The 54209-nt window shown below is 40.1% G+C and carries 50 protein-coding genes, 2 tRNA genes and 2 pseudogenes; 16 read left to right on the forward strand and 38 right to left on the reverse strand.

All coding sequences use genetic code 11. The features are described from left to right. Positions 1–109: 109 nt before the first annotated feature. The 3 genes from POD11_RS16525 to tpiA all read right to left on the reverse strand — a co-directional run bounded on the left by POD11_RS16525 (position 110) and on the right by tpiA (position 1386). Positions 110–194 (reverse strand) — tRNA-Leu (locus POD11_RS16525). A gap of 55 nt (positions 195–249) precedes the next feature. After that, a complete protein-coding gene (secG, locus tag POD11_RS16530) occupies positions 250–579 on the reverse strand; it encodes a preprotein translocase subunit SecG (RefSeq protein ID WP_016142373.1) in 330 nt (109 codons plus the stop codon). 12 nt (positions 580–591) lie between these two features. Then, on the reverse strand, positions 592–1386 hold the full coding sequence (tpiA, locus tag POD11_RS16535) for a triose-phosphate isomerase (RefSeq protein WP_262457992.1): 795 nt from the start codon (positions 1384–1386) through the stop codon (positions 592–594). A 291-nt stretch (positions 1387–1677) separates the two neighbouring features. Here tpiA and pilB point away from each other — a divergent pair, with 291 nt between their 5' ends. From pilB to coaE, 4 genes are read left to right on the forward strand one after another with little or no spacing between them, the layout of a single operon-like run. Further along, entirely contained in the window at positions 1678–3390 is a 1713-nt protein-coding gene (gene pilB, locus POD11_RS16540) for a type IV-A pilus assembly ATPase PilB (protein WP_224992381.1), read from the forward strand. Positions 3391–3417: 27 nt separating this feature from the next. After that, positions 3418–4644 carry a type II secretion system F family protein gene (locus tag POD11_RS16545; RefSeq protein ID WP_239967971.1) on the forward strand — a complete coding sequence of 409 codons (1227 nt, stop codon included), beginning with the start codon at positions 3418–3420 and terminating at the stop codon, positions 4642–4644. Beyond that, complete coding sequence (locus POD11_RS16550; RefSeq protein WP_262457995.1) at positions 4644–5504, forward strand: prepilin peptidase; 861 nt, start codon at positions 4644–4646, stop codon at positions 5502–5504. Before POD11_RS16545 ends, POD11_RS16550 begins: the two co-directional genes overlap by 1 nt. A 1-nt stretch (position 5505) precedes the next feature. Then, positions 5506–6102, forward strand: coding sequence for a dephospho-CoA kinase (gene coaE / locus POD11_RS16555; protein WP_016142378.1), 597 nt, complete (start codon positions 5506–5508; stop codon positions 6100–6102). Here the strand turns inward: coaE and POD11_RS16560 are convergent. The 4 genes from POD11_RS16560 to POD11_RS16575 all read right to left on the reverse strand — a co-directional run bounded on the left by POD11_RS16560 (position 6099) and on the right by POD11_RS16575 (position 9614). Next, complete coding sequence (locus POD11_RS16560; protein WP_262457997.1) at positions 6099–7013, reverse strand: DMT family transporter; 915 nt, start codon at positions 7011–7013, stop codon at positions 6099–6101. The genes coaE and POD11_RS16560 overlap by 4 nt on opposite strands. A 35-nt stretch (positions 7014–7048) precedes the next feature. Further along, on the reverse strand, positions 7049–7798 hold the full coding sequence (gene rlmB / locus POD11_RS16565; protein ID WP_005079348.1) for a 23S rRNA (guanosine(2251)-2'-O)-methyltransferase RlmB: 750 nt from the start codon (positions 7796–7798) through the stop codon (positions 7049–7051). Between the two features lie 102 nt (positions 7799–7900). Further along, positions 7901–8227: a pyrimidine/purine nucleoside phosphorylase gene (gene ppnP, locus POD11_RS16570; RefSeq protein WP_004795031.1), complete on the reverse strand. Its 327-nt coding sequence runs from the start codon at positions 8225–8227 to the stop codon at positions 7901–7903. Between the two features lie 76 nt (positions 8228–8303). Then, the gene (locus POD11_RS16575; RefSeq protein WP_262457999.1) at positions 8304–9614 is read right to left on the reverse strand and encodes a tetratricopeptide repeat protein; all 1311 of its coding nucleotides are present in this window, start codon (positions 9612–9614) and stop codon (positions 8304–8306) included. A 114-nt stretch (positions 9615–9728) separates the two neighbouring features. On the opposite strand from POD11_RS16575, the gene recN reads away from it, so the two are divergent. The 3 genes from recN (at position 9729) to ruvX (ending at position 12516) form a co-directional block, all read left to right on the forward strand. Further along, positions 9729–11396, forward strand: coding sequence for a DNA repair protein RecN (gene recN, locus POD11_RS16580; protein WP_016142382.1), 1668 nt, complete (start codon positions 9729–9731; stop codon positions 11394–11396). Positions 11397–11521: 125 nt separating this feature from the next. Then, positions 11522–12076 (forward strand): YqgE/AlgH family protein, encoded by a 555-nt coding sequence (locus POD11_RS16585; RefSeq protein ID WP_003654562.1) that lies wholly within the window; start codon positions 11522–11524, stop codon positions 12074–12076. Continuing rightward, positions 12076–12516, forward strand: coding sequence for a Holliday junction resolvase RuvX (gene ruvX / locus POD11_RS16590; RefSeq protein ID WP_262458001.1), 441 nt, complete (start codon positions 12076–12078; stop codon positions 12514–12516). Before POD11_RS16585 ends, ruvX begins: the two co-directional genes overlap by 1 nt. Positions 12517–12561: 45 nt before the next feature. Here ruvX and POD11_RS16595 read toward each other — a convergent pair whose 3' ends face one another. The 4 genes and pseudogenes from POD11_RS16595 to POD11_RS16610 form a co-directional block, all read right to left on the reverse strand. Beyond that, positions 12562–13563, reverse strand: coding sequence for an HlyD family secretion protein (locus POD11_RS16595; protein WP_224992386.1), 1002 nt, complete (start codon positions 13561–13563; stop codon positions 12562–12564). 39 nt (positions 13564–13602) lie between these two features. After that, the gene (locus tag POD11_RS16600; protein WP_262458004.1) at positions 13603–13809 is read right to left on the reverse strand and encodes a DUF1656 domain-containing protein; all 207 of its coding nucleotides are present in this window, start codon (positions 13807–13809) and stop codon (positions 13603–13605) included. Beyond that, a complete protein-coding gene (locus POD11_RS16605; protein WP_262458005.1) occupies positions 13802–15901 on the reverse strand; it encodes an FUSC family protein in 2100 nt (699 codons plus the stop codon). The genes POD11_RS16600 and POD11_RS16605 overlap by 8 nt, the downstream gene beginning before the upstream one ends. Beyond that, positions 15892–16023, reverse strand: a pseudogene (locus POD11_RS16610) (hypothetical protein). The gene POD11_RS16605 and the pseudogene POD11_RS16610 overlap by 10 nt, the downstream one beginning before the upstream one ends. A gap of 369 nt (positions 16024–16392) precedes the next feature. On the opposite strand from POD11_RS16610, the gene POD11_RS16615 reads away from it, so the two are divergent. After that, on the forward strand, positions 16393–17166 hold the full coding sequence (locus tag POD11_RS16615; protein ID WP_016142387.1) for an IclR family transcriptional regulator: 774 nt from the start codon (positions 16393–16395) through the stop codon (positions 17164–17166). Between the two features lie 194 nt (positions 17167–17360). Here POD11_RS16615 and POD11_RS16620 read toward each other — a convergent pair whose 3' ends face one another. From POD11_RS16620 to lpxO, 7 genes are all read right to left on the reverse strand, one after another. Then, a complete protein-coding gene (locus POD11_RS16620) occupies positions 17361–17972 on the reverse strand; it encodes an alpha-ketoglutarate-dependent dioxygenase AlkB family protein (RefSeq protein ID WP_016144153.1) in 612 nt (203 codons plus the stop codon). Continuing rightward, complete coding sequence (locus POD11_RS16625; protein ID WP_334311812.1) at positions 17969–18823, reverse strand: methylated-DNA--[protein]-cysteine S-methyltransferase; 855 nt, start codon at positions 18821–18823, stop codon at positions 17969–17971. The genes POD11_RS16620 and POD11_RS16625 overlap by 4 nt, the downstream gene beginning before the upstream one ends. A 126-nt stretch (positions 18824–18949) precedes the next feature. Next, entirely contained in the window at positions 18950–19537 is a 588-nt protein-coding gene (gene pgsA / locus POD11_RS16635) for a CDP-diacylglycerol--glycerol-3-phosphate 3-phosphatidyltransferase (protein ID WP_016142390.1), read from the reverse strand. Between the two features lie 118 nt (positions 19538–19655). Then, entirely contained in the window at positions 19656–20450 is a 795-nt protein-coding gene (locus tag POD11_RS16640) for a thioesterase family protein (protein WP_262458006.1), read from the reverse strand. Between the two features lie 121 nt (positions 20451–20571). Beyond that, positions 20572–22371: an excinuclease ABC subunit UvrC gene (gene uvrC, locus POD11_RS16645; protein WP_262458031.1), complete on the reverse strand. Its 1800-nt coding sequence runs from the start codon at positions 22369–22371 to the stop codon at positions 20572–20574. Positions 22372–22505: 134 nt separating this feature from the next. After that, complete coding sequence (locus POD11_RS16650; protein WP_262458008.1) at positions 22506–23036, reverse strand: CHAP domain-containing protein; 531 nt, start codon at positions 23034–23036, stop codon at positions 22506–22508. Between the two features lie 168 nt (positions 23037–23204). After that, positions 23205–24119, reverse strand: coding sequence for a lipid A hydroxylase LpxO (gene lpxO / locus POD11_RS16655; protein ID WP_016142396.1), 915 nt, complete (start codon positions 24117–24119; stop codon positions 23205–23207). A 305-nt stretch (positions 24120–24424) separates the two neighbouring features. Here lpxO and POD11_RS16660 point away from each other — a divergent pair, with 305 nt between their 5' ends. From POD11_RS16660 to fadA, 3 genes are all read left to right on the forward strand, one after another. Further along, positions 24425–24541: a hypothetical protein gene (locus POD11_RS16660; RefSeq protein WP_080649741.1), complete on the forward strand. Its 117-nt coding sequence runs from the start codon at positions 24425–24427 to the stop codon at positions 24539–24541. Between the two features lie 150 nt (positions 24542–24691). Continuing rightward, complete coding sequence (gene fadB / locus POD11_RS16665) at positions 24692–26845, forward strand: fatty acid oxidation complex subunit alpha FadB (protein WP_016142398.1); 2154 nt, start codon at positions 24692–24694, stop codon at positions 26843–26845. Positions 26846–26857: 12 nt separating this feature from the next. After that, positions 26858–28030 carry an acetyl-CoA C-acyltransferase FadA gene (fadA, locus tag POD11_RS16670; RefSeq protein WP_262458011.1) on the forward strand — a complete coding sequence of 391 codons (1173 nt, stop codon included), beginning with the start codon at positions 26858–26860 and terminating at the stop codon, positions 28028–28030. A gap of 44 nt (positions 28031–28074) precedes the next feature. Here fadA and POD11_RS16675 read toward each other — a convergent pair whose 3' ends face one another. Together POD11_RS16675 and POD11_RS16680 are read right to left on the reverse strand one after the other, a co-directional pair. After that, positions 28075–28566, reverse strand: coding sequence for a hypothetical protein (locus POD11_RS16675; RefSeq protein WP_262458013.1), 492 nt, complete (start codon positions 28564–28566; stop codon positions 28075–28077). Between the two features lie 243 nt (positions 28567–28809). Then, positions 28810–29457, reverse strand: coding sequence for an RBBP9/YdeN family alpha/beta hydrolase (locus POD11_RS16680; RefSeq protein ID WP_262458015.1), 648 nt, complete (start codon positions 29455–29457; stop codon positions 28810–28812). Positions 29458–29528: 71 nt separating this feature from the next. Between POD11_RS16680 and POD11_RS16685 the strand changes: the two genes are divergently transcribed. Continuing rightward, positions 29529–29894: a MerR family transcriptional regulator gene (locus POD11_RS16685; RefSeq protein WP_262458017.1), complete on the forward strand. Its 366-nt coding sequence runs from the start codon at positions 29529–29531 to the stop codon at positions 29892–29894. Between the two features lie 21 nt (positions 29895–29915). Here POD11_RS16685 and POD11_RS16690 read toward each other — a convergent pair whose 3' ends face one another. After that, positions 29916–30674, reverse strand: coding sequence for a hypothetical protein (locus tag POD11_RS16690; protein ID WP_262458019.1), 759 nt, complete (start codon positions 30672–30674; stop codon positions 29916–29918). A 177-nt stretch (positions 30675–30851) separates the two neighbouring features. Here POD11_RS16690 and POD11_RS16695 point away from each other — a divergent pair, with 177 nt between their 5' ends. The 3 genes from POD11_RS16695 (at position 30852) to POD11_RS16705 (ending at position 34080) form a co-directional block, all read left to right on the forward strand. After that, positions 30852–31553, forward strand: coding sequence for a DsbA family oxidoreductase (locus POD11_RS16695; RefSeq protein ID WP_224992394.1), 702 nt, complete (start codon positions 30852–30854; stop codon positions 31551–31553). A 360-nt stretch (positions 31554–31913) separates the two neighbouring features. Continuing rightward, on the forward strand, positions 31914–33056 hold the full coding sequence (locus POD11_RS16700; protein WP_239967999.1) for a hypothetical protein: 1143 nt from the start codon (positions 31914–31916) through the stop codon (positions 33054–33056). Positions 33057–33183: 127 nt separating this feature from the next. Further along, positions 33184–34080 (forward strand): selenocysteine synthase, encoded by an 897-nt coding sequence (locus POD11_RS16705; RefSeq protein ID WP_262458021.1) that lies wholly within the window; start codon positions 33184–33186, stop codon positions 34078–34080. Positions 34081–34163: 83 nt separating this feature from the next. Here POD11_RS16705 and htpG read toward each other — a convergent pair whose 3' ends face one another. From htpG to POD11_RS16730, 5 genes are all read right to left on the reverse strand, one after another. Then, positions 34164–36083 carry a molecular chaperone HtpG gene (gene htpG / locus POD11_RS16710; RefSeq protein ID WP_016142407.1) on the reverse strand — a complete coding sequence of 640 codons (1920 nt, stop codon included), beginning with the start codon at positions 36081–36083 and terminating at the stop codon, positions 34164–34166. Positions 36084–36184: 101 nt separating this feature from the next. Then, positions 36185–36538: a lysozyme inhibitor LprI family protein gene (locus tag POD11_RS16715; RefSeq protein ID WP_206239458.1), complete on the reverse strand. Its 354-nt coding sequence runs from the start codon at positions 36536–36538 to the stop codon at positions 36185–36187. 185 nt (positions 36539–36723) lie between these two features. Then, positions 36724–37314, reverse strand: coding sequence for an OmpW/AlkL family protein (locus POD11_RS16720; RefSeq protein WP_239968002.1), 591 nt, complete (start codon positions 37312–37314; stop codon positions 36724–36726). A gap of 327 nt (positions 37315–37641) precedes the next feature. Continuing rightward, on the reverse strand, positions 37642–39066 hold the full coding sequence (locus POD11_RS16725) for a Na+/H+ antiporter family protein (RefSeq protein WP_224992399.1): 1425 nt from the start codon (positions 39064–39066) through the stop codon (positions 37642–37644). Between the two features lie 101 nt (positions 39067–39167). Then, on the reverse strand, positions 39168–40046 hold the full coding sequence (locus tag POD11_RS16730) for an alpha/beta fold hydrolase (RefSeq protein WP_262458025.1): 879 nt from the start codon (positions 40044–40046) through the stop codon (positions 39168–39170). 117 nt (positions 40047–40163) lie between these two features. Between POD11_RS16730 and POD11_RS16735 the strand changes: the two genes are divergently transcribed. Beyond that, on the forward strand, positions 40164–40649 hold the full coding sequence (locus tag POD11_RS16735) for a DUF4442 domain-containing protein (RefSeq protein ID WP_262458027.1): 486 nt from the start codon (positions 40164–40166) through the stop codon (positions 40647–40649). Positions 40650–40693: 44 nt separating this feature from the next. Here POD11_RS16735 and POD11_RS16740 read toward each other — a convergent pair whose 3' ends face one another. The 12 genes and pseudogenes from POD11_RS16740 to POD11_RS16795 form a co-directional block, all read right to left on the reverse strand. Further along, positions 40694–41050, reverse strand: coding sequence for a hypothetical protein (locus tag POD11_RS16740; protein WP_032054250.1), 357 nt, complete (start codon positions 41048–41050; stop codon positions 40694–40696). A 205-nt stretch (positions 41051–41255) separates the two neighbouring features. Next, a complete protein-coding gene (locus POD11_RS16745; protein ID WP_016142414.1) occupies positions 41256–41621 on the reverse strand; it encodes a hypothetical protein in 366 nt (121 codons plus the stop codon). 180 nt (positions 41622–41801) lie between these two features. Continuing rightward, complete coding sequence (gene rpoC, locus POD11_RS16750) at positions 41802–45995, reverse strand: DNA-directed RNA polymerase subunit beta' (RefSeq protein ID WP_025470394.1); 4194 nt, start codon at positions 45993–45995, stop codon at positions 41802–41804. 86 nt (positions 45996–46081) lie between these two features. After that, entirely contained in the window at positions 46082–50170 is a 4089-nt protein-coding gene (gene rpoB, locus POD11_RS16755; RefSeq protein WP_016142416.1) for a DNA-directed RNA polymerase subunit beta, read from the reverse strand. Positions 50171–50474: 304 nt separating this feature from the next. Continuing rightward, complete coding sequence (gene rplL, locus POD11_RS16760) at positions 50475–50846, reverse strand: 50S ribosomal protein L7/L12 (RefSeq protein WP_001229360.1); 372 nt, start codon at positions 50844–50846, stop codon at positions 50475–50477. Positions 50847–50888: 42 nt separating this feature from the next. Then, positions 50889–51395, reverse strand: a complete 507-nt coding sequence (gene rplJ / locus POD11_RS16765; protein WP_016142417.1) for a 50S ribosomal protein L10 — start codon at positions 51393–51395, stop codon at positions 50889–50891. A 312-nt stretch (positions 51396–51707) separates the two neighbouring features. Then, positions 51708–52403, reverse strand: a complete 696-nt coding sequence (gene rplA / locus POD11_RS16770) for a 50S ribosomal protein L1 (RefSeq protein WP_005065788.1) — start codon at positions 52401–52403, stop codon at positions 51708–51710. Positions 52404–52406: 3 nt separating this feature from the next. Then, positions 52407–52835 carry a 50S ribosomal protein L11 gene (gene rplK, locus POD11_RS16775; RefSeq protein ID WP_001074682.1) on the reverse strand — a complete coding sequence of 143 codons (429 nt, stop codon included), beginning with the start codon at positions 52833–52835 and terminating at the stop codon, positions 52407–52409. 109 nt (positions 52836–52944) lie between these two features. After that, positions 52945–53478: a transcription termination/antitermination protein NusG gene (gene nusG, locus POD11_RS16780; protein ID WP_016142418.1), complete on the reverse strand. Its 534-nt coding sequence runs from the start codon at positions 53476–53478 to the stop codon at positions 52945–52947. Between the two features lie 7 nt (positions 53479–53485). Beyond that, entirely contained in the window at positions 53486–53926 is a 441-nt protein-coding gene (gene secE / locus POD11_RS16785) for a preprotein translocase subunit SecE (protein WP_002114837.1), read from the reverse strand. 75 nt (positions 53927–54001) lie between these two features. Next, positions 54002–54077 (reverse strand) — tRNA-Trp (locus POD11_RS16790). Positions 54078–54126: 49 nt separating this feature from the next. After that, positions 54127–54209: pseudogene (locus POD11_RS16795) on the reverse strand (hypothetical protein); the annotation flags it as partial.

Here is a 54209-nt window from a genome sequence, read left to right on the forward strand (position 1 = left end):
CGGGAGCTGGATTTGAACCAACGACCTTCGGGTTATGAGCCCGACGAGCTACCAGACTGCTCCATCCCGCATCAATAAACTGCTTGCACTCAACTTTCTGGTTCAAAGTTGGTGCGGAAGGGGGGACTTGAACCCCCACGCCCGAAGGCACTACCACCTCAAGGTAGCGTGTCTACCAATTCCACCACCACCGCAGCTTGTGGGACGCATTCTAGTCCTTCCAACTGCAAAAGGAAGCCTTATTTCGAATTATTGACTCGATTTTGGTGCATTTGGTGAAGTTTCAGGCGATGTCGTTTGAACAGGTGCTGTAGTTTGTACAGTTTTCAAGCTATATGCATCCGTGGTCTGTTTTTTTGCAAAAACAGCAAGAGTTAAACTCGTCACGAAGAACAAGGCTGTTAAAACTGCAGTAAGGCGGGTAAGGAAGTTACCTGAACCCGATGCACCGAATACAGTTGCAGCTCCGCCACCGCCGAAAGAAGCGCCAGCATCAGCACCTTTACCGTGTTGCACTAGAATCAAGGCAATCATCAGTACCGCTAAAATAATATGTACGATCAGTACAAAAGAGTGCATACCCTATCCTCGTTATTTACTTTGTGCAAAGGCTTGTACAATTTGATAAAAAGATGCTGCATTTAGTGAAGCACCACCTACCAACGCACCATTAATATCTGGACATGCTGCCAATTCGACTGCATTTTCAGCTTTTACACTACCGCCATATAAAATCGCAATGTCTGAACCCGCTGAGGTAATCTGACTTAAACCTTCACGAATCTTAGCATGCATTGCTTGTGCATCTTGTGGAGAAGCAGTTTTACCTGTTCCAATTGCCCAGATTGGTTCATAGGCAATCACAATTTGCTTTTGCCACTGCTCAGCAGTAACTACAGGAGCAATATCACAAATTTGTTGCAATACAACTTGCTCTGCCAAACCTTGTTCACGTTGTTCGAGGCTTTCACCAACACAATAAATGGCAGTCAAGCCTGCATTTAAAGCATTTTGGAGTTTCGCCTTCAAGATTTCAACGTTGTCACCAAAAATATCACGGCGTTCAGAATGACCCACCAATACAAAGTTAATTTGGCTATCTTTTAATAATTCTGCACTGACTTCGCCAGTATAAGCGCCAGTACCTGCTACACGTGATACGTCTTGTGCAACTGTATATACTGTTCTTGCAGCATCTTGCAATTGTGTTTGTACCATTGCAAGTGCAATAGAAACCGGAGCAATCCCTACATGGCAGTTTTCATCTGCAATTTGGTCTTGTTGCAATAGTTGTTTAAATTCTTCTATAAGTTGTTTGGCATTGGCACGCATTGGGTTCATTTTCCAGTTGCCAACTACCCAAGGCGTAATCGTCGAACCCGACATACGGCTCACCTTTCATCAAAAATGCAGCACATTCTACACGCATTTATACAAATTTCAGATACTTTTCTTTAACGGCTTTACCCATATCTTTTCTACTCATTGAAAACAGTTATAAAAGTTTATTGAATCTAAAGAATCAACTTTCAAAAATTAATGAATAAAAACTTCGACTAGTTCAAGCTTTGGCGAATGGACCAAGACCAGAGCATCATTTTCTCAGGTAGTAATTTTAGATAACAAAAGTATAATTTTTTATATACCAATTATAAACATATGAGCATAGGTAGGCAGATGTCAGTCATACATACATCTCCAAAATTTTCGGGGTTTTTTCGACGATTAGTCGAAGAAAAACATGTGTCGGCAGCGACCATGCAAACAGCGTTAGATGCAGCAAAAAGAGCCAAACGGGATACGGTTGCGTACCTGATTGAAGAGGTTCATCTCTCCCCCTCTTTATTAGCTGAAACTATTTCTATTGAATTTGCTGAACCATATTTTGATCTGGATGTTTACGATACCAGCCAAATTCCTAAAAATTTGGTTGACCAGAAACTGATTTTAAAACATCGGGTCTTGCCTCTTATACAAAGAGGACAGATTTTATATGTCGCGACCAGCAATCCGAGTAATATTGAGGCAATCGATGCGATTCGCTTCAATAGCAAGCTGATGGTTGAGCCAGTTATTGTCGAGCACCACAAGCTTGAGAAAATTCTGACGCAGCAATTTACCGAAGAAAGCAGTTTCGAGTTTAGTGATGAAGAGTTTGATCTTGATGTAGACCTTGAAGCTCCATCTTCACAAGAAGAGGAGGAAGAAACCCCTCAAGGCGATGAAGCACCTATTGTTAAATATATTAATAAATTACTCATAGATGCGATTCGTATGGGAGCTTCAGACTTACATTTTGAACCCTATGAGAAATCATATCGGGTTCGTTACCGAGTCGATGGTGTATTACGGCAGATTGCAAATCCGCCTTTACAGTTGGCTAACCGTTTAGCTTCACGTTTGAAAGTCATGTCCCAAATGGATATTTCCGAAAAACGGGTGCCTCAAGATGGTCGTATCAAACTTAAGCTCTCAAAAACTAAAGCAATCGATTTTCGTGTGAACTCACTTCCAACCTTGTTTGGTGAAAAACTGGTTCTGCGTATTCTCGATCCATCTAGCGCGATGCTCGGAATTGATGCTTTAGGATATGAAGAAGATCAGAAAGCTCTTTTTTTAGAAGCACTGGATAAACCACAAGGCATGCTTTTAATTACAGGTCCTACAGGTTCCGGTAAAACGGTATCTTTATATACGGGCTTAAATATTTTAAATACTGAAAGTTCGAATATTTCCACCGCCGAAGATCCAGTTGAAATTAACCTTGAAGGAATTAATCAGGTTAACGTCAACCCGAAAGTAGGTCTGACTTTTTCTGCTGCACTTAAATCATTTTTACGTCAAGATCCGGACATTATTATGGTCGGTGAGATTCGTGATTTAGAAACGGCTGAAATTGCGATTAAGGCTGCACAAACTGGTCACATGGTCATGTCGACACTGCATACCAATAGTGCTCCAGAAACCCTGACTCGCCTACGCAATATGGGTGTTCCATCCTTTAATATCGCAACATCAGTCAACTTGGTTATTGCACAGCGTTTAGCACGTCGGCTATGCCCACAGTGTAAAATACCTGCTGACATTCCTAAACAGAGCCTATTAGAAATGGGCTTTACCGAACAAGATCTGACTCATCCCGATTTTCAAGTTTTCCAGCCTGTCGGTTGTACTGAGTGTCGTGAAGGCTATAAAGGTCGAGTAGGTATTTACGAGGTAATGAAAGTTACACCTGAAATTTCCAAGATTATTATGGAAGATGGCAATGCTTTAGAAATCGCTGCTGCTTCTGAAAAACTGGGGTTTAATAATCTGCGTCGTTCAGGATTAAAGAAAGTCATGCAAGGTGTTACTTCTTTACAAGAAGTCAACCGCGTGACCAGTGAATAAAAGACAATTTAAAAATAAGGATAATTCATGACTGTCAAAAAGGCACAAATGATGCCGACTTTTGCTTATGAAGGGGTTGACCGTAAGGGCGTAAAAATTAAGGGAGAACTTCCGGCTAAGAATATGGCCTTAGCCAAAGTCACCCTACGCAAACAAGGGGTAACTGTCCGTAATATTCGAGAAAAGCGTAAAAATATTCTTGAAGGTTTATTCAAGAAGAAAGTATCGACACTCGATATCACGATTTTCACCCGTCAACTTGCAACGATGATGAAAGCAGGGGTTCCACTGGTACAAGGCTTTGAAATTGTAGCGGAAGGACTAGAAAACCCAGCTATGCGCGAGGTAGTACTCGGTATTAAAGGAGAAGTTGAAGGTGGTAGTACCTTTGCTTCAGCTTTAAGAAAGTATCCTCAACACTTCGATAACTTGTTTTGTTCTCTTGTAGAGTCTGGTGAACAATCTGGTGCACTTGAAACCATGTTGGACCGCGTAGCGATTTACAAAGAAAAAAGTGAATTGCTTAAGCAGAAAATCAAAAAAGCTATGAAATATCCAGCAACGGTTATTGTAGTTGCTGTGATTGTTACTATTATTTTGATGGTTAAAGTCGTGCCAGTGTTTCAAGACCTGTTTTCTTCTTTTGGCGCAGATTTACCTGCATTCACCCAAATGGTCGTGAATATGTCGAAATGGATGCAGGAATACTGGTTCATTATGATTATTGCGATTGGGGCAATTATTGCAGCATTTCTCGAGGCTAAAAAGCGTAGTAAAAAGTTTCGTGATGGCTTAGACAAACTCACCCTGAAACTGCCTATCTTTGGTGATCTGGTTTATAAAGCGATTATTGCCCGCTATAGCCGTACTTTAGCCACCACGTTTGCCGCAGGTGTTCCGCTCATTGATGCGCTTGAATCAACTGCCGGTGCTACCAACAATGTTATTTATGAACAAGCCGTCATGAAAATTCGTGAAGATGTCGCCACAGGCCAGCAACTTCAATTTGCAATGCGTGTTTCAAATCGTTTTCCATCGATGGCTATACAAATGGTCGCAATTGGTGAAGAATCTGGTGCACTAGATAGCATGCTCGATAAAGTAGCCACTTACTATGAAAATGAAGTGGATAATGCCGTTGATGGTTTAACTTCTATGATGGAACCTTTAATCATGGCAATTTTAGGGGTGCTCGTGGGCGGTCTAGTGATTGCTATGTATCTTCCAATTTTCCAAATGGGTTCAGTTGTATAATGCAAGACATCATTGCGTATTTTATTCAAAACTTATCTGCACTCTATATTGCAGTTGCACTCGTGAGCCTATGTATTGGTAGCTTCCTGAATGTGGTGATTTATCGCACCCCAAAAATGATGGAACAAGATTGGCAGCAAGAATGTCAAATGTTGCTTAATCCTGAGCAACCCATCATTGAGCATGAAAAACTAACATTAAGTAAACCTGCTTCATCATGTCCAGAGTGCCATCAACCTATCCGTTGGTATCAAAATATTCCTGTCATAAGCTGGCTGATGTTAAGAGGAAAATGTGGTCATTGCCAGCATCCTATTAGTATTCGTTATCCAGCGGTTGAACTACTCACCATGCTATGTTCATTGGTAGTCGTCATGGTGTTTGGCCCAACCCTACAAATGCTTTGGGGATTAGTCCTGACTTGGGTCCTGATTGCCCTCACCTTTATAGACTTTGATACTCAACTGCTCCCCGACCGTTTTACCTTGCCTTTGGCTGCACTCGGCTTAGGCATTAACACCTTTAATATTTATACCTCGCCTAACTCAGCTATTTGGGGATATTTAATCGGTTTTTTATGCCTTTGGGTTGTTTATTACTTATTTAAAGTGATTACAGGCAAAGAAGGTATGGGCTACGGCGACTTTAAATTGCTTGCTGCCTTAGGCGCATGGATGGGGCCATTGATGCTGCCATTAATTGTGCTATTGTCATCTTTACTAGGTGCAATTATTGGCATCATTTTATTAAAGTTACGTAATGACAATCAGCCCTTTGCTTTTGGGCCCTATATTGCTATTGCGGGTTGGGTTGCCTTTTTATGGGGTGACCACATTATGAAAATTTATTTGGGAGGTTAAGATGGCTTTTATTCTGGGAATCACAGGTGGAATTGGCAGTGGAAAATCTGCAGCAACACAATGGTTTGAGTCCCAAGGAATCCAAGTCGTCGATGCCGATATTGTTGCTCGCGAAGTGGTTGAAAAAGGCCAACCTGCCCTTCAACAAATTCAACAAACTTTTGGAGATTGGGTGCTTCAATCCGACGGCAATCTAGACCGCCGAGCCCTACGTGAATATATTTTTCAAAACCCTGAAGCAAGACAGACCCTTGAGAAAATCACACATCCAGCCATTCGCCAATCTATTATTCAACAGCTACAAAACCCTAAAAGCCCGTATGTGATTTTAGTTTCACCACTACTTTTTGAAACCAACCAGCATGAGTTGGTTAACCACACCTTATTAGTTGATGCGAGTGAACAAACTCAAATTCAGCGTGCAAGCCAGCGCGATGGGCAAAACCAAGAACAAATTCAGAAAATTATTGCCGCACAAATGCCACGCGAGCGCAAACGTGAACTTGCCAATGACATTGTGTTTAATGACGGACTACTCGAGCATTTATATCAGCAATTAGAGCCTTTACATCAAAGCTATTTGAAACGTACAAACTAATCTTGCTTATTTTGCTGCTGAATCTTTTGCGCCAAGCTATCTTGTCGAAACCAGCGCCAAGGTTGTAAGGCACCAATTCCCATTCCGACCAAGCCCACAACAATCGATGGGCTTAATGACTCGCCAAGTAAAGGTACAGCTAAAATGGCAGCAATAAACGGCGCTAAAGTAACAATACTTCCCGTTTTGAAAGCACCAAGTCTTTGGATAGCTGCGACATAGGTTAATGTCGCAATAATCACGACAAATACACCGTGGAAAATGCCTTGTATCGCTAGATGAACAGGACTGACTTCCATGAAATGTTTAGGTAAGAATAAAGCATAGATGGGTAAGTAAATAATTGCAGACCAAATCGCTACACTTGCCATAGAGTGCCATGCGGAAAGTTTCCACTGTTTAAGTAATACAGTGAAAATGCCCCACCAAATCGCACTAATAAAAAGAAGTAAATCCCCCACGCCAAAAGCAGAAGCATTACCTTGCAACATCAAAACACTCATGAGAGCCAAGGCAGTGATCATAATGGCTAGACTAATCCATGTATGTTTATCAAATGGTTGCCTAAATAAAATGTATGCCGCAATTGCAGTACAAATAGGAATACAACTATTTAAAAAAATTGCAGCGTGCGCAGCAGGCGCATAGAGAAACGCTGTATAGACGGTAAGACAATAAATGACCCCGCCAATGAGCGCCAAAATAACGGCGTGCTTACTCCATAAAAAAGCGAGATCTTTCTTATAGATCAGAATAGGCATCAAAATTAGGAAAGCAATAGCAAAGCGCAGTGCAGCAATGTCCCAGGCACTGATGTGCCACTGTGCATTTAAACGGGCAAAAAGTGTAAACCCGCCCCAAATGCACATGGTCACCAATACAAAAAAATAACCTTGCTTACGGGGAGACATATCAAGACTGCTTAGAAACTAGAAAGGCAGCTAGATTATACCTCAGAACGCTGACGACAAGCCTCATAAAGTGCCATACCCGTTGCCACGCTCACATTGAGGCTTTGTAAATTTCCAGACATCGGAATATAAACTTTATGGTCACACTGTGCCTGTGTAATTGGGCGCAAACCTGTATCTTCGGCTCCCATAACAATCACAACTGGGCCGGAGAAGTCACATTTTTGAATTGGCATTGCACTTTCATCAAGCATAGTACCAATCACACGCGTATGAGTCGTCTCTTTCAAATGGGCTAATGTACGAGCCAAGTTTGTGACTTGAATGAATTTAACTTTTTCGGCTCCACCCGCTGCAACTTTACGCGCTGTGGGAGTTAAGCTTGCCGAACGATCACGAGGCACAATCACTGCTTGCACGCCCATTGCAGCGGCTGTACGAATGCAGGCCCCTAAGTTATGCGGGTCTGTCACCTGATCTAATGCCAATAACAATGCATCTGGGGTTTCAGCTAAAATCTGATCTAGATCTTTTTCATTTAAAGTCGGATGCGGACGTACTGCTGCAACTACACCTTGATGAAATGGTAGACCTGCAAGCTTTTCGAGACTATCACGGCTTGCTTTTTGTACACTGATTCCAAAAGGCTCTGCCAATTGCAAAATCTTTTGCAAACGCTGGTCATCCCGTCCTTTTAAAGTAAACAGGGTTAGCACACGTTCCGGCTCAAGTTCTAACAATGACTCCACTGAATGAACGCCATAATAATATTCCGGTTTTGCCATGCATGACCTCTAACAACGTTTGAGCAAAAAAATAAAAATCCTGCAAAGCCAACTTCACAGGATTTCTTTGGGCATAGTGTACCCGATTTGAATAGGAATTTCTTAGCCTTCTAAATGGCACACATAATCGAGGACTTCATCAGTTTCGATTTTAAAAAGACTATTACCAGGCACATAAAATGATTGGCCTGCACGGAACAACTCACTTTCAGTGCTATCCGCAATCGTTACGCGACATTCGCCTGAAATAATTTCCATACGCTCAGGAACATGCGTCTCAAAAGTTAAAGCCTGCTCAGTCGGCAAAATAACACCTAATGTTTTTTTAGTTCCATCTTCAAATTGCACGGTATGGCTAATACAAGCTCCGCCAAAATAAACGTTTGATTTTTTGATGACCGTTACATGATCAAATTGGGTTGAACTCATGCACACTCTCCAGATAATGCCGTATTTATATAAATTATGATGAATGTAGTTTAATTGTGCCTAAATAACTAATCAATCAGTTTTCATACGGATAGACTTGTAATTTCCACTGCTCTGCCTGAATTTTTTTGGCAAAAGCATGAGGTAAGTTAATCTCAATATTTCGACTATTCGACACAATTGCATCGTATCTGCAAACTTCGACCTGATTTTCATCTAGGAGTATCCAACACACTTTTTGCGCGGTTGGATGAGCAACTGCTGTAGCAATTACTGGTGAACCGTCATTCATCCCTACATGAAAACTTTCACTGTCGTTTTGCATTAACGCCAGATCATAAGCTGGAAAATCGATAGCCTCCGGATCAAATTGCTGACTGTCGTGTATCAGCACACTTTGTTTTAAGGTCGGCCAAATACAGTAACGCAAATAATGCTGATCCATCACCCGGTTATCCAGATAACGTCCGGTGGCAACATAATCTCTGATATGTGCTTCAATATTATGAAAAATCCCCGTACATCCGCCCCACATTCCAGCCAAAACTAACTCAGTATGAGAATAATTATCTCGCATTAAGTGAAACCACTTATCACTTTTGAGCCATGCATCTACAGCCGCTTTTTCACGATGCGACACAATAGAGTCGGCATCACGTATCAAAAAACGCTTAATTGTCGGGTCATCCATCACCAAAAAGCGCCAAAACAGGCCAGATAATTGTTTCTGAGAATCTGTAACTTGGATGACTTGTGCGCCCTTCTCTTTTAAGCGTTGTTGTACAAGTACTGGCACACTTTCATCGACATAAAATCGACATGTCCATTCTGGATAAATCTGTTTGGCAAGCTGAGTATTTAAAATAGAGGTTTCACAATAACGGGGATTTGCTCCAAATAATGAAAAAGCAATAATATTCTCTTGAGGATTTGCACTAAACTCAGGTGGTGCATGATCCGGAATCGATAAGATAGGTTCACTCTTCGTTAATTCTTTTTTAGTTGCAATTGCCAAGCGCCCAAATTTAATCGTTTCTTCTTTTTTATTTAAATGGTGGCAAACTTCTGTAAGACCATCATATAAGTTTGTATTTACGTTAGCTCCACTAGCCTGAATCGCTTGTAAATAATGTTGATAAGCGTCGTTATAACGGCCTAAGCGTAATTCGGTATAAGCTAAATCGGACAAGGCACCTGGATGCTTAGGAACTAAGCTAACAGCTTGTTTAACATGTTGATAAGCTTTGGCATAATTCCCTTGTGCTGCGGCTTGTTTAAATGCATTAAAATGCTGATTTAAAATTTTATTCATTTCCGCAGGGTTGTTTTTTTTATGGCGGTTCCTCATTCCTATTGGTGGTTTCGGTAAGCTTAATGTTTTTTTCATTGTAAATATCCGCAATCTTGCTGTTCTATAATTTCAGTTAGAATAATAGATCACTTGTAGCAAATTCAAAACTTCTCTATCTTTAACCCATAATTTGGCGCGTTGGATGCGTTTATGCTCACACATTTAACTTTAATTAATTTTGCATTAGCTGATCATTTGGCTATTGATATAGAACAAGGATTTAATGTTCTAACAGGCGAAACAGGTGCCGGAAAATCATTATTACTGGATGCACTTTCTGCCTGCCTAGGGGAACGTACAGATACAAATTATGTCCGCTATGGTTCGGACAAAGCAGATATTACCGCTGTTTTTACCTATCAAAATAATAGTCCTGAAGCAAAATGGCTCCAAGACCACGAGCTAGATGATGATTCTGGGGAAATTCATTTACGTCGTGTTATTTTTGCAACTGGACGCAGTAAAGCTTGGGTCAATGGACGTCCAAGTAGCCTATCTGAACTTAAAGAGTTAGGACGTTTACTGGTTCAACTCTATAGTCAACATAGTCAGCAACAACTTCTTGAACCGCCTTATCCAAAGCATTGGCTAGACCGTTATAACAATTTTTATGCTGAAGCGAATGATGTACGTGAAGCCTATAGCACATGGCAACGTACCATTCGTTTGCACCAAGCAGCTCTAGATGCACAAGCAACTCGTCTACAACGCATTGGTACTTTAGAACATCAAATTGAAGAACTCGAAGAGGTCATTCAAACCGACTATAAAGAAATTGAGCAAGAGTTCGATCGACTAAGTCATCATGAACATATCATGCAAGATTGTAGCTATAGCCTAAATGTGCTTGATGAAGCTGAGCAGAATATTACTCAAGAAATGTCTTCGATTATTCGCCGTCTAGAGTCTCACGCGGGGCGTAGCGAACAACTTTCTGAGATTTATAATTCTTTACTCAATGCTCAAAGTGAAATAGATGATGCAACAGCAAACTTGCGTCAATTTATTGATCGTCAAAGCTTTGACCCTGAACGAATGGAAGAACTTAACTCTAAACTGGAAGTTTTCCATCGTTTGGCTCGTAAATACCGCACTCAACCGGAAACACTTAAAGAAGAATATGAAGCTTGGCAGAGTGAGCTTGAGCAACTACATCAGCTTGAAGACCCAGAAACATTGGCAGAACAAGTTGAAAAGTCGCATGAAGAGTTCTTAGAGAAAGCTCAGCATTTAGACCATATTCGTCGTGAAGCTGCTGCTCCACTTGCTAAACAATTAACTGAACAGGTTAAACCTTTAGCACTACCGGAGGCACACTTCGAGTTTAAGTTTGAGCCATTAGAGCAACCTACTGCTGAAGGCTTAAGTTTTATTCAGCTTCTATTTACGGCCAACAAAGGTATTCCACCACAACCACTAGCACGCGTCGCTTCAGGTGGAGAACTTTCACGTATTGCATTAGTTATGCAAGTCATGAATGCTGAAAAAACCGAAGCAGAAGTGTTGGTGTTTGATGAAATTGATGTCGGGATTAGTGGTGGAACCGCAGAAGTTGTGGGACGTTTACTTGCCGATTTAGCCCAACATGTTCAGCTCTTATGTATTACGCACCAAGCACAAGTTGCAGCACAGTCTGATCAGCATTTATTAGTGAAGAAACAACAAACTGACCCAGCCAGCAGTACAATTGTGGAACTAGACGAAAATCAAATCATTTTCGAGTTAGCACGTATGTCAGGCGGTGTTGAAATTAATGAAACAACCTTGCAACACGCCAAACAATTACGCCAACTTAAATTTCAGGCTTCTTCAAATTAATAAAGAAAATGAGTGAAAAAGATTGGCGAAATCCGATTAACTCTTGTATGTTGATAAAAAGAACCTATATAGATAAAAGGGTCGAGAGGCCCTCTAATGACATTTTTTGAGGGAGAACCGCTTAGGTGACCAAACAATATCTGACTCACCGTTGTCTGATTGCCCCGCCAGAAATGGCAGATGACTTTTTTGCAAACACTGTAATTTATCTTGCCCGTCATGATGAAGAAGGTGCTCAAGGCATTATTATTAATCGTCCTTCCGGTATCCAAATTAAAGAATTACTCAATGATCTCGACATTGAAGCAGACAATGTAAACCCACATGCGGTTTTACAAGGTGGCCCATTACGTCCCGAAGCTGGATTTGTTCTTCATACTGGACAACCAACATGGCATTCATCTATTGCTGTAGGTGAAAATGTTTGTATTACCACCAGTAAAGATATTCTGGATGCGATTGCCCATAATGAAGGCGTCGGTCGATATCAGATTGCTTTAGGCTATGCGAGCTGGAGCAAAAATCAGTTAGAAGATGAGATTACGCGTGGTGACTGGCTGATTTGTGATGCCGATATGGACCTAATTTTTAACCTGCCTTACGACGACCGTTGGGATGCAGCTTATAAAAAAATCGGTGTAGATCGTGCGTGGTTAGCTTCTGAAATCGGACACGCTTAATGAGCGAGACACCATCAAAATCGATTATGGCTTTTGACTTTGGTACTCAAAAAATGGGAATGGCGATTGGCCAGTCTTCAATTGAAAGTGCCAATCCCCTCCCTCTTTTTGTGATGAAAGATGGTATTCCAAACTGGGATCAGCTATTAAAAATCGTGAAAGAATGGCAACCTGATTTATTTTTGGTGGGTTTGCCTTTAAATATGGATGATAGCGAGTCAGAGCTCTCTACACGTGCCCGCAAATTTGCAAGACGTTTACGCCATCAAACCAACATAGAAACGTTGATGGTAGATGAGCGCTTAACTACACGTGAAGCACGAGAAGAACTAGGCTTCTACCAAGAGCAAGGTCGAGCCAAAAAACTCTCGGCAGATAGTTTTGCAGCAGCATTGCTCATCCAGAGTTGGTATCGAAATCCGGTCGGTTTAACACCGTAAAAATAAAAAAAGGAAGGCTAAAGCCTTCCTTTTCTATTTCTCTTTTTATTTCTCGACAATATGTACAGTTGCCGTACGTCCGGAGACGAAAGCAAGCTGGTTTTTCGGTGTTTCATCTAATACGATTTTCACAGGCACACGCTGCGCTAAACGAACCCAGCTAAACGTTGGATTTACATTAGCAAGAAGTTTAGAGCTGCTTGAGCGTTCACGATCTTCAATACCCGATGCAATACCTTGTACATGGCCTTTAATTTTCTGGCTATCACCCATTAACTGCACACTGGCCTGATCACCTACATGAATACGGTTTAATTTCGTCTCTTCAAAATAACCCACCACATAGAGTTGTTTACGGTCAAGTAGTGCTGCAACAGCCTGTCCGACTTGAACATAGTTACCTGGGCGCATATCAAAGTTAGATAAAGTACCATCAGCTGGGGCAATCACCGCAGCACGATGCATATTAAGCTCGGCCAAATGCAAATTACTCGTAGCCGCCTCAATGAGAGCCTGTTGTTGTTTAACAGTTGCTTCTGCTTGCTGAATGGCAGCTTGGAGTTGCTCATGTTCAGCATGGGATTGATCACGTGTTGCGAAAACTTGATCTTGTTCTTGTTTAGAAATGGCGCCATCCATAAGATTTGAATAGCGGCTTGCGTTTTTCTCGGCTAATTTAATATTCGTATCAGATTTAATTAGGTTCGCTTTTGCTTGTGCTAAACCAGCTTGCGCTTGGGCAAAGGCTGCTTTTGCTTTTGCTAAATCAGATTTTGCCTGTTCTACATCTAAAGCTCGGCGGGAAACATCGATTTTAAAGAGCACCTGACCTTTTTTCACAGTCTGGTTATCTTGAACCAATACTTCTGTAACAAGCCCTGCGACATCCGAAGATACTTGAATAACATCACCACGAACACGACCATCGCGTGTCCACGGCGCCGCATTATAGTAATTCCATAAATGCACAATGGTATAGACCGCCACCATTAATGCGACAATCAAAATTACTGGACGGATGACTTTTTTCAAATCCACCTGATTCATTTCACTCACCTAACTCAATCTTTAATTTCGCAAACATCTCTACGCACCGATCCCAACAAAAATTTGATGTATTACCAAAAGCAGTAACAGGTAAAAACACAAATTGAAAATACTAGGTAAAGCAATCCAGCCTTTTGCAATCAACTTGTTTGTCAAAGGGCTTAACCCTCGGAAACAGATATATGCCAAGAGTGCTTGAACGAGCAAAGAAGGCACATAAATACCATAAACATTAAACTCACCCATTTGCTGGGGCTCCTCTCAGTGTGCTGTTTTCACTCATTTGATCTGATGAAACATGACACATGCTATAAGCAATATTGTTCAGTGAAATGAGTAATCTTTGTCGCATAGTCATATCTTCAACATTTGAAGCAAGCTGTTTTAATTCAAATAACGCTCGGTAGATTTTCTCTACTAAAGCTGTTGTATCGTTTCTGTCATTTTCTTTCGCTCTAAACAGCTCATCCAGATTTTGTTGCAAATCACCAATATGCTGAGTGAGTTCGGATGTTTGAGGGAACTGATTAGCTAACTCTTGCAGTCGGCTTAAATCGATAATACTACTCGACTCAATCAATGCTTGTTGAATTGAGGTTTTAATCTCGTTGGACTGCACCATTTTGCTGTTTAGAATCCCAATTCGATCCAGCATACTGCGTAGATGAACTTTAAAATCTAGACCATACGGTAGATAAATCGCTTGTCGCATAGCACGATAATGCAACGCTAAAATACGGCTTGCACTCGTGTCTGGTGACATGGCACGAACAACGTCAATGACAATCAAAGACACTAAAACACCTAAGATCATGGCGAATGAACTATCAAGATAAGACACCGCATCCATGCTATAAGCATTGTGCAAGTTTAGTCCCATCATGGTGTTAATGCCCAATACCATACCTACCGGCATCAGCATTTGGTTGGCCATCATCGACACTGCGAATAAGAACATTGGCAACAAAACCAGTCCAAGTTCCCAAAATGTGGTGACATGCGGGAAAATACCAAATGCATAAACGAAGACTAAAACTGCTGAAGCAATACTGCCCCAGATAAAAATACGCAAAACTGGCACAGGGTTATCTAAGGCCGTTAAAATACAAGCCGTTACTGCACCCATTTGTGCCATCATAAATCCAGCTTTCCACCCCGACACAATCCAAACACCAGTCACAATAAAAGTAATAAGGACTGCACTAATACCACCGCGTATCGCCACACCATGGTCACGGTGTAAACTTGGATAATTGGTTGTCATTGGAGTAATGTTGTCAGGAATTTCTTTATTACCTTGCTGAATTCGCTGCCACAAAACTTTAACGGCTAACACATTGCTAATGAAATGGCGCACATCCATTTTCATAGCTGCAACCAAAACTTGTTGATGTGTAGAAGCCGACTCCATCAAACTTGCGAAATCGCTTTCAAACTCATCAGGCAACTGCAAAATATTTTCATCAACAATTAGATCTTTTTGTTCTAAAAACTGAACAACATGAGCTGAAAGCTGTTGCAATTTCTCTGCATGAGTCTCGATAAACCGAAGTTCTTGAAGCTGCTTAATACGCTCAGATAAAGCGACTAGATTAGCCACCACCATTGAGATTTGATGAAGCATTTCTTGCAATGGTTTGGTCATACCATGCAGTTCGCCCTTTTCATAGCTCAAATGTACTGCCAAGGCATGAATATCGGTGGTGTCACGAGTGATGGCAGCCAGAAGCTGAGTATTGTTTTGCTGCGAATCTGTAGTTAATAAATTAGCAAACAGATTTTCTGTATCTTTGAGGGTTTTGATCACCCGCTGTTTAATTGCCGAGCCAATATGCATTGGAAGAATCGTGGCAGACACCACGGCACTTGAAATTACGCCAATCGAGATTTCTATGACCCGAGCTAAAGCAATATCAAATATATTGTATTGATCAATATAGGTAATCGCATTGAAGACGATCATGGCTGTCGAATAACCCGCCAGCATAAAAGCATAACTACGTGGAGTACGATCGAGTAGTGACACATAAAGCGCAAACCCGACCCACAACGACAACACCACGGTAAATATCCAAGGTGTATTAATTAAATGTGGCGTTAACGTTAAGGCAATTACAGCCCCACCAATCGTCCCTACCACTCGGTAGACACATTTAGAGGACACCATTCCTGAATATGGATTGGCAATAATCAGGACTGTACCAATCGACCACATCGGGTTAATTAGATCTAATTCAAAAGAAACAAATAGTGCCAACATTCCGGCAATAAATGTTTTTAAGGCAAAGATCAGATCAAGCCTACTCGGGCGGAACGCCAGTATTTGCTTTAATAACATGAACTCATCTCAAATACAGATTTGAACTGATGAGCATGCCCTTCAATGTTTGATTGCCTTTCTAAAGACAACACAACTTTGCCATTTGCTTAAAAGCAAATGATATGAGGAGCATCCTTCAATACAATGATTTTTCCACATCTCGCCTGATTGGCCGAGATGATTTCAGATTGGGCGCTATTTAAACGGCCAAGCTTTGGAAAGAAGAGGTATCAAGAAATCAATCTGGAATCGATCAATTTCTCGATTAGATATTTTGTTTGGCAATTTTTTCAAAATAAAGCGATTTAGTCAACTAAAATATCTCTATTTGATAATTTGATATATTTTTTAATTATCGTATATGATGTATAAGCTCAGAGAAGTTTTCTCTTTGTCCGAGTAAAATACTCACATCAAGCATTTATTTTAGAATTGAGACAAATCTTCTTTTTTTTCTGTTATAAAAAACTCAAAGATGACTCGTTGTTAAAGGATACGAACAAGACACTATGGCAATTTCAAGTTTTGGCAAAATTTTAACTGTACTGGACCTGTTTTCGGTTTCGCGTCCAATCATTAATGTCGATATTATTTGCGAAGAACTTGGCTTATCCAAACCAACGAGTTACCGTTACCTCAAAGAGCTAGTATCGGCTGACCTATTAAAGCGCATTAATGGAACCTCTGGCGATTATACCTTAGGCTCAAAAATTGCAGTTCTTGACTATATCTCTAGAACAACCGATCCACTGGTTCAGATCAGCACACCGTTTATGCGAAATATTGTAGAACGTACCGAACTGTGCTGTTTGCTTACTTATTTAAATGATGACTATTGCATTGACATACATCATGAAATATTTAAAGACACTGAATTACTTTCATATGGCCGAGGTTGCCCAAGACCGATTTACGTTGGTTCATCTCCCAAAACAATGGTTTCGCATTTAAGTAAGCAGCGCATGCAGGACTACTACCATCGTTACCAGCAAGAATTAAAACAATCAGGCTTTGCTGAAGATGAACCAAGCTTTATTCAACGTATGCGTAAAATTAAAAAACAAGGGTTCTATTTCTCACAAGGTGAGATTGACCCGAATGTTTCAGGCCTTGCTGTTCCTGTTCGATTTTCAACCAAAGAAGTGCCTTTAGCTTTGACTCTAGTGGCTTCTAAAAATCGTTTTGATTTTTTAAATGTTGAAAAGCTCATTGAAATTTTGCAAGAAAATGCAGCACTTATTGAACAACGTTTTATGGAATTATCTGAAAAAGGTGAAATCTAAAACCCCATCTTATGATAATTTAAACTTTTCTTACACTTTAAAACATTGAATATATCACAATATTCTCATATTATGATTTTAGCTCTTATTGGTGATTCTTTTCATCAGCAGCTCATCAATAGAAGCATCCCCCTCAGAGGAATAAGCTCATGCTGCCATCATGGGCTTTTTTCTTGCCCGCTTTTTAATGAAGGTTATAAAAACTGAAATTGCCGAAAAGTAAGGTTAATACGCGGTTGTAAAATCTTTGTTGAGCGATTTAAACGGTGTTGCCAATATTGTTGAGTCTCACCACGCATCACAATAAGTTGGCCTGGCTGTAGCCACAATTCAACTTTCTCTTTACTTTGAATATGTCTAAAAGAAAATTTTCGGGTAGCACCAAAGCTTAAAGAAGCGATTGTGGTTGTTCTTGCCAAAGACACATCTGAGTCACTATGCCAAGCCATTCCTTGAGTCCCATCTTCATAAAGATTTGCCAAACAAGAATTAAATTTTTCTGAAAGTATTTGCTCTACTTGTTGTTTTAGTTTGGCAAGTGCTTTGTCCCACGGCAAGGAATCACGTGCGACACCCGAATATTTATATTGATAATAATCATCTCCATACCATGCAACTTTTCGAGCTGTAATAAAGTGCTTGCCATACAACTTAGCCTCGTCATGTTTCCACGCGAGGTGTTGATAAAGATAGTGAAAATATTGTTCAGCTTCTTCAGGGCTTAAAATACACCCATAATCCTGAACTTCACCATCGTAGGGTAATAAATTCTCGCAAGGCTCTGGAGAAAATAAATCCAAGGTCATACGGTCTCTCCATGTTGCTTTGACATCTCCCAAGCTAACAATGCCAATTTACGCCCCTTTTGCCAATGATATTCTCCGACCATTCCTGTTGCGCGGATCACTCGATGGCAAGGAATCAAATATGCAATCGGATTTTGTCCAATTGCGGTAGCAACGGCTCTAACTGCTTTAGGCTTGCCAATTTGCTCTGCAATATCTTGGTAAGTCCGAAGTTGCCCTTCTGGAATGGTGAGCAAGGCTTCCCAAACTTGTAGCTGAAATGGGGTTCCAGCCAAATTAAGAGGAAGTTTCTGCTGTAAGTTTTCTGAAAAATCCTGTTCAAACCACTTTGCAATTTGTTGATGCCAAATCTGTGATTGATTTTTTAATTGAGCTTTCGGAAAAGACTGTTGAATGAGATGTTCAATATTCTCGTGAGTTTCGATAAATCGAATAGAACATATGCCTTTTTCACTACTGACCACCAACAACTCACCAAATGGACTTGTCTCAACCGAATAATTAAGAATAACGCCTTCGCCCTGCTGTTTATATTCACCGGGTGTCATCCCTTCAAGCTGAATAAACAGATCATGTAAACGACCAGTACCAGATAAACCCGTATTTAACGCAGTTTCTAATAAACTCCGTTGTTGTAACAGATAATATTTGGCCTGCTGCAAACTCATATATTGAACGAATTTTTTCGGGCTGATCCCTACCCATTCCTGAAACTGACGTTGGATATAACCTGAACTTAAATTCATATGACTCGCAACATCGTCCAGACTGGGTTGCTGGTCCAGATGTTCATATAAATATTCAATTACAGTGGCAATTACAGCAAATTGCCGAGAAGAAAGCATTTGCATGTGTCACCTCCTTAGCACTTATATCTTACATTAAAGTAGCCAAAGTCTTGTGACGACCCGATTCTTGCACTCTTCAAAAATAAAAAAGCCTTTCATTGTAGAAAGGCTTTATCATTCAATATGCACTTAAGGTTGCTTTAAATAAGGCCAAGCTGCTTTGAGATAAATAAACATAGACCATAAAGTTAAAATGACCGCTGTATATAACAAAGCATAGGCAAGCATTTCTAAAGGTTCCCAATTGAGCAAGAACACACTAATGGCAATCATCTGAAAGGCTGTTTTATATTTACCTACAGTCGATACTGCCACACTGGTGCGTGCACCCAGTTCAGCCATCCATTCACGTAAAGCAGAAACTGTAATTTCTCGCGAAATAATCACAATTGCTGCAAAAGCCATTGAAATGGTTGGGTTCCACTGTACTAAAACAATCAGTGCAGCCGCCACCATGAGCTTATCTGCAACTGGATCTAAGAAACGGCCAAATGCTGAAGTCTGGTTTAAAGTTCGTGCCAAATAGCCATCAAACCAATCGGTAATAGCAGCAAACACAAAAATAGCCGTCAAGATAATATGACGACTCATACTTCCTTCGTGCTCACCAATACCCATTGCAGGCGGCCAATACGCAATCACCAAAAATACAGGAATAAGCGCGATACGCGCCAACGTTAGGATATTTGGGATATTCAGGATTCGCCCTGTGGTCATAAACACCGCCAATTAAGTCTTCAAGCATCTTGTAACAGACAAAAATACTTTCTTCAATATTGTATCTATCTGTAACAGCCACTTTATACGAAATATATGAATCGAGGAAGTGGACTGCTCAAGTAAATACCGTAACAGTTTGCCGTAAAATTGCAATTAAATGATCATTTTGGTCCCAAAGATGGGCAGCTTCTGTGGAATAACCTTCACCTGCATATTCAGTTACCACTTTATATTTAAACCAGTCATACAATTGATGTTGGAACGGATGGACATAGGTAATGTGCCAAGTTAAAGAACTTGCAGGAGCAACTTGCTTAAACATCGGCAATACACCAGGTGGCCAAATATCCATCAAAACAATTAAATCTGGCAAGGTCATTTGACGATTTTCGTGCTTCTCAGGAGAGAACCTTGACCATCCTCCAAAGTCAGCATACTGACTTCCTGTAACAGGATAGTGACCTTCTGCCCAGCATACATCAAAATGTTGATAGCATTCTGGCATTTGTCTAGCAAAAGGAATAGGTTGTAAATCTTCTGGTGGTGCATAAACTGGAACTCGAGGTTCTTGCCGCACATTAATACTCGATGCACGAGGTACACCAAAGCTCGCAACCAAAATAGTTTGTACCGCCCCATCTTGCCATAAACGGGTTTCAAGCGTAGTGACCGACTTTCCTTCCCTTAAAATTTCAATAGTCAATTGAGCAGGCCCCTGCTGTACAGGCCCCACAAAAGTAATACTACAGCTTAATAATCTTTTATTTGGATCTTGAATATTGCAGCAGGCTTTTTGCATGAGTAATCCAGCGACAAGACCACCAAAAACGGTTCGCCCTTGTAACCACCCTTCAGGTATTTCAATCCATTCCTTTTGTTTTATTTCTTCAAATAATTGCAGTAATGACATTCACTTCCCTAAAGCACTCTGACTCTTGATGAAACATCTTTCATCATTTTAAAGGGAATGTGAATGGTCATTCTTCTACTTATATAGCAACTATTTGGTCACTCCGCATAGAAACGTAGCTTTATTCATGCAGAATTTTATAAATCGTTCTCGCCATCATCTCACCAAAACCGGGCACAAGAGTGAGCTCTTTTTCAGATGCTTTTAAAACACCTTGGATCCCACCAAAATGAGTTAATAAATCTCGACGACGCTTTGGTCCTAATCCTGGAATTGCTTCCAAAACTGAGGTACTACGGCGTTTGTCACGTTTAGCACGATGTTTAGTAATCGCAAAACGATGGGCCTCATCACGCACCTGTTGAATTAAATGCAATGCCTTATGGTCTTCCGGTAACTGGATTTTGGTGCCATCAGTAAAATGCAGAGTTTCAAGTCCGGGTTTACGCCCTTCACCTTTCGATACACCGACCATAAAAGCATCTAGTCCAAGCTCTTGCATAACTTCCATTGCCATATGGAGTTGACCTTTACCACCATCAATCAACAGTAAATCAGGCAATATGGCCTTTTTATAACGGCGTGTTAAAGCTTGTCGCATAGCAGCATAGTCATCGCCTGCCGTGATGTCTTGAATCGCGAATTGGCGGTAGTCACGCTTACGCGCTCCGCCTTGGTCAAACACGACACATGAAGCAATTGGAGCTTCACCCATGGTATGACTAATATCAAAACATTCAATACGATCGACAGGTCTCCCCACCACTTGCTCTAACTGATGGAAACGTTCATTAAGTTCTAAATGATTACTCAACTGCCCTTTAATGGCATGTTGAACGTTCATTTCAGCTAACTCTAGCCACTCGGCACGAGTTTCTCGAACATTACTCTTAATCTGAACTTTTTTGCCAAACTGCTGCGCCAATGCTTCTTCTAATTCTTTACAGTCAGGCAAAGCAATATTTACGATGAGCTCATTAGGCACTTCATCTGCAACCTGAAAGTAAAAGTTCGCCATAAAGTCACTCAGCATTTGCCCAAGATCATCACCCAGCATGTCAGGGAAATAACTTTTTCCCCCTAGCATTCGCCCATTACGTACATACATAATTTGCACGCATGTCACGCCTGCTTGATATGCAATTGCCAGAATATCTGCTTCGCCTTTGACCTTAAATACGGCTTGTTGCGCTTGCACTTCACGCAATAAAGATAAACGATCACGGTAAAAAACAGCTTTTTCAAATTCGAGCTCAGCCGCCGCTTGTTCCATTTTGGCAATGAGCTCTTGATTAAGCTCTTTGGTATCACCTTGCAAAAAGCGAATACTATTATTAACGTCTTCTTTATAATCTTCGGGCGAAATCAGACCTACACAAGGAGCTGAACACCGCTTGATCTGGTATTGCAAACATGGGCGCTTGCGCTGTGAGAAATAGCTATTTTCACACTGACGTACATTAAAAAGTTTTTGCAAAACCAGTAATGTATCACGTGCGCTATAAGCACTTGGATAAGGCCCAAAAAACTTACCAATTTGGTGCTTCCCTTTGCCGCGACCACTAGCAAGCCGAGGATAAGGCTTATCGGCCGAAACAAAAATATAGACATACGACTTATCGTCCCGCAGCATAATGTTATACGGCGGGCGATGCTGTTTAATTAAGTTTTGTTCTAGGAGTAAAGCTTCAGTTTCTGAACGAGTAACCAAAGTTTCAATATCATAAATTCGTGCAACTAAAGCTTGCGTTTTAGGATGCTCAATCTTTTTAACAAAATAACTCGACACCCGATTTTTTAGGTTTTTTGCTTTGCCGACATATAACAATTCACCCTCCTTCCCTAGCATTTTGTAAACACCTGGAAGTTGGGTCAAGTTGGCTAAAATTTTTTCAATATGGGGACGAGCGTTTTGATTCACTATTGGCATGCATGGGCTTAATACTGAATACTTAATGTGATGTTTTCACTTCTACTTTTCAAGTGCTTTACTGTGCCAGAACATAAATTTGGAAACGGTTTTGGATATGACCCGACAGTCTATGTCGTACTCGCTTAAGAATCGAGACGATAGTAGCTATATTTCACGTCTTTTTCTTTATAAACCGCATAGGTTTTTTGACGAAAATCTGAGAACCAACCATTCCCTGTATAACCCGCAATATGACCATATGTGTGGCCACTTGTTCGCTCAATAATATAAATATCGCCTTCTTGTGGACTGTTAAAAGCAGGTTTAATTTTTTTATAACCATTTTTTTCCAGCGTATGTCCCCAGTCGGAGGCAGCTACAGGATGCTTTGATACATCTGCCCCTGCCGCTTGCAAAGCAATGCGAATATTTTTGGCGCATTTCTCTTTACTATGATTGGCAGATATACTTTCAAGCTTACTTGAGAACTTATGCAAATTAATATTTTGATCTTCAGATTGATGTCTTTTCAGATCAGATTTTTTATGTTTTTCAGGCTTCGAAGCTGCTTTGCTTAACATCGCTTTAGTTTTTAAATCACCTTGAGAACTGTTCTCTTTTCTCACTTTGATATGGTGAACATATACATGAGCTGCGTGATGAGCATGAGCCATTTTAAAACCTACTTCCGCTAACCAGTCTTCGAAAAAACCGCGCCATTGTAGAATCAAAATTGCCTATTGGCTTTTAATAGTTGTAACAAATTGCCAGCACTGTGAAATGAGTCACAAAAGTTATTAATTACTCTATGGAATAAAAAAACGCCCTTTCGGGCGCTTTAATTAAAATACGTATGGTCGAACAAAAATCAGGAAGAAAATCCCAAGCATCAAGAACCATTTTAAGAAGTAATACAACTTACGGTTCTTAGCTTTTAACGCCTTAGCTTTAATACGAATTTGATAGACATAACCAAAAGCTTTATTTAGGCCACCTGTTTGGTCGCCTGTTTCATTCGGTGAACTTGCCGCAGTCATGACTTTGCGACCAAACCAATGGTTGAAACGTTCCATCCATTTCACTTTCATTGGACGTTCAACGTCTGCAAAGAAAATAATGCGGTTTTGATCGGTCTTATTTTCAGCATAGTGAATATAAGTTTCATCAAATACGACACTTTGACCATCACGCCAAGAGTATCTTTCACCATCAACATCAATAAAACAACGATCGTCATTTGGTGTAATTAAACCTAAGTGATAACGCAAAGAACCTGCATATGGATCACGGTGTCTTACCAAACGGCTGTCAGGTGCAAGCTCGGTAAACATTGCTGCTTTAATTGTCGGCAATGTTTTAAGAAGTGCTGTAGTTTTTGGGCAAAGCTCAGCAGCAGACGGATGACTCGATTCATACCATTTAAGGTAAAAACGCTTCCAACCTGTTTTAAAGAATGAGTTAAAACCTAAGTCATTGTAAGTACTTGAGGCTTTAATCCCACCTTGGTCATATAAAGCTTTCGCTTCATCTCGAATCATTTCCCAATTCTCATCCAGCACTTTTAAATCTTTAAAATGCTGTGTGTCGATATAAGGTTGATTCGGCACCTTTGAAAAGATGTACATTAAAAAGTTAATCGGTGCGAGCAAGGTTGAATGGTCAAAAAATTGACGATAAAACGAGTGACGCACTTTGCCGCGATGTTGGATATACAATGCTGATATCACAAAAATCGCTAATATGATCCACTTAATCATATTGCTACTCTTTCAAAAGATTAGGGGCAACTTCACCTTATATTTAAGGAGAGAGAAACCGGAAGTTTATTTAATTGGCGCAAATTTTAACAAAATTGACTTAGAAAAAGCGAATGTAAAAAATTAAGTCAAATAATAGACAGCGCTGTTGTAATAAAAATTTTAAATATAGTGTATTTTTCCATAAATTTAAGGAAGTTAAAATTTATTACTATTATTACTGTTATTTACAGATGATCCCACTAACAATTGACATTTTTGACAAAAAATTAACTTTTAAAACTTATTCGTTTTTATATAAAAAATTGATAATTCCAATGCTTTATAAAGAAAAAGTTAAATTAAAACAAATGTCTTTCGTTATTAGCTATCTTTATGATTTCTTTTATGCATTTCATATAGATGAATTGAATAATAAATAAGATGACCCTTGCGTCACGGCTTGATACAACTTGTCAGGTTTTTTTTAGATATAGTTATCGTAAGATTAGCGAAGCATAAATGTGTACCTAAGATGTGCACACGCTTCATAACATCAACTTAGAAGTCCTCCAAAACTAAGGAGATCAGGCATGATCCACGCTGGCAATGCCATTACCGTCCAAATGCTTTCGGACGGAATTGCAGAATTCCGCTTTGACTTACAAGGTGAGTCGGTCAATAAATTTAACCGTGCAACAATTGAAGATTTCCAAGCTGCTATTGCTGCGGTAAAAGCAAATAATGATATTAAAGGCTTAGTTGTTACCTCGGGCAAATCAACATTTATTGTTGGGGCAGACATTACCGAATTTGGTGAAAACTTCGCACAAGGCGAAAAAGCGATTGTTGACTGGCTTATGCCTGTTCACGAAATCTTCAATAGCTTTGAAGATTTAGAAATTCCAAAAGTTGCTGCTATTAACGGTATGGCGTTAGGCGGTGGTTTTGAAATGTGTTTAGTTTGTGACTATCGTGTGATGTCAGAAGCTGCACAAGTGGGCTTACCGGAGATTAAACTTGGTATCTACCCAGGTTTCGGCGGTAGCGTACGTTTAAGCCGTTTGATCGGTATTGACAACGCGGTTGAATGGATGGCGATGGCTGCTCCTAAAAAACCGGCTGCTGCTCTAAAAGATGGTGCTGTAGATGCGGTTGTAGCTGCTGATAAACTACTTGAAGCTGCGACTGACTTGGTTAAGCAAGCAATTTCTGGTCGTTTAAACTGGAAAGCAAAACGTCAAGAAAAGCTTGAAGCGGTAAAATTGAACCCGCTTGAACAAATGATGGCGTTCAATACTGCAAAAGGTGCAGTACTTGCTAAAGCAAATCCTGCTCAATACCCTGCTCCAAAATTATTACTTGATTCATTACAAGCAGGTGCAAGCCTTGCGCGTGATGAAGCGTTAAAAGCTGAAGCTGAAGGCTTTGCAAAAGCTGCTATTACTCCACAAGCTGGTGCATTGATCGGTTTATTCCTCAATGACCAAGTGGTTAAGAAAACTGCTAAAAAACATGAAAAAGGTGCTCACCCTGTAAACCAAGCAGCCGTACTCGGCGCTGGTATCATGGGTGGCGGTATTGCTTACCAAGCAGCAAGTAAAGGCACACCGATTATCATGAAAGATATTGGTAACCCACAACTTGCTCTAGGTATGAAAGAAGCGAACAGCTTGTTAACTAAACAAGTTGAACGCAAGAAAATGAAACCTGCGCAAATGGGTGAAACGCTTGCACGTATCCGTCCTACTTTAAGCTACGATGAGTTTAAAGAAGTTGATATCGTGATCGAAGCAGTTACAGAAAATCCAAAAGTTAAAGAAATGGTACTTGCGGATACTGAGAAGAATGTTCGTGAAAATACGATTATTGCTTCTAATACTTCTACGATTTCAATCACGCGTTTAGCAAAAGCATTACAACGTCCTGAAAACTTCGTTGGTATGCACTTCTTCAACCCAGTTCACATGATGCCGCTTGTAGAAGTCATTCGTGGTGAAAAGACTTCTGAAGAAGCGATTGCAACTACAGTTGTTCTTGCTCAAAAAATGGGTAAAACACCGATCGTTGTAAACGACTGCCCAGGATTCTTGGTTAACCGTGTATTGTTCCCTTACTTTGGTGCGTTCGACCTTCTTGTAAAAGACGGTGCAGACTTCCAGCAAGTTGACAATGTAATGTCTAAGTTTGGCTGGCCAATGGGTCCTGCTTACCTCATCGACGTTGTAGGTATCGACACGGGTGTACATGGTGCAGAAGTCATGGCTGAAGGTTTCCCAGACCGTATGAAGCCAGACTACAAAGGTTCAATCCAAGCAATGTACGAAGCTAAACGTCTTGGTCAAAAGAATGACGTTGGTTTCTACAAATACGAACTCGATAAGAAAGGCAAGAAAGCAAAAACTGTTGATCCAACAGCATATGAAATCATTGCTCCTTTCGTTACTGGTGAAAAACGCGAGTTTGATAACCAAGAAATCATTGACCGCATGATGCTTGCTTTCTGTAACGAAACAGTTCGTTGCTTAGAAGACAACATCGTTGCTACTGCTGCTGAAGCAGACATGGCAATGATTATGGGTGTAGGTTTCCCTCCATTCCGTGGTGGTCCATGTCGTTATATCGACCAGACTGGTGTTGCTGAATACGTTGCACTTTGCGACAAATATGCACACTTAGGTAAGGCTTATGAAGCGCCACAAATGTTGCGTGACATGGCTGCTAACAACAAAAAATTCTACGGTTAAGGAGCAACGTGAATGGCTACTTTAAATCCACGTGACGTTGTCATCGTTGATGGCGTACGTTCTGCAATGGGTAAAACCAAAAACGGTATGTTCCGTAATGTACGTGCTGACAGCTTATCTGCTGAATTGGTTCGTGCACTCGTTGCTCGTAACCAGTTTGATGTAAACGAAGTTGAAGACCTGATCTGGGGCTGTGTAAACCAGACCCTAGAACAAGGTATGAACATTGGCCGTAACATCGGCTTATTGGCTGACTTACCAAAAACTGTTGCTGGTCAAACAGTAAACCGTCTTTGTGGTTCTTCTATGCAAGCGCTTCACACTGCTGCTGCACAGATTGCAACAAACCAAGGTGATATCTTCATTATTGGTGGTGTAGAGCACATGGGCCACGTAGGTATGATGCACGGCATCGACTTAAACCCAGAAGCTTCTAAACACTATGCAAAAGCATCTAACATGATGGGCTTAACAGCTGAAATGTTAGGTCGTATGAATGGCATTAGCCGTGAAGAGCAAGATGCTTTTGGTGTTGAATCTCACCGCCGTGCTTGGGCTGCAACTCAAGAAGGTCGTTTCAAAAACGAAATCGTTGGTGTTGAAGGCCATGATACAAATGGCTTTAAAATCCTTTGCGACATCGACGAAGTAATTCGTCCAGATGCAAACCTTGAAGCATTCAAAGCATTACGTCCTGTATTTGACCCTAAAGGTGGTACTGTAACTGCTGCTACATCTTCAGCTTTATCTGATGGTGCTTCTGCTATGTTACTTATGTCTGCTGAACGCGCACAAGCGTTAGGTTTAAAACCACGCGCTGTGATTCGCTCTATGGCGGTTGCAGGCTGTGACGCAGCAATCATGGGTTATGGTCCAGTTCCAGCAACTCAAAAAGCGCTTAAACGTGCTGGCTTATCAATTGCCGATATCCAGACTGTTGAGTTAAATGAAGCATTTGCTGCACAAGGTTTGTCTGTTCTTAAAGGCTTAGGTCTTTATGACAAACAAGACATCGTGAACTTAAATGGTGGTGCGATTGCTTTGGGTCACCCACTAGGCTGTTCTGGTGCACGTATCACCACTACGTTGTTAAACGTAATGGAACAACAAGATACTCAAATTGGTCTTGCGACCATGTGTATCGGCCTTGGTCAAGGTATTGCAACAGTGATCGAACGTGTTTAATTAACACCAAGATAAAAAAATCCCCGCTCAATGCGGGGATTTTTTTAATGGCCTTGAAGACCATCTTTAATTTTTTGCTGTAAATCTCTAATATCTTGAATATTCACTTTCATCGTACCCTCACGATAAGCGTCGACATTACTTCGATTAATATTCAAATCTTTTAGCATTTCAAAAATGCCGTTGGTTGGATCAGAAGACTGTATTCCACCCGCTACCGCCAAAATATATTCTTTTAAGAATGGAGAAAGTTGGGACAAATCTGGTTGTGCCATGACAGGCTGATAATCTACCGAAGTCATACCTTCAGGAACTAAAGCATTTTGTATATCGTAATGCGTTTTGTACTCATGATGCTGTAGCGCCTGACGTACTTTTTTATCTTCTTGAAATGGGACAAAACCGACTTCTTCACGTAACTCGGATTCGGCCATAACGCGAATTGTGGGTAAAGTAGCCACGTCTCCTGCTTGAACAGTCGGTAAACCCATAAAAGCAAATGCAGCAATAAAAGCTGATTGTTTTAGAAAGTTCATAACTTGCTCCAAAATCAGTCACCTTATTTCACTTAAAAGATGCTGATTAAATTAAAAGTATCTATAAATAGGCTACAGCAAAGTCAAATTTGATTCAGTAATGCTCAGATAAACGGTAAATATAATTAAATTTTTTAATGTAATAGTAGGGTTCTTCTATTTATTAAAACCGTATTCTAATAAAACACTCTACAACTTGAACAAAAGTGTTCAGATTATAGAGTGCGATTTATCTTATAAATTTTATTGGCTCTCTAACATCTCTTTTAAAGAATCAACTAATTGCGGAAATTTCGTATAACCTTCTCTACCTAAAAAATGTCCGCCATTAGGAACGGTAATGTACGGCGCATCAATTTCTTTCGCCAATTCAATCGTCAGTTTTGGCGGAACTAAATCATCATTATCGGACAAATACACTAGCTTTTTCTTTATGCCCTTAAAGTCATTTGTATCGACTTTACTCTTCGTTATATAACTATTAAGTACAGAAGAATCTGAAATGAAACCAGAGAATCCGGATACTAAAATCATTCCTCCAATATTTTGATACTCATGTCTTTGCAAAAAGTGCAGTAACGTAATTACCCCTAAACTGTGCGCAACAAAATAGGTATTTTCATCCACGCTCGGGATCTGTTGATCTAAAACTTTCTGCCATGCCTCTACATCAGGGTTCTCAGAATCTGGAAATGGGATTAGAGTGACAGTCGTATATTCATCTTCTATTTGATGTTTTAAATCTAGAAACCAATGATCATCGATAGAAGCAGAGTAACCGTGAAGCACAAATATTTGACGCATGTTCTTCTCCTGAAGTTCAAGTGTTTCGGCATTCGCAACAAATGACATTAATCCGAATAACACCAATAAAATGAGTTTTCTCATCATGGAACAAGTACCATTTTGAAAGATAAAAACATGCTAAACTATGACACCACTGTTAAGGTCAACCCCATTTTATGAACTTAGCTAAAGTTTCAGAACTCACAAAAGTAAGTCCTCGAATGCTGCGTTATTACGAGAGTTTAGGCCTTATAAAGCCTCATCGAGCGAGCAATAACTATCGAAGCTATACGCAAAAAGATATTGAAAATATTAAGAAAATTAAAATATTAAATGATGCAGGCATGCACTTAAAAGATATTCAGGTTTTGCTACCTTGTTTTGATTTAGATGAACATGTATTTACACTGTGTTCAGTGGTTCAAGAAAAACTACAAACTGAGCTCATGCACGTGTCTGAGCAGTTAAACAAACTGCAAACTTCTCAAAGTTTATTACAATCTTTTTTAACCAAAGGAAAAGCCGAGAGCACCAAACTATAATTCTTGATGCTCATACTCTGCTTATTCTTTTAAATCTCCTTCGAGTGAAGCTACATTCCTTTTCTTAATTTTTTCAATTTTTGCATTCAGCTTCAGAACGTCTTGATAAAGCCCATTAAACTTTTTGACCTGAGCATTTTCATGAAAAAGAATCATCTGATCTTTCTTTTGCCATTCATAATTTTTTAGAAGCTTAAACATTTGTTCCGCTTTATCCAAAATTTGTAGTTCAATCATAAAAATTGCATGGTCTTGATCTGCTTTTTGCTGAGTTCCCAATTTCATTTCGAGCAGTTGCCTCATCTCTGCATCAACAGATAATTCTTGAACCTTTGCTAAGAAAGTTTTATGAATTTTTTCATATTCAGTTTGATACTGATTCGAAGCTGTACGAACATCAGCTAGCATCTTTTCGGTTTCTACAAATTTTTGCTTTTTATCAAGATCTAACCGGTCCACATTTAAAAAAGTGTCCCATTTGGCTGCTTTGAGCTCTCTTAAATATGCATTTCGTGCATTAATATTTTGAATCCAATAACTTAATAGAAATTCTGAAATTTGCTTATAGTGTCCTGCTAAACGTTTATCATGAACATCGAGCTGGACAGGTTTAGACCAATCTTGCGCTTGTTCATAAAGCTGATTCATTTTTTCAGTCATGACGACATCAAATATTTGACTACTGTCTTTGGCCTGCTGATGCTTGATATGTTGATAGGTGAAAAAAATAATACTTGTGATAACAATCAGACTTGCAATCGCAATCAAAACTCGGCGCATACACACCTCCTATTTCCATTCTTATAGTTTTGCTCTTTATAGTTATAAAATAGAGCTTATTCTTCTTTATATGCCATTTATTTCACAATACGCAACACTGTATTCGCTACTCAAAGCTTTAAATCCTTATCCATCATCCCTATTATGATGGGTAATTAAAATTTATGAGATTCTCCCATGCGTGTTGATGTCTGGTCTGATGTAGTTTGCCCTTTCTGTTATATCGGCAAAAAACGTCTTGAACATGTAGCTGCTGAAGCCGGTATTGATCTTGAAATCCACTGGCATAGTTTTGAATTAGATCCTGATGCGCCAGCAAAACATGACACTTCGAATACTGAGCGCTTAGCTAAAAAATATGGCCGTACTTATGAAGAGATGGAAGAAATGGAGCGCAATATTGCGGCCATGGCTGCCTCTGAAGGTATTGATTTCCAATGGCAAAAGGCGAACTCAGGCAATAGTTTCAATGCACACCGCATTATTCACCTTGCTCAAAGTAAAGGTTTAGGTAATGAAGCTAAAGAAGCGTTTTTTCATGCTTATATGACTGAAGGCCTCGCAATTGGCGAGCGTGAAGTTGTAGAAGAAATTGCATCACGTATTGGCCTTGATAATGCCGAAGTTGAGTATGTATTAGATACTAATGAACTAGCTGACTTTGTCCGCCATGATGAAAAAATTGCACGTGAACAACTCAATGTAACTGGTGTACCATTTTTTGTATTTGATCAAAGAATTGCTCTTGCTGGCGCTCAACCTCGTGAAGTCTTTTTACAAGTCTTAGAAAAAGCGCAAATCAAGGCAAATACTGAAGAAGTTGAGCAAGATGATGCAGCTGTTTGTACTGATGAATCATGTGATATTCCACAGAAATAAATGAACACATTTAAAAATGTGATCAAATCGTATGTTTTATCATCATTTTAGCAATAGAGCGTTCTAAAAAAAGAACTACCCAATTGCCAAAAATCAGTTTATTATTGCCGCTTAGAATATTCGCGCTGTAATGTTCTGTTTTTTATGTGTTTAATGATCGGAATTTGAAGTTTCCTTGATCTATCATCCTCCAGTAATGGGGGATTTTTTTTGGCTAAAAATAATGGCTAATAGCTTAAACTTTTTCCTTTATTTCAAATATGTAAAAAAAGTTAAATTTACTTAACTTTTGTGTCGCCCTCTTGATTTTATTAGAAAAATCAACAAAAGTGGAAACAACAACAAAACATAAAGATAGATATGAAAACATTTCATGTAATGCCGTACCGGCAGCTTTTTGCACTTTTAACAATTGGATTTGGTTCAGTATGCATCACTCATGCAGAGACCACCTCTTCTTCTGTAAACCAACAAGTAGGGAGTACATCAGCTGGAGTACAAACCGAAGCCTCTACAGATGAAAATGTATTAGATAAAATACCGCGTTGGGTGGACGCAACTCCAACCATTTTTCCAGAGCAGTCTAATCAACCTATTGTTCCACCTACCGAACAAACAGAAGATCAAACTTGGGTTGACCGTAAACAAAAGAAAATTCGTAATTGGGCCGATCGTACTTCTGAAAAAATTGATGATTGGTTTGGCGACGTCGATCCACAAAAACCAGCAACAGCAACCATTCGGGTAATGGTCGACAACTATTGGAATGAATACGACAACTTTGAAATTAAGCCCAGAATTCGCGGTAAGATTAAGCTCCCTACACTAGAAAAACGTCTAAGTGTGGTATTTGGTGATGACTCTTTAGATGATGAATTTAATAACAGTCCAGCCAATATTAATCAGAACCCGAATCAAGATCCAAACAAAAAATTAGATGGTAAACGAACTCGAGATGACAACAGCTCGATTGCTTTACGTTGGTCAAATTTCTCTAAAAAACTGCCTTTTGAAACCGATGCAGACTTAGGTATCCGTTCTGGAGACGATATTTATGTTCGTTTAAAAGCATCAAGAGATTGGCAACTCCGTAATGATTTTAAATTCTATGCTGAGCAAATTTATCGTTATGGAATAGACAGCGAAAACTATTTACGTACCAATCTTGAACTTACACATGCCAGACCGAATCAACCGTTTTTATCAAATCAGTTCAGCTTAACTTATGCTGATGATCAAGACGATGATTTAGCTTGGGAAAATAGAACTTTCCGTGAGCACAGTTTCTTTGCAAATAACCGTTTTAACTATGGTATTTATACAAGTGGTTATTACAACGACAATGACTTGCGTTTAAACAGTTGGGGTCCGTTTGTTTCATGGCGTCAACCCGTTTTACGTGAATGGTTCTTTGTACAAGGCGATGTAAATTACTTTAATGACCACCGCGAAGATCGCAATCATTTTGTCAGTACCTTCTTACGCTTAGAAGCACTTTTTTAAGCTAGCCAACGTCACCTTGGAACCTCATCCAAGGTGATGAATCATAAAATACTTTTAAATAAAATTTTAAGCTTAGCCTTCTAAAGTACTGTTCTAATTTTTTATTTTTGATTCCTTCTCCTTAAAAATGAATCAATTTTCTTCTTTTTCATTTCAAAATAGATCGGCTATCTTCATTTGTATTTATAGTTTGGGTGTGTTGGCTTTACTTCCCTATTCTCAATTTTTTTATCACTCTCTAAAACATAAAAGGTCACGGCGTTATCCCCACTCTTCTACAAGTTTCGCTCAAGTAAAAAAACAATCACTTTCACTCTCTCCTTGTGAAGTAGAGCCAAACAATACCTTATCTGATGCCAATTTAATTCAAGAGCTGATGGCTGTATTCGGAAATGATACGTTATGGAAACGTGCGACTCAGCCTGAACAAACTTATAAAGCTTTGGGTAAGAGAAAGAAGAAGAACTCATCAACCCAGGTTTCAGTCACAAATCCACTGAGTGCGAGCTGGGCCACCATTTCAACATGGATGCCTTTTGAAAATGACCTTGATTTAGGCTCAAACTCAGAAAACGATGTTTATGTACAATTTTTAGCAAAGAAAAAATGGAATTTGAGACATAACATTAGCATTGATACAGAACAGATCTTTCGTTACGGCTCTACTAGGCGAAATTACTCGGAAACTACCCTAAATTTAACGCAGAAAATGCAAGACAATACCCTTTTCGCTAACAAATTTAATGTGAATAAGAGTGAAAATGAAGATTACAACTGGGGTAACTGGACTTTCCAGCAATTTGAGTTTGTAAAAAATAATAGTCTGACTTACGGTGTGTATAGCGGTGGCATTTACACCAAAAATGATATCCGACTCAATAGTTGGGGTCCCTACATTTCATGGCGACAACCAATATGGAGAGATTGGATTTTTATGCAAAATGATCTTAATTTTTTTAACCATCTTGATGATGACTCTAAGCATCAGCTTAGTGTCCAAATGAATATAGAAGCTAATTTTTAGCCAAATATCATCAAGTTGTGGATAACTCTTTCTTTATCCACAAAAAAGCCCCTGAACATTCAGAGGCTTTTTTTTAAGCTAAATTACTTCAGCAATAAGCTATTAATACGTTTTACATAAGCAGCAGGGTCTTCTGGTAAACCACCTTCAGCAATGACAGCCTGATCGAAAATCACGTTTGCCAAGTCATCAAACTGCTCTGACCCATCAAGTTTCTTCACTAAAGGATGCTCAGGGTTAATTTCTAAAATCGGTTTAATTTCCGGCACCGCTTGCCCTGCTTGTTTCAGCATACGAATGAGTTGAGGAGATAACTCACCTTCGCTCGTTACTAAACACGCGGGAGAATCAACTAGACGCGTCGTTACACGTACTTCTTTAGTTTTAGCTTTCAATGAGTCACTTAATTTCTCAACAACAGGCTTAAACTGTTCAGCTGCTTCCTCAAGTGCCTTTTTCTCTTCAGCATCTTGCAAGTCGCCTAAATCAACCGCGCCTTTAGATACATTCTTTAATGGCGTACCGTCAAACTCATGAACAAAATTCATTGCCCACTCGTCAACACGCTCTGCCATTAATAATACTTCAATGCCTTTTTTCTTGAACAACTCTAACTGTGGTGAGTTTTTCGCTGCCGCTAAGCTATCAGCAGTCACATAATAGATGGCTTTTTGGCCCTCTTTCATGCGTGCCTTATAATCGGCAAAAGAAGTCGTCACTTCATCATTTGTCGATGTTGCATAACGTAATAATTTTAAAATACGTTCGCGGTTACCAAAGTCTTCACCCAAGCCTTCTTTAATTACTGAGCCAAACTCACTGTAGAAGGTCTTGAATTTTTCTTGGTCTTTTTCATCTTCTGATTTAGCTAAACCATCAAGCAAAGTTAATACACGGCGCGCATTACCTTCACGAATTGTTTTGACATCACGGCTTTCTTGCAACAACTCACGGCTAACATTAAGCGGTAAATCCGCACTATCCACAACACCTTGAACAAAGCGTAAATAGTTTGGAATTAAATTATCCGCATCATCCATAATAAAGACACGTTTTACATATAGCTTAATTCCCGCTTTTGCTTCTCGTGTAAAAATGTCATGTGGTGCTTTACTTGGAATATAAAGTAATTGCGTATATTCAGTACTACCTTCAACACGGTTATGTGCCCAAGCCAGTGGTGCTTCAAAGTCATGCGTTAAGTTTTTATAGAACTCAACATATTGCTCTTCCGTGACTTCACTCTTGTTACGTGTCCATAATGCACTTGCCGAGTTAATTGCTTCCCACTCGTCAGTTTTGACCATTTGGCCGCCTTTAGGCTCTTCCCCTTCAGCAACCTCTTCTTCCTGCCAAACTTCTTTTTGCATTTCAATTGGCAAGCTAATGTGGTCAGAGTATTTATTAACGATCTGCTTAACTTTATAAGACTCTAGATAGTCAAGCGCGTCATCACGTAAGTGAAGAATAATGTCGGTACCACGTGAAGCCTTATCAATTTGCTGAACTTCAAACTCACCTGTACCGCCACTAATCCAGCGCACCCCTTCAGATGCATCTAGACCCGCACGGCGTGATTCAACCGTAATTTTATCGGCAACAATAAAACCTGAATAAAAACCAACACCAAATTGACCAATCAATTGAGCATCTGCTTTTTGATCGCCCGTCAATTTTGACATGAAATCTTTAGTACCTGACTTCGCAATCGTACCTAAGTTATCAATTGCTTCTTGTTGGCTTAAACCAATACCGTTATCAGAAATTGTTAAGGTCTTATCTTCTTTATTTAAGCTGATTCGTACATGCAAGTCTGGATCATTTTCATAATATTCAGGATGATTAATTCCTTCAAAACGCAACTTATCACATGCATCTGATGCATTAGAGATAAGCTCACGTAAGAAAATCTCAGGGTTAGAATAGAGAGAATGCGTCACTAAATGTAAAAGCTGTGCAACTTCTGCTTGGAAACTATAATTTTGTGATGCTTGTTCACTCATAAATCACTCCTTAAATTTTGAAGCTGTTTGTTCTCGAATGCTTTATGAATGGAGTACTTCTAGAATTTTTCAATCCTGAATATTAAAAATTTTTGCTCTAATTAAAACGGACCGTGGCTTAACACTCTATCTTGCAATATCGTGTCTAACTGTTTTTGGCGTTGTTGATAAGCTTTGCTAATACAACTTACGCTAGCCGCACAAGCATTTCGCTTTTTCAACCATTGGTATTGAGCATCTTTCTGACTATCACGACCACCCATCGGTAAAGCATGCAGGACAATTTGATACGTTGTTGCCATTTTTACATCAGCATCATTTAAAGAGCGATTTTTACAAATACTTTTTTCCGTTTTCGTTTTTGCAGCATCACACGAAAAACTCGCAGCTTGTGAACTTTGTGTAAAAGCAATACCGCTCAGAAGTGCGAAACAAATGGCTAATTTGTTATTCATGTTTTATTCCCATGCTTGTAATGAATAGAAATTAGTTTAGAAAAAAACTTGCAGAAAATATGTATAAAACTGTCTGTTTTATGCTTTTTTAGTGCAAATAAAGTGCATAAAAAAACCTCACATAAAATATATGTGAGGTGCCTGAGTCTAGGTTTATTATTATATTTTTCTATTTATTATTATGCTTAGAATTTATAGCTATAACCTAGTGTGTAAACAAAAGGATTAATATCTAAATCAAACTTGTAGTCAGCAATTGATGGATCAATTGTTACCTCAGGACTAATATCAGCATAACGAACGTCTACAAATACACCCCAGTTTTTAGCATCAGCAGGTTGGAAATTAAAACCAACTTGTCCTGCTACACCAAAATCTTCTTTAACTTTTACAGCCGCTCCTTGTTCATCCCAAGGAATAAATGCTGTCGCACCGATACCAATATATGGGGTAAAACGAGTCGAGTTTTTAAAATGATACTTTGCAGTAATTGTTGGCGGTAACTGTTTAATACGTGCCGCATTTTTACCATCTAACAAAACATCATGATTAACTGGTGTTGCTAACAATAACTCTGCTGAAAATGGAGATTGACCAAAAAAGTATTCTACCGATGGTGTAAATGCATATTCTTGATCTGCTTTTACTACACCTAAAGGTGTGGTCGTATCTTCTGAGGGAGCAATAAAACTGCCACCAAATTTCACTTGCCAGTTACCGGCAAAAGTAAAAGAAGAAACCCCCATTAATGCAATAACCAAAGCTTTTTTGAGCACTTTAATATCTCCAACCTTATTTATATTTATAATAAACATTTATTTTAAAACCATGCAATACTCATTATAAAATTATTTTATTATTTATTTTTAAATATCTGTTTTAAATAAAATTATATATTAACCAACTATTTTAATAGGTTTTAATTCCAACTATATTAATCAAGATTATTTTATATTACCAACCATTTTAATATACTTTCAATTCTGAGTATTTTAATATAATTTATTTAAAATACATATTTTATTTAAGCAATAAAAAACCTTCTTAATTTAAATCTAAAGATTATGATTAAGAAGGTTTATATTTTAATATTTTATAAAAAACTATAAAACCATGGCAGCAATCCAGCCAAAAATTAATAGCGGAATATTAAAGTGAATAAAGGTAGGGACTACTGTATCCCAAATATGGTCATGTTGACCATCTACTCCCAAACCAGCTGTTGGTCCTAAAGTTGAGTCAGAAGCTGGTGATCCAGCATCACCTAATGCTGCTGCCGTACCAATAAGTGCAATCGTTGCTAATGGAGAGAAACCAAATTGCACACATAAAGGCACATAAATAACCGCTAATACAGGAACACTTGAGAAAGATGAACCAATACCAATTGTCACAAATAAGCCAATACAAAGCATTAAGAAAGCAGCAAGTGCACGATTATCTCCGATAATCTCGACTACCCCATTTACTAACTGATTAATATCACCAGTATGGGTCATGACCGAGGCGAAACCGGCAGCAGAAATCATGATGAAACCGACTAAAGCCATCATTCGCATGCCTTGTACAAAGACATCATCTGCATCTTGCCATTTAAAAATTCCGGCAGTAGATAGAACAGCAAAACCGACTAAACCACCCAAAATCATTGAACCTGAATACAGCTGTGCGGCAAGCGTCAAGCCAATTGCAAGTAATGCCATCAAGATCGTTTTCTTTGCAATAACTGGTGCTTGCTCTGCTTCATGCTTTAGCTCTTCCGCGTCTGCTTTTAAGTCTGCTGTTTCAACTTGGGTCGTTGCGCGAAGAGGTTTATCTAAATCAATCGTAGCCACAGGGGTAATTGCACGATCGACATAAATTCTTGGTTTGCGATAACTAATAAATACCGCAACCAAGGTGCCTAACACCATACCTAAAACAGGAATAGCCATGCCAATTGGCATCATTGCCCGATCAACATGTAGGCCGTACGCCGCGCCAATCTTGTTAATATTTCCCATCAAAATCTGTTCAAGGAAAATTGCACCGAATCCAACTGGAAGAAAGATATAAGTACCTACTAACCCTAGCGTAAGCACACAAGCTGCTGCTCGGCGGTCTAATTTTAGATGGTTCATTACCTTTAATAGGGGTGGAACCAATACAGGAATAAAAGCAATATGAACTGGAATAAGGTTTTGAGAGAAAATAGCAGAAATTAATAAAATACCTAAAAGTAGATATTTCACTTTAGTCTGACGGCTTTTTCCAGCTTCCATTCCCAATAAACCAATCAGCTTATGGGCAAGTAAATCAGGTAATCCAGATTTTGAAAGTGCCAGAGCAAATGCTCCTAACACTGCATAGGCAAGTGCAACTTCAGCACCATCGCCAAGACCAGCGTTAAAAGCTTCAACGGTTTGAGAAAGGCTTAAACCTGCTACGAGGCCGCCCACAATGGCAGAAACCACTAAAGTCAGTACGACAGAAACGCGCGCCAGTGATAATAAGAACATCACTGCAATCGCAATAACGACAGCATTCATGAATAAGTTCAGAGCAAAACAAAAGGCGATATTCTAGCAGATTCATATCTATGAAGCCGAAAATATCGCCGAATTAACAGTTTTATGCAGTCATTCTATTCTTAAGCTTGAGCTTTAATAAATTCACGAATATGAGTGGCTATTTTCTCAGGCTCACTCAGAATGGCCCAGTGATTTGCCTCAAGCTCTACATATTCAAAATTTTCAACCCACTGCGGCATAGCCTCAGTGATGTATTCAGGGCTCACAAACGTATCATATTTTAAAATAACCGCTTTTACTGGGCACTGTGCATAACGTTGACGTGGGCCAGTTAAACGAGGAATAAAATTGGCACGATATAAATTAATGCCATATTTACCATCAGCATTAATATTATTATTTAAAGGTAAATTATTTTTTCTTTCTAATTGAGTAAGAATTTTACCCCATTTTTCTGGAGTAAAAAGAGACCATACTGTGGGTGCGAGCAGTGGAAGATGAAATGCCCCGATATACCAAGATTTGGTTAATATTTTTAAGATTTGGGCTGGCGAAGATTTAAATTTATCACGCAAAAATAAAGCGGCATGATCAAGACATGGCCCAGAAATGGTTGTGTATGATAATAAACGTCCTTTAAATTTAGGCTCAGTGACCGATTCCCAAGACTGAATAGAACCCCAATCATGTGCAGCCATATGGAATTGGCGATTTGGTAATAACTCATCTACCACTTCTTGTAAATCTAAAGATAAACGCTCTAAACGATAATCGCGTATACGTTTTGGTATAGATGACAAACCTGCTCCACGCACATCGTAAGTAACAATGTAGAAGTCATTGATCAAATGCTCAATGATTGATTCCCATACTTCTTGATTGTCTGGATAGCCATGTACTAAAACCAAGGGAATATTTTTTTCATCACCCCATGCTTTAGCATAAAGCGTTTGTTGATCACTTGTTGTTACTGTATGAACTTTTGGCTGCATAATCATTTCCTATCTTGTTTTTCAATCGATCATGTCGTTAGTCGGATAGAGCATTGCCATCAATATAAAAAAGATGATACTTATCTAGTATGAATACTGTTGCAATAAAAAAAATTGACTATTATGGCTATTTTAAGAAGACTTCAGAACAATCCTACGATTTCCAAATTTCTATTTAATCACTATCCCCCTTATCGTGGTGCGGGGATTTATATTGAAATCATGAATTTAGAACTTTGCCATGTGCGTGTAAAGATGCCGCTGACTTGGAAAAACCAAAATTTAGTCGGTACACATTTTGGTGGAAGTCTGTATTCAATGGTTGACCCATTTTATATGATGATTCTTATGCATCATCTCGGATCAAAGTATATTGTTTGGGATAAAGCTGCTGAAATTAATTTTCTTTCGCCTGGTCGCAGTACTGTACATGCAGACATTCGAGTAGATTTAGCCGAAATTGAACAAATTCGTGAGCTTGCCGAAAACTACGCCCCTGTTTTAAGAACTTATCATCTAAATATTTTTGATGAATCCGGGGTACGAATTGCAGATGTTCAAAAAACACTTTATATCAGACGTAAAAAAGCTAAGCCTTTCCCTCAATAAAAATAAGCGCTTATTAGCGCTTATTTTATAAATCTGTAAACCTTTTATTTTTTCTCTTCAATTGCTGCACCAGCACCACCACCGATTGCACCACCAATAGCAGCGCCAGAGTCACCGCCAATCAATGCTTTACCTACGACAGAACCAATACCGGCACCAATTGCGCTCTTGGTAGTTGTCTGTTTACTACCACCTTGGGTATTAGAACCTACGCCAGCACCGACTGCTGCACCTAAACCAGCGCCAACACCGCCACCGACATGGTTGCCTAAGCCACCACCAAGTGCTCCACCTGCTGCCGCTGCACCAATACGCTGGTCAGATGGGCTCATATTTTGACAGCCTGTGAACATAAGTGTAGACAACATTAAAGCAGAAACTAATCCAATTGTTTTTTTCATGACCGTACTCACTACTATTTGTCCTAATGAAAAGAATAATCCTCTTTTATGAGGAATTTGATCAGATTGTGTTATTCGTCTGTCCTAATCGATTGAGATTTTGTAAAACTCTTCCTTTTTACGTATTAACCTAAATTTTAATTATAAAAAAGAAGCCTCTATTCATATAAAGGCTTCTTTGATTTAAATCTTATTAAGGATACTTTTAGTATTTTCCTTTCTTCTCTTCATAAGCCGCGCCCGCACTACCACCAAGTGCTCCTCCAGCCGCTGCGCCAGTATCACCGCCGATGATAGCTCCACCTAAAACTGCGCCTAAACCTGCACCAATTGCACTGTTACGTACTGTTTTACTGCTAGATCCTTTGGCATTAGCTGCAACACCTGCGCCGAGTGCCGCTCCCAAGCCAGCACCAATATTACCGCCCACATGTTTTCCTACTGCACCGCCTGCACCACCACCAATCGCTGCCGAACCAATACGTTTACTTTCTGGGCTAGCATTTTGGCAACCAACGAATAAAGTTGTTGACATCAGGCCAACACTAACAATCATCATCATTTTTTTCATTAGATTTACTCCAGTCTTCATATGCAGGTAGCCTAATGTGTTTTTGTGGAGTCTTTATCCTGATTAAGTAATAAAATAATGGCTCTTTAAGATATTTATGTAATGACAACTTTTTATTGTTAAAAATAAAGATCAATAAAAAAGGCACCCTGAGGTGCCTTTTTTAGTGCCATTTTAAACTTAGAATTGTTCTGAGTTTAATGCTTGGCTGAATGCTTGGTCTACTTCGCTGAAGTCATTATGAAGCTCATGTTCCGCAGCTTCTGCTTCTTGACGACGACGTTCTAAGTGGTATGCAAGACCAGTACCTGCTGGGATCAAGCGACCTACTACAACGTTTTCTTTCAAGCCACGTAAATCATCTTCTTTACCTGTTACAGCCGCTTCAGTTAACACACGAGTTGTTTCCTGGAACGATGCAGCAGAGATGAATGAGTCAGTAGAAAGCGATGCTTTAGTAATACCCATTAATTGACGTTCAAACTTCGCAGGGAATTTGTTCTGAGCCAAGACAGCTTGGTTCTCTTGAACAACGCGGATGTAATCCACTTGCTCGCCTTTAATGAAGCTTGTATCACCGCCATCAGTGATATCAACTTTACGCAACATTTGACGTACGATAACTTCAATGTGCTTATCGTTGATTTTTACACCTTGGAGACGGTAAACGTCTTGAACTTCATTCACGATGTAGTTAGTTAACGCAACTTCACCTTTCAAACGCAAGATGTCATGTGGGTTTTGTGGACCATCAGAAATAGTCTCACCACGGTTCACATGCTCGCCCTCGAACACGTTGATTTGACGCCATTTTGGAATCAACTCTTCGTAAATCTCAGAACCATCATCAGGAGTAATCACTAAACGGTTTTTACCTTTAGTTTCTTTACCAAAGCTTACAACACCTGATACTTCAGCAAGAATCGCATGTTCTTTTGGCTTACGCGCTTCGAACAAGTCAGCTACACGTGGAAGACCACCGGTAATATCACGAGTACGTGATGTTTCTTGTGGTACACGACCAATAACGTCACCCACACCGATCGTTTCGCCATCACGGACAGTTACGATTGTGTTTTGTGGCAAGAAGTAGAACTGTTCGCCGCCATCTGTTGTATCCAACACGATTGCAGGACGTAAATCTTTACCAGAAGCAGGACGAGCTGTTACAGGCAAGATTTCAACAGTAGTCATACCAGTTGCATCATCAGTTTTCGATGTTGCAGTTACGCCATCAGCGATTTGGCTGAAACGCGCTTTACCGGCAACTTCTGTTACCAATGGATGTGTATGCGGATCCCAAGTCGCTACGATACCGCCAGCTTCTACAGCTTCACCATCTTTCAACAAGATGCTTGCACCGTAAGGAAGTTTATAACGCTCGCGCTCACGACCTAAATCATCGGCAATACCAATTTCACCTGAACGTGAAACTGAAACCAAATGGCCTTTTGCATGTTGTACAGTTTTCACGTTATGGAAACGTACAGTACCTTTGTTACGTACTTGAACACTGTTTGCAGCAGAAGTTCGGCTCGCAGCACCACCAACGTGGAACGTACGCATCGTTAACTGTGTACCTGGCTCACCAATTGATTGTGCAGCCATTACACCTACTGATTCACCTGGGTTCACCAAGTGACCACGTGCAAGGTCACGACCATAACAACGAGCACATACACCGAATGTTGATTCACATGCGATTACAGAGCGTACTTTAACTTCATCGACACCAGCTTCTTCAAGCTGAGCTGCGATTTTCTCGTCAATTAACGTACCACGAGGTAATACAACTTCATCATCAGATGCACGACGTACATCTTCAGCAGTTACACGACCTAAAACGCGATCACGTAATGGCTCGATGACATCACCACCTTGAATGAATGGAGTCATTACTAAACCACCCGCTGTACCACAGTCAGGTTCAGTAATTACCAAGTCTTGCGCTACGTCTACAAGACGACGAGTCAAGTAACCAGAGTTCGCAGTTTTCAATGCTGTATCGGCCAAACCTTTACGCGCACCGTGTGTTGAAATAAAGTACTGAAGTACTGTTAAACCTTCACGGAAGTTCGCTTTAATCGGAGTCTCAATAATCGAGCCATCCGGTTTTGCCATCAAACCACGCATACCAGCAAGCTGACGAATCTGCGCCGCACTACCACGGGCACCAGAGTCAGACATCATATAGATGCTGTTGAATGATTTTTGCTTCTCGTCTTCACCTTGTTTGTTTTTCACAAGTGTATAAGACAAGTTATCCATCATTGCTTTCGCAACTTGGTCGTTTGTACGCGCCCAGATATCGACAACTTTGTTATAACGCTCACCAGCAGTTACGAAACCTTGTTCGAACTGTTGTTCGATTTCACGAACTTCTGTTTCTGCTTTATCAATAATAGTGTGCTTAGTAGGTGGAATGAGCATGTCTTCCATACCTACAGATACACCTGAACGAGTCGCTTGACGGAAGCCCAAGTACATTAATTGGTCAGCAAAGATAACTGTATCTTTCAAACCAAGTTTACGGTAGCAAGAGTTGATCAATTTAGAGATGTTCTTTTTAGTCATCTCAAGGTTGATCATGTCAAAGCTTAAGCCTTGTGGAACAATTTCCCAAAGCAAACAACGACCAGGAGTTGTATCAACAATAATAGTTTCGTGTTCACGTTCACCATTTTCATTGATAACAGTCTGATGTACACGTACTTTAACACGTGCATGGATCGCAACCTGACCAGTAGCAAGCGCACGGTTTACTTCGTGAGTATCCGCAAACACCATGCCTTCACCTTTGGCATTTACAGCATCACGGGTGATGTAGTAAAGACCCAAGACAACGTCCTGAGAAGGAACGATGATCGGCTCACCGTTTGCTGGTGACAAGATGTTGTTTGTTGACATCATCAATGCACGAGCTTCTAACTGTGCTTCAAGTGTCAATGGAACGTGTACCGCCATTTGGTCACCATCGAAGTCGGCGTTAAACGCAGCACAAACGAGTGGGTGAAGACGGATTGCCTTACCTTCAATAAGAATAGGTTCAAATGCTTGAAGACCCAAACGGTGAAGTGTTGGCGCACGGTTCAACATAACTGGATGTTGACGAATTACAGAAGCAAGAACGTCCCAAACTTCCGGAGTCTCACGCTCAACCATTTTCTTCGCAGCTTTAATGGTAGTCGCCTGACCCGAAGCTTGTAGCTTCGCGAAAATGAATGGCTTGAATAATTCAAGTGCCATTTTCTTCGGAAGACCACATTGGTGAAGACGTAAAGTAGGACCTACAGTAATTACCGAACGACCAGAATAGTCAACACGCTTACCTAATAAGTTCTGACGGAAACGACCTTGTTTACCTTTGATCATATCTGCCAAAGATTTTAATGGACGTTTGTTAGAACCAGTAATCGCACGACCACGACGACCGTTATCAAGCAATGCGTCTACAGACTCTTGTAACATACGTTTTTCGTTACGTACGATGATATCTGGAGCAGCAAGGTCAAGAAGACGCTTCAAACGGTTGTTCCGGTTAATGACACGACGATATAAATCGTTCAAGTCAGAAGTCGCAAAACGACCACCTTCAAGTGGAACTAATGGACGTAAGTCAGGTGGAAGTACAGGAAGTACATTCATCACCATCCATTCTGGCTTGTTGTTTGAATCTTTGAATGCTTCCATCAATTTCAAGCGCTTAGACGCCTTTTTCAACTTCGTTTCCGAAGTTGTTTGAGGAATTTCTTCACGTAAACGTGCGATTTCAGCTTCAAGATCGATATCTTTCAACAAGTCCTGAACCGCTTCTGCACCCATTTTCGCAGTGAATTCATCACCGTGCTCTTCAAGTGCATTGAAGTATTCTTCGTCTGTTAAAAGTTGATACTTTTCAAACGGAGTCATACCAGGGTCAGTTACAACGTATGATTCGAAATACAATACACGTTCGATATCACGTAGTGTCATATCAAGTAATAAACCGATACGGCTCGGTAACGATTTTAAGAACCAGATATGTGCAACTGGAGAAGCAAGCTCAATGTGACCCATACGTTCACGACGAACTTTCGCTGTAGTTACTTCAACGCCACACTTTTCACAAATGACGCCTTTGTATTTCATACGCTTGTATTTACCACACAAGCATTCGTAATCTTTTACTGGACCAAAGATTTTGGCACAGAACAAACCGTCACGTTCTGGTTTAAAAGTACGGTAGTTAATTGTCTCAGGTTTTTTAACTTCACCATGAGACCATGACTTAATCATTTCTGGTGACGCAAGACCAATACGGATACGGTCAAACTCAATTGGTGCATGACCATCTGAGTCCGTTTTCTTACGCATGATATCGAGCAAGTCTTTCAATTTTTTTCTCCGTGTGTCGGGAAGCAACGCTTACCCGACTGGGTCACAAATATTGTTTTTACCTAAAAAATCGTGAGTCTTAAGACTTAATCACCATTTTTCAGTTCAATGTTGATACCTAAAGAACGGATCTCTTTGGTCAATACGTTGAACGATTCAGGCATACCTGGATCCATATAATGGTTACCATCTACAATATTCTTATAGATGCGTGTACGACCTTCAACGTCATCCGACTTAACAGTTAACATCTCTTGGAGAGTATATGCTGCGCCGTAAGCTTCAAGTGCCCAGACCTCCATCTCACCGAAACGCTGACCACCGAATTGTGCTTTACCACCAAGCGGTTGCTGTGTAACAAGAGAGTAAGAACCAGTTGAACGCGCATGCATCTTGTCGTCAACCAAGTGGTTCAATTTGAGCATGTACATGTAACCTACAGTTACAGGACGATCAAACTGTTCACCTGTACGGCCATCATACAATACTGTTTGACCTGTACGTGAAATACCAGCTAACTCAAGTAAGTCTTTAATTTGACTTTCTTCAGCACCATCGAATACAGGAGTAGCTAAAGGCACACCAGCACGCAAGTTGCCTGAAAGTGCTAAGATTTCATCATCAGTTAAGCTATCAAGATCTTCTTGCTCACCACCGACTTTGTTATAAATCTTGTCTAAGAATTCACGCAGTTCTAAAACTGTACGTTGTTCTTTCAACATTTTTTCGATTTTATCACCAAGCCCTTTAGCCGCCATCCCTAAGTGAGTCTCAAGAATCTGACCCACGTTCATACGAGATGGTACACCCAGCGGGTTCAATACGATATCTACCGGCACACCGTTAGCATCGTGTGGCATGTCTTCAACAGGTAGGATGTTAGATACAACACCTTTGTTACCGTGACGACCAGCCATCTTATCCCCAGGCTGAATACGACGTTTAACAGCTAAGTAAACTTTAACAACTTTCAATACACCAGTTGTTAATTCATCACCTGTAGCAAGCTTACGTTTCTTCTCAGCGAATTTCTCATCAATTTCTGCGCTCTTTTCTTTTAAGAACACTTGAATTTGAGTTAAACGCTCAGCGATTGCTTCATCTGCTGGTTGAATTTCAAGTAAATCAACAAGCTCTAAACCAGATAACACTTCTTCAACGAGTTTGTCACCACGTTTAGTTGAACCACCGCCATTAGACTCTTGGCCTTTAAGCAAACGAATTACACGCTCACGAGCTGCTTCTTCAAAGATCTTGTATTCTTCTTTCAAGTCTTTACGGTAAGCATCAAGCTGTGCTTTTTCGATAGCTAATGCACGATCATCTTTCTCTAAGCCATCACGAGTGAAGACTTGAACGTCGATAACTGTACCTTTAGTACCAGATGGAACACGTAAAGATGAATCTTTAACATCAGCTGCTTTCTCACCAAAGATTGCACGAAGCAATTTTTCTTCAGGAGTTAACTGAGTTTCACCTTTAGGGGTTACTTTACCAACAAGAATGTCGCCTGCTGTAACTTCAGCACCGATATAAACGATACCTGATTCATCAAGTTTAGAAAGTGCAGCTTCACCAACGTTAGGAATATCGGCAGTGATTTCTTCTGCACCTAACTTAGTATCACGCGCTACACAAGATAATTCTTGAATATGAATAGAAGTTAAACGGTCTTCTTGAAGTACACGCTCAGATAATAAGATCGAGTCTTCATAGTTGTAACCGTTCCAAGTCATGAACGCAACGCGCATGTTTTGACCAAGCGCAAGTTCACCCATGTCTGTTGATGGACCGTCTGCCAAGATATCACCGCGAGCAACTTTGTCGCCTAAATTCACGATAATATTTTGGTTGATACAAGTGTTCTGGTTAGAACGCGTATATTTAATGAGGTTGTAGATATCTACACCAGCCTCACCAGCAATCATTTCATCTTCGTTTACACGAATAACGATACGAGAAGCGTCTACGTATTCAATTGCACCACCACGGTTTGCGATCACACACACACCAGAGTCACGTGCAACGTTTGCTTCCATACCTGTACCTACAAGCGGTTTATCCGCACGTAGAGTAGGAACTGCCTGACGTTGCATGTTTGAACCCATAAGCGCACGGTTCGCATCATCGTGTTCAAGGAATGGAATAAGTGATGCTGCAACAGATACAACCTGCTGAGCAGAAACATCCATATGCGTCACTTTTTCTGGTGGCATACGTACGAATTCACCTTGATGACGAACAGAAACAAACTCTTCTGTTAAGTTGCCATCTTTATCTACTGCAGAATCGGCCTGTGCAATAACAGTGCCTACTTCTTCAATCGCAGATAGGTATTCAACTGCATCAGTTACTCGACCATCTACCACTTTACGGTAAGGTGTTTCTAAGAAACCGAAGTCATTTGCTTTTGCATATACAGAAAGCGAGTTGATCAAACCAATGTTTGGACCTTCCGGCGTTTCAATTGGACATACACGACCATAGTGAGTTTGATGTACGTCACGTACCTCAAAGCCCGCACGTTCACGTGTTAAACCACCAGGCCCAAGCGCTGATACACGACGCTTGTGCGTAATCTCAGATAATGGGTTGTTTTGGTCCATGAACTGAGATAACTGGCTTGAACCAAAGAATTCTTTGATTGCAGCTGCAACTGGTTTAGCGTTAATTAGATCTTGCGGAGACAAGTTATCTGTTTCTGCTTGGCTTAAACGCTCTTTAACAGCACGTTCAACACGAACCAAACCAACACGGAATTGGTTCTCAGTCATTTCACCAACAGAACGTACACGACGGTTACCCAAGTGATCGATATCGTCGACTTCACCTTTACCGTTACGGATTTCAACTAATGTACGTAATACATCAATGATATCTTCGTGCGATAAAATACCTTCTACTTCACGTGACTTCTGGTCAGTACCAACTTCGTATGGACGACCCAAACGACGGTTGAACTTCATACGACCTACTGGAGATAAGTCATAACGCTCAGAAGAGAAGAATAAGTTATTGAATAAGTTTTCAGCAGCTTCTTTTGTTGGCGGCTCGCCTGGACGCATTACTTTATAAATTTCAACTAATGCTTCTTCACGGCCAGCTGTTGTATCTGCACGTAATGTGTCAGCAACAAACGAACCACGGTCAATATCGTTCGTAAACAAGATATTGAACTGTTTAACACCACCTTCTGCTAGTTTCACCATAACTTCATGGCTTAACAAAGTATTAGCAGCAATTACTTCACCATCACGTAAAGTAATATTTTCAGCAGTAATACGCTCATATAAGTATTCATCAGGAACTGAAAGTTTTGTTAAACCAGCAGCTTCCATTTGACGTACGTGACGAGCATTAATACGTTTACCTTGCTCAACAATAACTTTACCGTCATTGTCAGCAATATCAAATTGCGCCATTTCCCCACGTAAACGTTCAGGGACTAGGTCAATCTGGTAACTACCCATATCAAGATACACAGGTACTTTTTCATAGAACAAATTCAAGATTTGTTCGTTGTTATAACCTAGTGCACGTAATACAACAGTAGCAAGTAATTTACGACGACGGTCAATACGTACGTAAACTAAGTCTTTCGCATCAAATTCGAAGTCTAACCATGAACCACGGTAAGGAATGATACGTGCTGAATACAACACTTTACCACTTGAGTGGGTTTTACCTTTATCGTGATCAAAGAAAACGCCTGGTGAACGATGTAATTGAGATACGATTACACGCTCAGTACCATTAATGACGAATGTACCGTTTTCAGTCATGAGTGGAATTTCACCCATATAGACTTCTTGTTCTCGTACGTCTTTAATTGATTTAGTTTCGCGATCTTTAATAATCAAACGAATTTTAACGCGCATTGGTGCCGCATAAGTCGAACCACGAAGAATACATTCGCGTACATCGAACTCAGGTTTACCAAGGCTATACTCAACAAATTCTAAAGCAGCATTGCCAGAATAACTTTCGATAGGAAAAACTGAACGAAATGCGGCTTGGAGACCGATATCTTCGCGGTTTTTTGGAGTTTTGCCATCTTGCAAGAATGTTCTGTACGAATCGACCTGAATCGATAGTAAGTACGGTGCATCCATTACTTGGGGCAATTTACCAAAATTCTTACGGATCCGTTTCTTTTCGGTATATGAGTATGCCATCTGGAGTCCTCGGAAAGTAAACTAAGCCCGCCTGCAGAACGGGCTCAGAAGGAATTACGCAGGCCGATATGGCCACCACTGTTTACAAATGCTGCAATTTTTAGTGGTATAAAAACGCTTAACAATATTTTTAAAAAAGAAAAATATTGGTAAACATTTGAAATTTATTGTTTTATTTTGATTTTCTCAAAAATCAAACAAAACTTACAAAAATCGAGCCGATTATTGTAACGCAAAAAGGCTGATGACCCAAGAGCCATCAGCCATTTTATGGAGCCGATTTAAAAACCGACTCCTTTTACAATTACTTAAGTGTAACTGTAGCACCAGCTTCTTCAAGTTTCTTCTTAAGTTCTTCGCCTTCTTCTTTAGAAACGCCTTCTTTAAGAACTTGAGGAGCACCTTCAACTAGGTCTTTAGCTTCTTTAAGACCAAGGCCAGTTGCTTCACGAACTGCTTTAATTACAGCTACTTTGTTAGCACCGAAAGAAGTCAACTCAACGTTGAATTCAGATTGTTCTTCAGCAGCAGCAGCAGCGCCACCAGCTGGAGCAGCAACAGCAACAGCTGCAGCTGAAACGTTGAATTTCTCTTCGAAAGCAGAAATTAATTCAACAAGTTCAAGAACAGTTTTTTCAGCAACTGCGTTTAAGATTTCTTCGTTAGTTAAAGCCATGAGAATAACTCCAAATGGATATTGAATGGTGTGTAAAATTGATTAAGCAGCTTCTGACTCGTTTTTCTCTTTGAGCGCTGTAATAAGGCGACCCAATTTCGAAATAGGAGCTTGAAGGACAGAGGCAAGCATAGTAAGAGCTTTCTCTTGGTTCGGAAGGTTTGCAATTACGCTAACGTCAGCACCTTGATAAACTTTGCCGTCAAATGCAGCAGCTTTTAACTCAAATGCTTTGTTAGTTTTAGCAAATTCTTCGAACAAACGTGCAGCTGCACCCATGTCATCTTCAGAAGTTGAAAAACCTAGAATTGTTGGACCAACAAGGTTATCGTTCAAGATATTGAATTGAGTATCTTGAAGTGCGCGTTTAGCCAAAGTGTTACGTACAATACGTGTAGAAACACCCAACTTACGAGCTTCAACACGAAGTGTTGTTAATTGCTCTACGCTTAAGCCTTGGTAGTCAGCAACAACGGCTGCAAACGCCTTAGAAGCAACTTCACTTACTTCCGCAACGATCTGTTTTTTGTCTTCAATAAGAAGAGCCATTGTAAAACCTCCTAAGGTGATTTATGTACCCACTGGGCACACTCCCAATTCGTAAGCCTTTCGACTTACACGCGGAGGAGGAACAAATCACACCACCGCGTCTACGCAGGCTGTTTTATTAAGAAAAGTGCTATTCGAAAACAACATCTTTTCGCCTGAGGTCTTTGACGCTGATAAATTCTCATTTATCAATTCAAAGTCCGCCTGATGAGTAAGGGATAAGGCTTTGGCCTCCCCCAACCTAATAGAAAAATATTTCTATTTAGGCTCTGTCCTCTATCAGGACTTTAAAATTCTTTACTAAGTCTAAACTTAGTTAGAAACGTTGTTTACATCAACAGTAAGACCAGGACCCATAGTTGAGCTCAAAGTGATCTTTTTGATGTATACACCTTTAGAAGTTGCAGGTTTTAACTTTTTCAAGTCAGCAACTAAGGTTTCAACGTTTTGACGGATAGCAGCAGCATCAAAGCCTAATTGACCGATCGCAGCATGGATAATACCCGCTTTGTCTACACGGTAACGAGCCTGACCAGATTTAGCGTTTTTAACAGCATTCGCTACATCAGGAGTTACAGTACCAACTTTAGGGTTTGGCATTAAACCACGTGGACCAAGAATTGTACCGAGCTTACCAACAACACGCATAGCGTCAGGAGCAGCGATTACAACATCAAAGTCAAGGTTTCCACCTTGGATGCTTTCAGCAAGGTCATCAAAACCTACAACATCAGCACCAGCTTCTTTAGCAGCTTCTGCTTGAGCGCCTTGAGCAAATACAGCTACACGTACAGTTTTACCAGTACCTGCAGGTAATGTAGTTGCGCCACGAACAACCTGATCAGATTTACGTGGATCTACACCAAGGTTTACAGCTACGTCCAAAGATTCTTTGAACTTTGCAGCAGGTAGGCTGTTAAGAACTTGTACCGCTTCTTCCAAAGTGTAAACTTTGTTTGCTTCAACAGCAGCAGCAATGGCTTTTTGACGTTTAGTTAACTTTGCCATGTCTTATAGCTCCACTTCCAAGCCCATAGAACGTGCAGAACCAGCGATGGTACGAACACGTGCGTCTAAATCAGCACCAGTTAAATCTGGTTCTTTAGTAGTCGCAATTTCTTCTAACTGAGCACGAGTCAACTTACCAACTTTAGTTTTGTTTGGTACAGATGAACCCTTTTGAATACCAGCAGCTTTCTTAAGAAGAATAGAAGCTGGAGGAGTTTTCATGATGAATGTGAACGACTTGTCGTTGTACACAGTAATCACTACAGGAATTGGAAGACCTGGTTCAACTTTTTGTGTAGCAGCATTGAATTCTTTACAGAATGCCATGATGTTTACACCACGTTGACCTAACGCAGGACCAATTGGTGGAGATGGATTTGCTTTACCAGCTGGAACTTGCAGCTTGATATAGCCGTCAATCTTCTTAGCCATTTTAAAATACCTCTGGGTACAAACGCCGCTAGGCTCCCCAATCTTTACGCAACACTACTGTTACAACAACAATGCCCGATAAAATCGGGCGCTTTTCAACCAATTAAGATTAAATCGTTTTTTCGACTTGGCGAAATTCGAGTTCAACCTGAGTTGGTCGATTAAATACATTAATCGTCAACGTTAAACGTGACTTATCGTATTGAACTTCTTCCACCACACCTTTAAAGTCTGTGAATGGACCGTCAATAACAAGTAATTCTTCACCTGGCTCAAACATCGTTTTAGGACGTGGTGCTTCACCAGTATTACGTACACGCGCAAGAATCGCATCTGCTTCACGCTGAGTGATTGGTGCTGGTTTTTCAGGTGTACCACCGATAAAACCTAGAACCTTTGGACATTCTTTAACAATATGCCAAGTATCATCATTCATTTCCATTTCGACTAACACATAGCCAGGAAAGAATTTACGCTCAGATTTACGTTTCTTACCATCCTTCATTTCCACCACTTCTTCGGTAGGAACAAGGACATCACCAAAGCTATCAGCAACAGCGCTACGCTGGATTCGTTCTGTAAGTGAACGCAACACTTGTTTTTCATAGCCAGAGTAGGCATGAATAATGTACCAACGTTTCATAGCTCTTTTACCCGATAATCAACTTAATTAACCAACCCAAACCATAGTCAAAGCACCATAAAACCAGTGATGCAACAACTACAACCAATAGAACCTGCCACGAAGTAGTGACTGTTTCTTGTTTTGTTGGCCAAGTTACTCGACGCAATTCGACTCGTGCATCTTTTAGCAAACGAACGAAGCCTTTACCTTGATGGGTGGCGTATAATAAACCTAAAGCCACAACGATACAAGCAAAAATTGCCCCAACGCGCACCCAAACATTATTTGCAGGCGCCCAATACGCTGGTAAGTGCTGATTCACCATGGTAGCTAAAAGCAACAATGCTATTGCAATCACCCATAGAACAATGTCTAGAGGCGAACCAGAACGAACAACTTCAGCAGAATTATTTCTTTGAGGAATTGGCGCGTCGCTCAATGCGTCACGCGATTTATCATTCGACATTTTTGTACTCGTCGTAGAACTCGCGACTTATTATATGAACAACTAAGCCAGCATCAAGCTTTTTATTTCAAAATATGGCAGGTCAGGAGGGACTCGAACCCCCAACATTCGGTTTTGGAGACCGACGCTCTACCAATTGAACTACTGACCTATAATGCAAGTTGAGAGCCAAAGCCCTCAACCTGAGACGTAATCCGTCACTATAATATGCTTGCAGTTACTTTCGCAACAACACCAGCACCTACAGTACGACCACCTTCACGGATCGCAAAACGTAGACCTG

This window comes from Acinetobacter sp. P1(2023) (assembly GCF_028367635.1).
GTDB lineage: Bacteria > Pseudomonadota > Gammaproteobacteria > Pseudomonadales > Moraxellaceae > Acinetobacter > Acinetobacter pittii_E.

Coding starts and splice junctions, on each gene's coding strand:
- rplA (WP_005065788.1), bottom strand. CDS start 52,403: ATGGCAAAGTTAACTAAACGTCAAAAAGCCATTGCTGCTGCTGTTGAA.
- rplJ (WP_016142417.1), bottom strand. CDS start 51,395: ATGGCTCTTCTTATTGAAGACAAAAAACAGATCGTTGCGGAAGTAAGT.
- POD11_RS16595 (WP_224992386.1), bottom strand. CDS start 13,563: ATGAATCAGGTGGATTTGAAAAAAGTCATCCGTCCAGTAATTTTGATT.
- POD11_RS16560 (WP_262457997.1), bottom strand. CDS start 7,013: ATGTCTCCCCGTAAGCAAGGTTATTTTTTTGTATTGGTGACCATGTGC.
- POD11_RS16575 (WP_262457999.1), bottom strand. CDS start 9,614: ATGAAAAAAACATTAAGCTTACCGAAACCACCAATAGGAATGAGGAAC.
- ppnP (WP_004795031.1), bottom strand. CDS start 8,227: ATGAGTTCAACCCAATTTGATCATGTAACGGTCATCAAAAAATCAAAC.
- ruvX (WP_262458001.1), top strand. CDS start 12,076: ATGAGCGAGACACCATCAAAATCGATTATGGCTTTTGACTTTGGTACT.
- POD11_RS16745 (WP_016142414.1), bottom strand. CDS start 41,621: ATGAAAAAAATGATGATGATTGTTAGTGTTGGCCTGATGTCAACAACT.
- coaE (WP_016142378.1), top strand. CDS start 5,506: ATGGCTTTTATTCTGGGAATCACAGGTGGAATTGGCAGTGGAAAATCT.
- POD11_RS16680 (WP_262458015.1), bottom strand. CDS start 29,457: ATGATGAGAAAACTCATTTTATTGGTGTTATTCGGATTAATGTCATTT.
- lpxO (WP_016142396.1), bottom strand. CDS start 24,119: ATGATTAAGTGGATCATATTAGCGATTTTTGTGATATCAGCATTGTAT.
- nusG (WP_016142418.1), bottom strand. CDS start 53,478: ATGAAACGTTGGTACATTATTCATGCCTACTCTGGCTATGAAAAACAA.
- rpoB (WP_016142416.1), bottom strand. CDS start 50,170: ATGGCATACTCATATACCGAAAAGAAACGGATCCGTAAGAATTTTGGT.
- POD11_RS16550 (WP_262457995.1), top strand. CDS start 4,644: ATGCAAGACATCATTGCGTATTTTATTCAAAACTTATCTGCACTCTAT.
- POD11_RS16620 (WP_016144153.1), bottom strand. CDS start 17,972: ATGACCTTGGATTTATTTTCTCCAGAGCCTTGCGAGAATTTATTACCC.
- POD11_RS16715 (WP_206239458.1), bottom strand. CDS start 36,538: ATGAATAACAAATTAGCCATTTGTTTCGCACTTCTGAGCGGTATTGCT.
- POD11_RS16690 (WP_262458019.1), bottom strand. CDS start 30,674: ATGCGCCGAGTTTTGATTGCGATTGCAAGTCTGATTGTTATCACAAGT.
- POD11_RS16740 (WP_032054250.1), bottom strand. CDS start 41,050: ATGAAAAAAACAATTGGATTAGTTTCTGCTTTAATGTTGTCTACACTT.
- rplL (WP_001229360.1), bottom strand. CDS start 50,846: ATGGCTTTAACTAACGAAGAAATCTTAAACGCAGTTGCTGAAAAAACT.
- POD11_RS16735 (WP_262458027.1), top strand. CDS start 40,164: ATGGCTATTTTAAGAAGACTTCAGAACAATCCTACGATTTCCAAATTT.
- recN (WP_016142382.1), top strand. CDS start 9,729: ATGCTCACACATTTAACTTTAATTAATTTTGCATTAGCTGATCATTTG.
- pilB (WP_224992381.1), top strand. CDS start 1,678: ATGTCAGTCATACATACATCTCCAAAATTTTCGGGGTTTTTTCGACGA.
- rlmB (WP_005079348.1), bottom strand. CDS start 7,798: ATGGCAAAACCGGAATATTATTATGGCGTTCATTCAGTGGAGTCATTG.
- POD11_RS16600 (WP_262458004.1), bottom strand. CDS start 13,809: ATGGGTGAGTTTAATGTTTATGGTATTTATGTGCCTTCTTTGCTCGTT.
- POD11_RS16640 (WP_262458006.1), bottom strand. CDS start 20,450: ATGTCATTACTGCAATTATTTGAAGAAATAAAACAAAAGGAATGGATT.
- fadB (WP_016142398.1), top strand. CDS start 24,692: ATGATCCACGCTGGCAATGCCATTACCGTCCAAATGCTTTCGGACGGA.
- POD11_RS16625 (WP_334311812.1), bottom strand. CDS start 18,823: ATGCAAATGCTTTCTTCTCGGCAATTTGCTGTAATTGCCACTGTAATT.
- POD11_RS16605 (WP_262458005.1), bottom strand. CDS start 15,901: ATGTTATTAAAGCAAATACTGGCGTTCCGCCCGAGTAGGCTTGATCTG.
- POD11_RS16725 (WP_224992399.1), bottom strand. CDS start 39,066: ATGAATGCTGTCGTTATTGCGATTGCAGTGATGTTCTTATTATCACTG.
- POD11_RS16705 (WP_262458021.1), top strand. CDS start 33,184: ATGAATCAATTTTCTTCTTTTTCATTTCAAAATAGATCGGCTATCTTC.
- fadA (WP_262458011.1), top strand. CDS start 26,858: ATGGCTACTTTAAATCCACGTGACGTTGTCATCGTTGATGGCGTACGT.
- POD11_RS16730 (WP_262458025.1), bottom strand. CDS start 40,046: ATGATTATGCAGCCAAAAGTTCATACAGTAACAACAAGTGATCAACAA.
- POD11_RS16685 (WP_262458017.1), top strand. CDS start 29,529: ATGAACTTAGCTAAAGTTTCAGAACTCACAAAAGTAAGTCCTCGAATG.
- pgsA (WP_016142390.1), bottom strand. CDS start 19,537: ATGACCACAGGGCGAATCCTGAATATCCCAAATATCCTAACGTTGGCG.
- POD11_RS16700 (WP_239967999.1), top strand. CDS start 31,914: ATGAAAACATTTCATGTAATGCCGTACCGGCAGCTTTTTGCACTTTTA.
- POD11_RS16695 (WP_224992394.1), top strand. CDS start 30,852: ATGCGTGTTGATGTCTGGTCTGATGTAGTTTGCCCTTTCTGTTATATC.
- POD11_RS16615 (WP_016142387.1), top strand. CDS start 16,393: ATGGCAATTTCAAGTTTTGGCAAAATTTTAACTGTACTGGACCTGTTT.
- rplK (WP_001074682.1), bottom strand. CDS start 52,835: ATGGCTAAGAAGATTGACGGCTATATCAAGCTGCAAGTTCCAGCTGGT.
- secE (WP_002114837.1), bottom strand. CDS start 53,926: ATGTCGAATGATAAATCGCGTGACGCATTGAGCGACGCGCCAATTCCT.
- htpG (WP_016142407.1), bottom strand. CDS start 36,083: ATGAGTGAACAAGCATCACAAAATTATAGTTTCCAAGCAGAAGTTGCA.
- POD11_RS16650 (WP_262458008.1), bottom strand. CDS start 23,036: ATGGCTCATGCTCATCACGCAGCTCATGTATATGTTCACCATATCAAA.
- tpiA (WP_262457992.1), bottom strand. CDS start 1,386: ATGTCGGGTTCGACGATTACGCCTTGGGTAGTTGGCAACTGGAAAATG.
- secG (WP_016142373.1), bottom strand. CDS start 579: ATGCACTCTTTTGTACTGATCGTACATATTATTTTAGCGGTACTGATG.
- POD11_RS16545 (WP_239967971.1), top strand. CDS start 3,418: ATGACTGTCAAAAAGGCACAAATGATGCCGACTTTTGCTTATGAAGGG.
- POD11_RS16675 (WP_262458013.1), bottom strand. CDS start 28,566: ATGAACTTTCTAAAACAATCAGCTTTTATTGCTGCATTTGCTTTTATG.